Below are 57,671 nucleotides of genomic sequence, written 5' to 3'. Positions count from 1 at the left end.
ATAACAGTCAGTGTGCTTCTGCTCGGGATCGTGACATTGCTATTCTTCATCCTGCGCCAGCTGAAAATGCACCACCCTATGCTCGAATTCAGGGTATTCAAATTACGCACCTTTACGATTACTACGATTATAGCGATGATCGTATTCATGGGATTGATTGGTGCAGAAACCCTGATTCCGCTCTATATGCAGAATATGCGTGATTTCACTGCGTTTGAATCAGGGTTGGTACTACTTCCCGGTGCAGTGATTTCAGGATTGATGTCACCGATTACCGGCCGTATTTTTGATAAGATAGGGGCTCGTTTCCTTGCGATTACCGGATTGATTCTCATTACAGGGGCGTCACTTGCACTTTCATTTTTAGATACGACGACAACGCTGACTTTCTTAACCGTAATGTATGCTATTAGAATGTTCGGCCTTTCTATGGTCATGATGCCGGTTACTACAGCGGGTCTGAATGAATTACCGCAAAAGCTGATCCCTCACGGAGCGGCTATGAGCAATACGATGAGACAAATTGCAGCATCCATTGGAACAGCGATTTTAGTGACTGTTATGACGACAACCGCTCAAACAACTGCCCAGCAACAAAGCGTCTCAAACCCAGATATTCACGGAGTCAACGTCGCTTTTCTAGTCGTTACAGCCCTCTCATTCATCGGTATTATTCTATCTATCTTCATTAAAAGAACATCACCTCCTACTGATGAAGAATGGGATAACCGTGAGAAGAAATAATGTTAAAAAGGACTTGAGCTATTTAAAGCTCAAGTCCTTTTTATCACTCTCATTAATCGTCTTCTTCATCATCTTCTTCATCTTCGTCGGATTCACTATCTTCCATGTCTTCCTGTTCCATATCTTCTTCCATGTTGTCTTCCGTATCATTATCCTCTTGATCTTCGCCACCACAAGCAGTAAGCAGACTCATAGCAAACAGTATTGTACCTAGTTTCAGCAGCCAATTTTTCATATAAATATGCACCTCCAGTTAATAACTTACATAAATAGCCTAACAATACATTATTAACCACTTTCCTGTTTTATGTAAATATTCACATAAAACAGGAAGGTGTTAAGTTTTAGTCCGTTCTCATTTACATCATTCATTCACTCCATTCAATCTCCCAATTTTCTGGATAAAGAGGCATACGCTCCGAGCGATACACCTGTCGGCTTTCACCTTCTTTGAAACCAGTCACCTTCAATTCATAAACAACTTCCGCTTCTTGATCATCTGTCGTTTCTAAGATACGGCTGTGCAGCTCGTCTCCATCTTCAAATGCATGACCGGAAGTAATTAAACGGTTCCCTGTTTCTTGCAGATAATCAGCATCACCGACGATATTTGAGAAAAAGTCTTTGCCGCGTTCTTCTCCATAAGACCAAACTTCCTCCACCGTCATTTCCTCTGTATTGATCCGGTATTGCACGGCACGGCTGTACTCCTCGCTCGTCTCTTCATCTCCTCTTATAACAGCAATATTATTATCAAATAGCAAGACATCCATTGTATTTTCCTGTTCATCCTGATCTGGAAGCGTCATGATCGCATGAGGTCCTCCAGGAAATTTGAAATCTTCTCCTTGAGGCTCTAGTAATTTATCTTCAAGTTCTTCGGGCCATCCTTCATGTGCAGCTAATATCCAGTCAATTTCCCCTTCAGGATAACTCATATCAATAATCGCATCCTGGTGGCGGCTCGAAACAAGTATATCGTCTCCGGTGTCGTCATACCACACGGCATTTTGATGGAACCAATCTCCCTCTTCAGCTGATGCGCCATCATAATCTTCATAAACTTGTTCGGGAAAAATGTCTCTCATATTCAGCTCATCGACCATTTCCCCTGATTGCCTGTCAATTTCGACCATATCATCTTCTATATAACCGGAACCATCATGATCAGTGGCCAGAAAGTTATCATTAGGTAATTCTATGACATCATGATGAACCACTCCCCAACTATCAAAATTCGTCACATCAATATAAGAACCAAACGATACTTGACCAAGCATATCCATTTCTAAAATCAAATTGTACTGATTGGACTGCTCCACTTTTTGTGTCAAAAATACGAGTTTATCATTTTCCAACCTTTGAAATACGTGGCTGTTCGGCAAGGAAGAATACCAGCGTACGTCTCCCATCGAATCAATACCATATGCATATCCACCACTTGGGATAATAAAGGTTAAACCTTTTTCCATCTTTTCCTGCTGAGCTTCAATAACTTCGTTTTCTAAAAAGTCGTCAGGCAGAGGGTCTGTATTAATGGAAATATTACTTTCAATTATTTCTCCATCTTCTGTCTCCCCTTCTAAAACCACTGTGTTTTCCTGATCAGGATACAACCCTAAAATTGGGATTTTATGTTCATTATTGAATCCTTCAATTTTCTTGGAGATATTCTGTTCTTCACTTTCACCTTCTACAGTAACAGTGATCTCCTGAGATTCATCCGTATCAAAAATGGCCAAAGCAGTCAGGGGAGCTACACCATAGGGGTCGTCAACTACTAAAGGTTCCTCTAAGTCATATTCACCTTCACTATAAGTAGTTTGAATAAGACTTTCCGCATGGTTCTGCTCTTCCATAAGTTCATTATCTCCTTCAACCGTTCGTTCTCCATCACCTGCTCCTCCACTTGCTTGTTCAGCGGTCTGCTGTTCACTTAAATTAAGTATTAATATGATTCCGCCTGTAATAAGCGCTCCTATTAATACTCCTATAATGATCTTTTTCAACACATCACCCCTTTTTTAAAAGTCACCTAGTCAAAAATATAACGTTTATGTAATGCAGCAAATAATATGGAAAGAATGTACTGGTTTTCTAGTGGGATTGAACTAGATACTTTACTAAACCCTAAATATTGATCATTCAAACTAAAATACCAAAGAAAAACAAATACAACTTGCGTATTTGTTTTTCTTTGGTATTTTGTTGATTTACTTTTTGACCAAATCATATAATCTTGGCACTTGTTCCTCTATGACTTTTGCATCCGTCCTCCACTCAAAAATAGGACCAACCCCTCCATATTCGAAAGAGGCGGCCCATGGCTCCGCCCATAACCCTTGTTTAATGTTTTTCATAGTCCACTGAGCCAACTTCCAGTCCTCCTCTGTCATCGGCATACTATCTCTATATTTTCCTTCCTTTTTTTGAATTCCTGTAATATGTAATTCTTTCAGTCGATCCATAGGAAAACGGCTAAGATAGTCATACACATCTTCCCCTGAGAAATGGCAGGTCATTTGCGCGTGGGCGATATCCAGAAGCAGGCCGCATTTTGTTTCATAAACGATGTCAGAAATAAGCTCTGGAGTGACGATGGCAAGTAGCATGTCACTATTTAAATCGTGATACACCACATTTTCAAGGATAATTCGTTCTGCACCAAAACGATCTACCGCCAGCCCTATATCTTTTGTCACTAGGTTCATTATCTTTTTGATATCCTCCTTATTTAAACTGCCGCTGCTGATGGATGGGAAATCTTTTGAATGAGCGACCAAGTGTAAATTGATATATGGAGTATTTGTTTGTGCAGCTAATTGTTCTACTTTATTCCAATCCGATGACCCTAACTTATCTTCCCCTGCATTCAAGTCAAAATGCACATAAGCAGGCCTGCTTTTTTCTGCAGTTTGAATAAGCTGGTCATCAAAGTCAGGGCATTTGAAGAGATCAAAATCAATTAAGGATTTTTCAGCTAATTGCTGGGCTTCTGGTGAATAGTTGACGGCAAACCTCATAGAAACACCCTCCATTTAAATGAAATCTAAGAATAATTTCCTTCGTTGTTCTGTTCCTTTTTCTGAATCGATTTTCTAATAATGTCTTTTAGGGCCGACAGCATAACCAAAATAGACGAAATTATAATTAATAGATTATCCTGGTTGATGGCAGCAATGAAAACTCCTGTGCCTGCCAAGAATAAGAGTGAATGAAATATGATAGATTTGTTGAACAAATTACTCTCTCCTAATAAGAAATCAAGCATTACGGTATTGAGCATGTACAATCTCATTTTTATATTTCTCAAAGTCGGGTAAGTCAGCTTTACGGGCTATTTCCAGTTCCTTGTCCTGATCATAGTCGACCCTGATGAATTGAATGGCAGGATGGCCATAGGAAGCATCTATAATGGCGTAGGAAGCTGAAGTTAAATCCAATGAATTTCCTACACTGCCAGGATTACACAAAATGCCGCGACTATAGGTGCGCAAAAATGTCGTATGAATGTCTCCATAGAACACAATATCAGGTGACTTCGTCTTTCCCGTCTGCTCACTATTTTCAAATAATGAGAGCTGTTTCTCCACAGGGTGAAAAGGGAGGATCCTTTCAAACTCACTTCGTGGCGAAGCATGAAACAGTCGTATCAAACAGTCATTTAGTTCTATATCGATATGGAACGGAAGAGAAGCCAGGTATTCATAATCCTCCTTAGTCAGTCGATCCTGAAACCATTGTATAAAATCATTTTCAGCGGGTGATTGTATAAAGACGTCCCAATTTCCCCGAACGACATGATCGCAATTGTCTTTTACGGATTGAATACATTCAGAACCTTGAGGTCCCTTTCCTATCAAGTCTCCCAAACAGAAAATCCGCTGTATTCCTCTTTTCCGAATATCTTTCAGAACTTCGTCTAATGCCGTTTTGTTTCCATGAATATCAGATATTACTGCAATTTTTGTCACGCGTACTCCACCTTGTTTTACATTTATATTCTATTAACTTACCTTCTTCCCTATTACTACCATTCTTTATAAATGATGTATTTTCCTTCTATTTCAAATAATAAGGCTCTGATAATTTACCGTTGTTAATATTCACATAAGCTCCCTTTAGTGGAATACTGAGTTTCGGACTGTTTCCGCCACAATAATAGCGCTTGAAGGTCTGGGAAATCACTCGCTTTCCATGGGCGTACGGTGAGCTTCCTCAGGCTAAAGCCCTCCGGGATCTCACCCTGTACTGTTCTCCCATAGGAGTCTCGCAATTTCCCGGACCTTCTTACTTTAGTGTGAATAAAGGAAACACGAAGAACAAAGTGAGTCGATGTTGACACATCTTACAGAAGTGAAGAAAGTTTCAGTAGCCGCTAAGCGCTGGAGCTGGATAGCCCCCCATGGGATATGACCCGATTCACACTCTATGTAATGGGAAGAGAGTGCTTAGTGAGCTTCCATGGAAAGCGAGCCATTCCCGTCCCTAACCTCTCAACAGATATCTCGAATTCAAGTCTCCAACTATCCTGCCATATTGTTAAATAACTTTTTTAGGAAAATCAACAATCACAACTAATAGAGCAAATATAAAAAAAGCAAGGGGACCTGAGAAGTCCGCCTTGCTGTCTATTCTAAATCAGTTGTTTTTCCACCAGTTTTAAAATTGCATGACCTTCAGGCAGCTCAGAAATTTTTTTCAATGTATCAATCGCACCGATTTCCTGAATCGATTGCTGAATTTCACGGGATTCTTCATCATTTGGATTATTAAACTGCAGGGCTGCTGCTATTACTTCTGCTAAGTAAGTCGGTTCCTCACCGATCCACTCAGCGTATTCCACTGCAGGTCGTATTAATCGATCTTTCGGGCCAAGTTTCCGCTTCGGCCCTCTGCCTACTCGCGTCACTTCATCCGAAATGCTAGGGTTCATGAAGCGGTCAATGATTTTATTGGTGTAGCTTTGGTGATCTTCCGGATTGAAGTCGTACTTTTTCATTAGTACCGCCCCCGTTTCCGCAAGGGTCCCCCGCACTTTCTCCAGAACAGTCTCATCTTCCATCGCACCCTTGATCGTAGAGTGGCCGTATTGACGCCCTAAATAAGCAGCAGCAGCGTGCCCCGTATTGACGGTGAACAATTTCCTTTCAATAAAAGGAGTAAGGTCCTCTACGTAAGTAATACCTTCAACTTCGGGCTTGTCCCCTTTAATGCCCGGCGTTTCAACCACCCATTCATAAAAAGGTTCCACTTCTACTGTCAAAGGATCTTCGTGGTTTTGATCAGGGACGATACGATCCACTGCGGCATCTGGGAATCCGACTGAGCGATCGAAATCACTCTTCTTCTCGATAGATAAGTTTTTGTAGACATGATCTCTTAGGACCGAACTGCCTCCGATCATATTTTCACAGGCAATAACGTTAATCAGACCTTTTTCTGAGTCGATACGCTTCTCCAGTCCTTTAGCAATCAACGGCGCAACCATAGGGAGGATATGTGGTCCTACGGCGGTAGTAACCAGATCAGCGTTTTCAATGGACTGTATGATTTCACCTTCCTGTTGTTTACTGTTCAAACCCGAAACATTCTCTACTTTTAAGGTTTTATTGCCGCCAGCTAAAATAACACGATAAGACTTTTCTTGATTCAATGCGTCTATCAAATTGTCATTTACATCTACAAAAATAGTTTCATAGCCTGATTGATCTAACAAGGCACCGATGAACCCCCTGCCTATATTACCTCCACCAAAATGAACAGCAAGCATATCAGCTCACCTCACTAAAGATCGCTAGAACTTCTTCCTTTGTTTTAGCTGCAAGAATTTTATCGATGTTTTCTTCTTCAGAACATACAATCGCAATTTGAGATAACACCTCTAAGTGCTCATCCCCTTTTCCAGCTATTCCAATCAATAGTTTGACGGTATTCCCTTCACCGAACTCTACACCTTTAGGAACCGTAACGATAGAAATACCTGTTTCCTTTACAGATTTTTTTGCATCTTCCGTCCCGTGAGGAATCGCTACACTATTTCCCATGAAGGTAGAAGTAAGCTCTTCCCGCTTCAACATCGACTCAATATAATCAGGAGTCACGTATCCCTGATCTTTTAAAATAGCTCCTGTGTAACGGATCGCCTCTTCCTGGCTGCTAAGATTCACATTTAATTCAATGTTTTTCGTCGTCAAAATATTTGTAGTCATACTAATCATTCTCCTTTTTTAAGATAATTCTTTTCTGAAAAATTGATGCAGCTGGTTAGATAAATAATGCATAATTCCTGATTCATCCTTTGATTCTAGTATCTGAATTCCTTTAGGATCTTCTACAATCAAAGAGCTTAGAAAACTCAGCACCTCTAGAGCTTCTTTATGAACTTCAAGAGGAGCTAACATAATCAGGAAGGTCGAAACCTCAACTTCATTACCATCCATCCCTTTCACATAAATAGGATGAGCCAGAGTGTAGACTGTAAATAGAGGCTGGGTCACTTCTTCGGCTCGCGTATGGTAAAGTGCAAGCTTTGTGCCGGGAATCCCGAGTCCTCCTGACTTTTCTCTTTCCAATAACAACTGGATAATCAACTCAGCATTTTTGATCCTGCCCTGTTCTTTCAAAAGATTGGTTGCTATAGTTAAAATTTCCTCTGTCGTTGTTTCCGAAACCTTATAAACAGATAAAGAATCAAGCAGTTGATGAACAGCTGTTGCATAGCGTTGAATAGACTGAACGGAAGTCTGGATCGTCTTCATCGTTTCATCCTCCAGGAGAGGTTTTTGAACGGGTTTGACCATCTTTGTTCGATTGGTCACTCTAATTCTCCTGATAGAATGCTCCACCTTATGGATATCAGAAGATGGCAGCATTGGACTGACAAGCACGTAATCCTCGAAGTCGATTAACCCTACAGTTGAAATTATAAGGTCAAAAACCGACGTATCGATCTTCTTTAAGTCGAACAGCGATTCGTGCTCCACTTCTTCAATCTCCTTGAACTGCTTACTAAGCTTAGCCGCTAATATTTTTGCCGTGCCAATCCCGCTTGAACAAACGACGAGAACTCTCAAGCCTTGATCTTCTTCGTTGTTCAATAGAGCCGATGCAAAGTGCATCACAAGGAAAGCCGTTTCTTCTTTAGGGAAGTTAAAATCGGGAAAAACGTATTCAACAGCTTCTTCTATCACTTTGAAAAGCTCTCCGTAATCCTGCTCTATTTGTTCTGTCAGAGGATTTTGTATATCCATCCGCTGTTGGATGCGATATACACTCGGCTTCAAGTGGACTACTAAATCATTCAAAAGATGATGGGAGGCATGCAGGTTGGTGCCCAATTCTTTTGAAACAAATTCAATCAGCTGCTTAGCTTTAAAAGCTACACTCAAGCTGGTCGCTTCCAGAAATGAATCTTGATTATACCGGACTTTTGCTCCCATCAAATGCATTGTGATGTAACCCGTTTCCGCTTGAGGTATATCTAGATCAAATGTTTTTTCCAACCTGCCGATTAATTCACTCGCTAATTCAAATTCTTTTGATTGCCTCAACTCGTCTAAATACTCTTCAGCCATTTCAATCATTTCACCTTGCTGAATACGTTCGATAGCGAGTGCCAGATGAATGACTAATCCTAAATAAGCGCTGTCAGCCAAGTCATAAGTTAAAGAGGATCGGATCGAATCTACATTTCGTTCTATTATAGTCAGTTTTTCTTTGTCTACGAGACCTAACAATTGATTGGATACTGAATCAACAGCAGATAACGATGAATTCCCTATACTTTCTCTTAGAATGTTCAATAAATCCAACTCATCCATATGACGCATAATCAAGAAGCCGATAGCTTCCCTGATTTTAGCCTCTTCCCCCTGAATTTCCACGCCATATCCCCGTTTCCGAATGAGAACGAGGTGAAAACCGAATAACTCCTCTTCGATTTTATCAAGGTCATTACTTACGGTAGCAACTGTTACGGCTAATTCGTTAGCTAAAGAAACAAGCTTTATAGGCTCTCTTGCTTCTAGAAGGCGCGAAAGAATTATGACATGGCGCTCTTCAGGGGTGTAATCTACCGTTTTTTGCTGGTTCAATTCCAACCTCATCGATTTACGAAGTGCAAAATCACCATGAACAACGAGTCCACTTCCCGCTTTTTTATCAAGCTTTAATCCATAATCTTCAAGAGCCTCTTCCACACCTTTCAAATCCCTATGAATGGTCCTTGAACTCACATCAAGGTCGTCCGCAATAAATTTAACAGTCACTTCGTTTCTGGAATTCAGTAAGAGTTCAAGAATTTTCCGTTCTCTACCCGTAAGATACATCCAGTTTTCACCTCCTCTCGTCGATGCCACTATTTAAATGCGGCAGAAATTTCTCTTTTATCATAATCCTGCTCATCCCTTGTCTACAACATAAAGTAAACTCAATCTCATCATTTTTATTGTTGACATAATTTAATAAACTTATTGAAAGAAAGAGCCTGAAACGGTTTCAGGCTCTTATTGTTTATTCGTCGGACTTCAACTCTTCTACAAGTTCATCGTATTTAGGACTGTTCAAGAAATTCTCTACAGAAATATGATAGGCGTGTGGAACTTTTTGAATTGCACGTTCTGTTAAGTCTTTATGGGTAATAACTACATCTACGTCTGAAGGCAAGTCATTGATCGCCATGTTGGTCACGTTAATATCAATGGAAGCCTTTTTAAATTTATTTTTTAATAAGGACGAGCCCATTGCACTTGAACCCATTCCTGCATCACAGGCAAAAATAATTTTCTCAACGTTTTCTCGATTCAAGGATGGTACTTCATCAGTAGCACGTTGCTCGTTACCTTCTTCGTTGTTGTCAGAAGTGGAATCTTTTGCAGCTAAGTTTCCGGATACACTGCTCTTTTTACCCTTCATTCCTTCCATCTTAGCTGTAGCTTCTGTTAAGTCACCTTCATCTTCTTGATTACTTGTTTTCAAAATCAATGCGGCAACAACAAAGGATACGACAGTAGCAATTATTACCCCTAAGAATACTCCTACATAGTCTCCTCTAGGTGTCATTAACCAGTAAGCAATAATACTGCCCGGTGACGGAGTTGCACTTAATCCTACACTGAACGCAGCAAAAGTAGCTGTACCACTGACACCACCGGCGATTGCTGCTAAAAGAAGAGCTGGTTTGGATAAGATGTACGGAAAGTAAATTTCGTGAATGCCGCCAAAGAAATGAATAATTGCGGCTCCAGGTGCTGTTTGTTTAGAAACTCCTTTTCCAAAGATCGTGAAAGCTAGAAGAATTCCAAGACCAGGTCCCGGGTTCGTTTCCAGTAAGAATAAGATCGACTTGCCTAGTTCCGATTGTTGACTGGCCCCGATAGGATTTAATATCCCATGGTTGATCGCATTGTTTAAGAACAGGACTTTTGCCGGTTCAATAAAGATGTTAACTAATGGAAGAAGATCGGCATCGATTAAGAATTGAACCCCTACTTCAAGCGCTTTCGTAATCCCTGTAATGATCGGTCCCATCACATAATAAGAAAGGATAGTCAATATCGTACCAAGGATTCCAGCGGAAAAGTTATTGACTAACATTTCAAAACCTTGCCGGACACGATTTTCAAGCAGTCGATCTATTTGCTTGATAGCGTAACCACCGATAGGTCCCATTATCATAGCCCCTAAGAACATCGGGGCATCTGCTGAGAATACGATAATCCCCATAGTTGAGATGGCCCCGACGACCCCTCCACGTAAACCATGAATTAAACGTCCACCGGTAAAAGCTATAAGAATAGGAAGTAAGTAGAATAAAATCGGATCAACCATTTGAGCTAAATCGGCATTCGGCAGCCAACCTGTTTCTATAAATAATGCTGTAATAATCCCCCATGCTATGAAAGCCGCGATGTTCGGCATAATCATTCCACTAAGGAAACTACCGAACTTTTGTACTTTGGCTCTCACACCTGACTTTTGACTTTGTTCAGCCATTTTAACACTCCTCATCTCGTTTTTTTCTTTGTGTAACTCTATGATAAAGCGGTTACAGAGACGTTATCAATACAATCTAAATGCATGTTTGACACAGAGAATGTTGCCAAAATTAAATTCACGCTGGAATGTGCCCAAAAACCGCTTCCAATGTGCTCATTCTGCGCTTTGTCGCTCAACCTCCCAAACCCGTTGATACACATAGGTTTGTAGAACAATTCAAAAAAATTAAAATTGCCATTTTTTTTAAAATCTTATGGATACTTAACAATGCTTAAGTAAACTAGAAGGAACACCTGCAGAGTGTGTGCTAAGTCCATTTATCGGGTTTAAAGCTGTTTTTTAGACATTAAGCTGGTTTGATAATATTCGCAGACCACACTATTATATAAATATTGACAACTACCAGATTTAGCTAAAAATAAGTCTGGCATATATGTCATGTGATTGGAAAATCAAAAGGAGGCCATTGTCATCAAAACTTTCAATTTAAAACAGGTGATCTTCTATGAATCGTAATACAGCTACAATCACAAGAATTGATGAAACGTTAACCTTCCAAAAACCTACAGTTGAAGACGGCTCTGCAATGTGGGAGCTCGTGGACAACTCATCCCTCGATCAAAATTCACCCTATAAATATATAATGATGTGTGAATTCTTTGCGGAGACATGTATTGTCGCCAAAGAGGACGAGAAAGTCGTCGGGTTTGTAACAGCATTTATTCCACCCGAGAAGAGCGATGTATTATTCATCTGGCAAATCGGCACTGACGAATCACAGCGTGGAAAAGGCATTGCCTCTCGCTTATTGAATGAACTGTTGAAGCGAGAGAGTTGTAATGATGTCCAATATGTTGAAGCAACCGTAACACCGACTAATAAAGCTTCTCAAAAACTATTCAAACGACTAGCCAGGGACCATGATACAGAATGTAACGTATCTGAATGTTTCTCAGAAGAACTCTTCCCTGGTGATGAACATGAAGAAGAATTGACGTATAGAATCGGACCACTTTCCAAATAGAACTTCGGAAAAATTCAATTAATGAATCAAGGAGGCTTTTTTGAAATGAAAAACGATCTAACCGTATTTGAACAGCTTGAATCAGAGGTGCGTTCTTATTGCCGCAGCTTTCCGACCATCTTTAATAAAGCTCAAGGTCACAAGATGTGGGACGTAGACGGCAAAGAATATTTAGACTTTTTCAGTGGGGCTGGCGCGTTGAACTATGGCCATAATGACCCGAACATGAAGAAGAAACTTATTGAGTATATTACGGATGATGGCATTACCCATAGTCTTGATATGGCTTCTACTGCCAAGAAAGACTTCCTGAATAAACTAAATGAAGTCATTCTAAAACCACGCAATTTGGATTATAAAGTGATGTTCCCTGGACCGACGGGTACAAATACGGTGGAATCAGCTCTTAAATTAGCCCGTAAAGTGACTGGGCGTACCGAGGTGATTAGCTTTACGAACGGATTTCACGGTATGACGATCGGTGCACTCTCTGTTACAGGAAACTCATTCAAGCGTAAAGGCGCGGGGATTCCTCTGCACAATACGGTAACTATGCCTTATGACCAATATATGGATGAAACTTCCGATTCTCTTGATTATTTGGAGCGTTACCTTGAAGACGGCGGCAGCGGAGTGGAAATTCCAGCAGCTGTTATCTTAGAAACGGTCCAAGGAGAAGGCGGCCTGAATACAGCAAGTAATGAATGGCTGAAGAAGCTTGATTCTATCTGTAAACGCTGGGGCATCTTCCTCATTATTGATGATGTTCAAGCCGGTGTCGGCCGTACAGGTACATTCTTCAGCTTCGAACCTGCCGGTATAACTCCGGATGTAGTATGTCTATCCAAATCAATCGGAGGTTACGGACTGCCATTTGCGATTACACTGATCAAGCCAGAGCATGATATTTGGGCTCCAGGTGAGCATAACGGAACATTCCGCGGAAACAATATGGCGTTCGTTACAGCAACTGAAGCTCTGAACTACTGGGATGACCCAAGTTTCGAGAAAAGCATTAAGGATAAAGCAGAGAAAATCACTGAATTTCTAGAAGGTTTAGTGAAAAAATATCCTGAAATGGAAGGGTACCGTAAAGGACGCGGGATCATGCAAGGAATTTCTTCTCCTATAGAAGGGTTCTCAGAAAAGGTAGCCGCGCTGGCCTTTGAAAAAGGTTTGATTATGGAAACAGCTGGAGCAGATGATGAAGTGTTCAAGCTTTTCCCACCGATCAATATTGATGAAGAAGCATTAGAACAAGGGTTCACCATTATTGAAGAAGCAGTAAAATCTATCGCAAAAGAAAAAGATTTAGTATCATCCTAATTTAAATCACAATAAACCATACAACAGGAATTGGAGGCTATATTCATGAAAGTCGTAAAACTAGAAGATGTACTAGGTACCGAGAACGAAGTTAAAGGTGATAACTGGACGTCCCGCCGCTTATTGCTTAAAAAAGACGGTATGGGATATTCCGTCCATGACACAACAATCAAAGCAGGAACTGAAACCCACATCTGGTATCAAAACCACTTAGAAGCTGTGTACTGCATCGAAGGTGACGGCGAAGTAGAAACAGTAAAAGACGGAAAGGTGTGGCCGATCAAAGCTAATGAAATTTATGCGTTGGATGAAAACGATGAGCACCTTCTCCGTGCGAATACGGACATGCGCATGGTTTGCGTATTCAACCCGCCCATCACTGGAACAGAAACTCATGATGAAAATGGAGTTTACCCGGTTGTAGATGATGAATAAATAATGTAAGAGACCTCCTTGAAAACTTTCAGGGAGGTCTTTTTTATCGTTGATGGTCACTTTCAAAAAGAAAGATCAAGCTTTTATCATAAATGTAGCGTAGCATCTGACATTCGAAATCGGTGTTTCCATACCATCTAATTATGGCAATGAGCTCCGGGAAATCGCGAGACTCCTGTGGGAAAAGAGTGCTTGGTGAGACCCCGGAGAGCGTTAGCCTCGAGGAGGCTCACCGCGCTCCCACGGAAAGCGAGTGATTTCCCGGAGCTCTAAACGCTGTCAATCATAAAGGAAACAGTTCGAATATCTCGAAACTGAGTCTTCTGCTATAGGTAGCTTATATGAATATCAACACGGAACTTTAACAATGCCAAATAAAAAAGCTGAAACGTTTAATCCAGGTCATTTGTAGGGAATTTTAAGAAATAAGGTTAGGGGTGTTATTTATTTTATTTGTCGTCGGAATGCTCTTAGCGATCTTCGGGTTTATTAATTTAGCTTTTATACCCGTGCAATACATTTACTTGAAAAATCTATCAGAGGATATAGGTGATAAGAGTCAGCAGAAATATTATGATGATCAACCCTTAGGAACACAATTGACTCATTTTCAATTACAAGGAAACTTTATCATCTTACCTGCTAATATGATCGCTACCTTCATTTACCGTCAAAGAAGAAAAAAAATTAAAAAACAAAAAAGTGGTGGGACGAAGTAAAAATTAGTGTAATAATCGAAGAAATTGTTTCCCAAATTACCCCTGATCATGGTCGTGGAACTTCAATATGGCAATCACTAATATGCTGAAATTAATCATTAACGTTAATACATCTGAGATATCCATCATGAGAAATCCCTCCTTACACATTAGCATCTCCCGCCCCAAGTTTGTCCTATACAAAACAATTGAAAAGAGCGACCTCTAGTGATGTAGAGGCCGCTCTTTTCAATTATCTTTCTTTTCTCTCTTCATCAGAACTCTCCATCTTTGTGGCTCCTGGATACGCTATATTTTGGTCGCGATCCGATTCCACTTTTCTGGATTTCTTCAGCTTTTTCTCTTGTCGGTCTTTTCCCATAACTACTCCTCCCTTCCCTCTTATTATGAAGAAAAGCTTATTGGTTCATGCTTTTTATTCAATTCAAAAATTTCGATTTCTAAGATTCCTATTCTGGCTTGTTGAACCTTTCACTCTCACTCAAAAGGAAAATGGTTCAGTTCTCTCTGCCCCACTCTCCATATCCTTTATACTAATTTGCTTTTTAAGTACTTCATCGTCCCCAACGATTACTACTTTACGCACCTTAAGTTCATTCGCTCTTTTCATGGCTTTGATCAATTTTTTCCCTGATAGATCGACTTCCACATTTTCACCTTTTTCTCTTAAATTCCTTCCGACTAACAAAGCTTCTTTCTCCCGGCTCAAAGGGATAACATAACTATCAATGACTGCTACATTCGTCATACCCGAAGAAGCTCCTTCTTTCATTGCGGCACAAACAGCATCTAACCCGAACGAAATTCCTACTGTAGAAAAAGTCTCTTCTGTACCGATTAATCCACCTATGGCATTATCATATCTGCCGCCTCCGCCTATACTCGAGGTGAATCCTGAACCTTGTATGAAGATTTCGTACACGGTGCCTGAATAAATTTCTAATCCTCTAGCTAAAAAAGGATTGAATATGCATTCCCCTTGTAAGCCCGCATATTCGATAAAGCCTGTTAATTCCTTCAATTCTTTGATACCTTGGTCAAGTTCTTCATTTAAACCAGTGTAAGACTCAAAGTAGCCAACCTCTAGATTATCTTCTGTATTCAAGAAGTTTTCAATTTTAGAAATGGCTTGTAGTGAAACCTGCTTTTCCTTTAACTCAGTTATTACTCCTTTCACTTCTATTTTGTTCAATTTATCAAGCGTGAGAATAACGGATTCTCGATCGTCTGCCTGGATTCCAAAAGAACTCAGCAGTCCATTGAGCAGCTTGCGGTTGTTATATTCAATCGTTACGTTCATTTCCAATTTTTCAAATGAATCTGCAGCCATCATCATTAACTCTGCTTCGCCCATTTGTGTTTCTACTCCTACTATATCTACGTCACATTGAGTGAATTCACGAAGTCTTCCCGTTTTGATAGGGCCATCCCTGAAAACTTTACCGATCTCATACCTCTTAAACGGCAGCTTCAAGGAGGGATTCATGGCTACTGCTTTTGCGAAAGGAACGGTCAAATCGTATCGCAGTCCCAATTCCCGCCCTCCTCGATCTGACAATTGATACATTTCTTCTAAAATCTCTGCTCCTCCAGCATATTTAGAAGCCAAGAGGTCTGTATAGTTTAATATCGGTGTTTCAAGCGGCTGACAGCCATATTGTATGAACACATCTTCCAGTGTTCTTCTTACTTTTCTTCTTACGATTTCTTCTCCCGGCAAAAAATCCTTAGTCCCTTTTACATTTTGATAGTTCATCTTCTTCATTTCCATTCCTCCTCTTAAAATAGCTTTCCTTAAACAGAGCTCTGCAAATAAAAAATGAACCGCACGAATTAAGAGTTAAAACTCTAATCATGCGGTTCATTATAAATAGCCTTCCTATAAACGATTCAGTTTCAATCGGATAGCAAGGCTAATGGATATGATGATGTGATTGTAGGGATGAATTTCTCAGTTTGTTCATAATGTACACACCTCTATTGGAAGAATATTACCATACTTCATGTATGAAGACAAGATATAGTCAGCTCAACTCCTGTATCTTAATTCTATGTGAGCAAAACGTCCGTTCATTGTTTCAAACACGCTTTCTGCCATAACTTTTATTTGCTCATTGAATAGTGGACCATCATAAACGAACGTGTGAAATTCCCCATTCTCTCCGCACGGATCGATATCATCAGGAAGCTCTTTAAGAAAACCGGCGCTGTAAGACCTGCCCAACATTTGCGGTGAAAGCTTTTCTGTGTCCACGGTAGTTATTACTGTTTTAATTCCTAATTCGATAATGTCGGCCGCTGCGTCGCTGGTATCCATCCCCCATAAAGGAAAGACCCCCTTCATGCCGCAACGCTCCAGAAGATTTTCTCTGTACTCTCTAATTTCTTGCAAAAATAAATCGGCAAAAGCGATCATTTCTATGTCTTGCTTCTTAAACTCAGCGAACTGTTGAGAAAGAGTATGTTCGTATGTTTCATTATCAGCGTTTGCTGGTAATTGGACCTCAAAAAGCGGCAAATTCAAGGATTCTGCTTGCTTTTTGATCAATTCTCTTCTTACTTCGTGAACAGGTAACCGCTCACTTTCTGAAGAAGTAGTGGATAGTAAACCTTCCACTCGATAACCTTCGGAATTCAATAACTTGTAAAGAGCTAATGCACTGTCTTTTCCGCCGCTCCATGAAACTATGACCCCTTGCATAAAAGTCTCCTTTCTTCGAGATGTTATGTACATTAGGTATTTTTCTTATTTTCTTTCATATCTTATTACCATAGACAAAGTCTCTGAATCGATCATAACTTCAAACTTCAATAATAGTCAGAATAGATCAATGTATTTCAATTATGAACTTTGAGCTACTTGATATCATGTAGAATTAAAGATATAATTGTTATGAAAAATAAAAACCAAGGTGCCCTCACACCTTGGGATGATTCAGAATGAGTTGAAATTTTCTATTGCTTGTGGTGAATTAAAACCGCTATCAGCATTCCAAAGCTTAACATTACGCTTATTGCTTCAAACGGACTCACAGGCGATCACCTCCTTTTAAGAGGTTTAACTCATTCTGATACAGGACCTGCGATTTGAGTATAGCACAAGTTCATTATAGTATGTGTAATTAGTATTGGTATTTACTTACTAATTTAAGTGAATTCAAGACGGTGCCGCCGTCTTTTTTTGTGGAATTTTTCTCTCATTCCTTACATTCCCCCAAATTTCCCCAGTGAGTGTATAAACTTGGCTTTTATTTTAAATCCCTGTCACTTTGCTGTACTTTTAATACAGCCGCACCTCCTCAGACCCGAAGAGATGCGGCTTATAATTTACTTACTTCCAGTGTTTCTGGCGTTGGGTACAATCGGATTTACCGGGATGTCCTCCTCTTTTTCAACGGGTTTCTTTGACCATACCGTCGCTAAAATCGGTCCTGAAATGTTATGCCAGACAGCCGCTATTACACTTGGCAGCGCTGCTAATGGACCAAAATGAGCCGTTGCCAAAGCTACCCCAAGTCCGGAATTCTGCATACCAACCTCAATTGATATGGCCCGGCGTTTACTCTCATCCAGTCTCATCAGCATTGCCGTTATATAACCAAGAAGCAGACCTAAAAGATTATGAAGCATTACCGCTGTGAATATAAGTAACCCGGATGTTGCGATGCTTTCAACATTTGCTGAAACTACAGCTGAAACGATGACAATGATCGCCACCACAGAAATAAGGGGAATGGCCGTAGTACTCTTATCAACAGCTGCAGGAAATAACCTTCTAATAATAATCCCCAGCGTGATAGGTATGATAATCACATTGACAATTGAGAGGAACATAGCTAAAGGGTCAACAGGCAGCCACTGATCCGCAAGAGCCAGTAGAATAAAAGGCGTTGCTATAGGTGCGAGCAAAGTAGAAAGTGAGGTCATCGCTACAGAGAGTGCCAGATTTCCTCTCGCCAAATATACGATGACGTTTGACGCGGTCCCTCCCGGCACTGAACCCAGTAATACCAATCCAGCAGCTAGTTCGCCAGGGAGTCTTAATACATAAGCAATACCAAGGGCGATTAATGGCATAATCAAATATTGGGCCAGTACACCGATAATGACTGGAAGTGGTTTACTAATAACCAACTTGAAGTCTACCGGCTTTAACGTCAGCCCCATTCCGAACATGACAACCCCTAATAAAATGGTGATGTAACCATTCAAAAACAGGAATGGATCAGGAATGAGATAAGCAACAACCGCAACTCCAATAACCCAGAAAGCAAAGTACTTGCCTGCTGCATTACTGACCGCCTCTAGTATTTTCATGATTTTTCTCTCCTCTGATGGACGAGTTTGTGAGGATTAAGCATTTGGGCGGGATCAAGCGCCAGTTTAATTTTTTCCATGATTTGTAGAGCATGGCCATGTTCTCTCTGCTGATATTTCATCTTGCCTACCCCTACACCGTGCTCTCCAGTACATGTGCCTCCTCGCCCTAATGCATATTCTACAATTTGCTCATTTAAATGCTCAGCATTCTTTACTTCTTGTGAGTCACTTAAGTCCATCATAAGTAGAATGTGGTAATTCCCATCCCCTACATGGCCAAGAATTCCGCCGTTCAGCTGAAGCTTGTCTACTTGTTCCCTTGCGTGTTTAATAGCTCCAGCCAGCTCGGAAATCGGGACACAAACATCGGTCACCATCAGCTTTTTGCCAGGGTTGCCATGTACATAAGCATAAGCGAGATTATGTCTCGCCTCCCACAGCTTATTTCTCGCTGCGTTATCTTCTTCAAAATGAATATCATCACAACGGTGATCCGCAACGATTTCTTTCGTAAATTCAACATCATGCTTTAGACCGGGCTCGTTGCCATGAAACTCTAGAAACAACGTAGGCTTCACTTTGTAATTGGTAGCGCTGAACGTGTTCGCCTGCTTCATCGAAGGCTCGTCCACAAGTTCAACCCGGGCCACCGGAACTCCAGCCTGCAGTATGGAAACCACTGCTTCTACAGCATCATCTACGGTCGGGAAGGAGGCCCTAGCCGCTACTGTATGCTCAGGAATGCCATACACCTTCAAAGTTAATTCAGTGATGCAGCCGAGAGTGCCCTCAGAACCAACAAACAAACTATTCAGGTTATAGCCGGAGGAAGATTTCTGAGCTAAACTTCCTGTATGTATGACCTCACCATCAGCAAGAACTACCTCTAAATCTCGCACCTGGTCGCGCATGACCCCATACTTGACTGAAGTCGTACCACTTGCATTTGTAGCTGCCATCCCTCCGAGCGTCGCGTCTGCTCCAGGGTCGACAGAAAAAAACAAGCCGTACTTTTTTAATTCTTTATTGAGCTGTGACCTTGTCACCCCCGGCTGTACTTTAACGAGAAAATCACTCTCACGAACCTCAAGCACAGAATTCATTTCAGAAAAGTCGATGGTAATCCCGCGGTCATATGGAATCGTGTGACCTTCCAAGCTTGTACCTAGTCCGTAGGGCACAACAGGAACTCCGTAAACGCTTGCAATTTTGACAACCAATTGGACATCTTCTACACTTTCAGGATAAATCACAAAATCCGGTGCACTTGGTTTATGGTAAGACTCATCATGACTATGTTGTTCAATCAAAGTTTCATTTTTAGAAACTTGATGATCCTTCAATGCATTTCGTAATTCTTCATATAAGTTTTCAGTTGTGTTCATAAGTCTATCTCCTTCAAGTTGCATTTTACTAGAATTATACGTATTTATCAGAAAATTACAACATCATTGGTTATGATGTCTCCTGACTATTCCTCAGAAAGCTTAGATAATTCCAGCTGGAGAAAACAAAACATAAAGGAGAACCATGGCAACTAATGCCGCGAAACCTACTGGGTAGACTAACTTCCATGGTGTCATATCCACTTTTGCCTTCTCTTCAAGAACAAAGTCTGTATCTCGCGGTGCCAGTTTACCAATGACCAACATCAGTGTTGTACAAACTACAAATAGAATGCCAAGTATATGAAGAAAATGAACACCAGTATCCCATAGGAATTGAGTGGTTCCGTATGCAGTAATGAATAAAACAAGTGACACTTTAGCAGCAATGGCTGGTACTCTTTTTGTCAAATAGCCTACAATTAGAACCGTTAATATAGGTACGTTATAGAACCCGTTAATGATCTGTAAATATTGAAAGAACCCCTGTGGTACCTTATCAATTAAAGGAGCGATACACATGGCGAACACCGCTAAAACCACACCTATCAATTTCCCTTTTTTCACAATTACTCTGTCTGGAGCATCTGGCTTGAAATACGGTTTGTAAATATTCAGTGTTAATAGTGTAACCGTCGAATTCAGGGCAGAGTTAAAAGAAGAAAGTATTGCTCCGAACAGCACGGCTGCAAAAAAACCTAAAAGCGGTTTCGGCAGTACTTCGCTCACTAGCATGGAGTAAGCATCTGCGGATTCGATATCTGGCCCGAACATGTTATAGGCAATAATTCCTGGAAGAATCAAAAAGACTGGACCGAGTAACTTCAGGAACGCCGCAATTAACACACCTTTTTGACCTTCTTTCAAATTTTTAGCCGCAATTGCTCTTTGCATGATGTGCTGCGCCATCCCCCAATAAAATAAATTCACTAGAAGCATTCCCGTGAACATTGTACTAAAAGGCACCGGACTATCAGCATCTCCTACGGAATTCAATTTCTCGGGTGAGTCTTCCATAATAGTTTGAACACCGTTTCCAAAAGAACCATCACCAAGGGCGAACAACCCAATGATCGGTATCAAAAGTCCCCCTATTAACAAGCCTATTCCATTGATTGAATCGGAGATAGCTACTGCCTTCAACCCTCCAAAGATTGCATAAATCGATCCTATGATACCAACGGTGAATACGGTCACCCACAATCCGGCAGTACGACTTATACCTAGTAAACCTGGAACATCAAAAATACCATTCAGTGCTACTGAGCCGGAATACAAAATAGGAGGCAGCAGGTTAAATACGTAGCCGAATAAGAAGAGAATCGTAACGAATTGTTTCGTGCCAAAGTCATATCGGTCTTCCAAAAAGTCAGGAATCGTTGTAATTCCTCCTTTTAAATAACGAGGAAGTAAAAAGAATGCCACGATGACTAATGCAATTGCAGAACCAACTTCCCAGCCCATCACAGCCAATGTATCCGTATAGCCTTGTTCATTTAAACCTACCAGTTGTTCTGTAGATAAATTTGTTAACATCAAAGAGCCTGCGATTACCCACGCCCCAAGGTTCCTTCCCCCGAGAAAATATCCATCATGGGAATCCAGATCCTCTTTACGAGTAAGCAGATAAGAAATCAGGGCAACCATACCTGTAAAAAACAAAAACGACAAAATGGTAAATATACTCAACTTAACCTCTCCTTCGACTAGCTTTGACATATTCAGTCTTTTTTCGTGTCCCACATTTTACCTTTAATAATGTAAACGTTTCAATAGGTCAAGAGACCCGTATGAAAGTCTAATTCCACTAGAAGGATTTAATCTACTTCTATCTGTTTACAAAACTAGTTAATTACACTATGATAAGATGAAACACGAACTGCATAACGTTACGTCAAGCACTAGGGGAGCTGCATCATGCGGCTGAGAGGAGAATTCTCCGACCCTTACTACCCGAACTAGATAATACTAGCGTGGGGAAGTGCAGTCGACTCTCAATGAATTAAGAAGGTCTATACCTTTTTCGATTGGAGACTGCATTCCCATGGGGTGCAGTTTTTTTGTGTTTTAAAATCGAAGGAGGGTTCAGTATGAATGAACAATGTGGAAATTTAAGGACCGCCGGATGCTCGTTTTCGGTTCATCCGATGTCCGATCAATTTATCGAACATATTTTGGAAAGTCTAAAACACGTGGATACTTCGAAAGTATGGATGGAAACCGACGATGTCACCACAACCGTAAGAGGAAGAATAGAGCATGTTTTTGATGTTACTAAAGCTATCCTGCTTACGATTGCGGACCGTGGTGTACATGTTGCTTTTCAAGGGACGTATTCCATAGGGTGTCCTGGAGATTCTTCGGGTGATGCGTTCATGACGGAGTCGAGAGAACGGATGAATGAACTCAATTCTATTTCAATTGACCAAAAGATTGCAGCCAAGTTCTCCCTCTACCCAATGGGCGGCGGAGATTATATGGACACCATTTACAGTCAAATAGAGAGAATGGAAGCTAACGGTGTGGACGTTTCAAGAGCACACTATTCAACTCGTCTCGATGGCGATACGCATAGTATTTTCGCAGGTCTTGAAGATGTCTTTAGAGAAACGGAAAAAAGCGGTTCGTCCCACACGGTCATGACCGTCACGGTTTCTGCGAATAGCCCATCGAATAAAGAGGATGCATCATGAAGCAATGGAGGTTGAAAGAAATTGTTGTCATGTCAGTGCTGTCGGTCGTTTTTGCTGTCGTCTACCTAGCCTTTTTACCTGTAGGGAAAATTCTTGCCGGCTTGTTTGGTCCTATCGGATACGATTTGATTTTTGGGATTTGGTTTATCGTCTCGATCATCGCTGCTTATATCATACGCAAACCTGGTGCAGCTTTTTTATCAGAAACGATTGCTGCCACTGTGGAAGTACTCCTCGGGAATGCTATAGGACCTATGTTGATCATAAGCGGTATTATTCAGGGGTTAGGAGCTGAGTCGGCATTCGCACTGACCCGTTACAAATATTACAACCTACAAGTGCTCATGCTTGCGGGAATGATGGCTGCACTTTTCAGCTTTGTTTGGGGATATTTCACTTCAGGGTTCGCTGCACTAAGCTCATCTTACGTATTTGCCATGCTTCTCACACGTATGACTAGTGGTGCTTTGATAGCTGGTCTTTTAGGGAAATGGCTGAGTGATGCACTAGCGAAAACGGGTGTACTTGCGAGCTTTGCTCTTGGTAAAGAACAACGAAGGAAGCATGCAGCATGAGTAAGGAAATTATTCGAGCTGAGAACCTTTCCCTTTATTATGAGGAAATGGAACGACCGGTTTTCAGAAATCTTTCTTTTCAAATTCATGCTTGCGAGAATGTATTGATTCTCGGCCCCAGTGGTTCGGGAAAAAGCTCATTGATCCAATGTCTCAATGGCCTATACCCTAGAGAACTGGACGGGACGATGAAAGGCAGTGTAACCGTTAACGGAAAAAGCACACGAGAATTCCAACCAGGCGCAGCAAGTAAGCATGTAGGTGTGGTCTTCCAGGACCCCGAGACCCAGTTTTGTATGCTGACCGTTGAAGACGAAATTGCTTTTGGACTAGAGAATCTGAGGACCCCTGTCCAAGAGATGGAAGCTATAATCAATGACGTTTTACACTCAGTAGGGTTATACGAATTCAAGTCGGCACAGATTTCTAAACTTTCTGGTGGGCAAAAACAAAAACTCGCATTAGCATGTATTTTAGCAATGGAGCCAGAAGTAATTGTACTAGATGAACCAACAGCTAACCTGGACCCAGTTGCCTCAAAAGACTTCGTCGCCACTTTATCTGCCTTGAAACACAAAAGGGACTTCGCTCTCATTGTCATCGAGCATCAGCTGGATGATTGGGTTACTTTATTAGAACGTGCGTTTATTTTACAAAATAATGGAGTCTGCCTCTATGACGGACCATTTCGCAAGGGTATGGAACTTCATGCTGCATCGCTGCAAAAGCAGGGAATATGGATGCCCTTCGCTGCCCAGACCGCCATTAAGAAAAAGATCGCTTTCCTCAGACTTCCGTTACTTATAGAAGAGCTTGTTAACGTAAACAACCCTGAGTTATTAAATGTAAGTCATCCAGCTTCTAAGCATAAACGAGGAGACGTTCTATTAGAAGCTTACAATGTTTCATGGAAAAAAGTAGTCCGATCGACCGCACTCCAAATACACCAACATGAGTTTATCGCTATTGTTGGTGCCAATGGTAGTGGCAAAACCTCGCTTTCCCGTTTACTTGCAGGTATCTCTAAGCCGTCCAAAGGAAAAATTTCCTTTCAAGGAAAACTTCTTTCACAGTGGAAAGAACGTCATTTATACGAGAAGCTTGGATACGTTTTCCAAAATCCTGAGCATCAGTTCATCACTGATTCAGTTTATGAAGAAATAGCTTTTGGACTTCGCATTATGTACCCGGATAGCCAGGAGGCAGAACGAAAAACGGATAAGATTCTTGCACAATTTCATTTAGAACAATGGAAGCATCATCATCCTTTCGCTTTAAGTCAAGGCCAAAAAAGACGGCTGAGTGTAGCTGCTATGCTTGCAAATGATCAGTCCCTTCTCTTCCTGGACGAGCCTACGTTCGGCCAGGATGCCGCTTCTACAGACAAACTTATGGAACTATTAATGGATAAATTCAACAAAGGGACTTCGATTGTCATGATCACTCATGATATGAATCTCGTCGATCAGTATGCTACAAGAGTTCTTGTTGTTGACGAGGGACGCATTGCAGCCGATGTAAGTCCAGCTAAGCTATGGGTACGCGGTGACCTTGATGATTTTCAATTAACCTATCCTAATCGTATTGAACTTGAACGGATGCTGAAGAAAAGGAAGGATTCCTATGTACCTTCATAATGTAAATCCTAGTGTAAAGGCTTTAACGATCGTAGGTCTCGTATTTGTTCTCGCTTTTCTTTTTGACCCGATTACACCACTAATCTATATTTTTTGGACGCTGCTCATTACATTTTCATTCGGTTCTTTCCGAAAAAAATATTACATCATCTATTTTCTTTCTTTTCTCTTATTCGCTTTTGGAATGCTTTGGAGTTCAATTATTTTTGCAGATGTTCCCAACGATCCAGCAGAACAAGTCACCATTCTGGGCTGGGAGGTTCCTAAAGAAGACCTGCTCGTCGCCATATCGCTATCACTGAGAATACTAGCATTTGCGACATTATCACTGCTTTTCGTTTTTACAACGAATATGGTTCAATTTATCCTCAGTTTAATTCAGCAGTTAAAGCTTCCACCAAAATTAGCTTATGGAATACTAGCAGGATATCGTTTTTTACCTATGATGAAAGATGAGTTCCAGCACATTCGGTCAGCGCATCGTTTACGAGGATTGAACGAGGCTGCATCATTCCCAGCCAAACTCCAGCAATTTCAAAGATTTGCTATTCCACTGCTGGCTGGTGCCATACGTAAAGCTGAAAGAACAGCCGTTGCTATGGAGTCCAAGGGTTTTACCGGTGACCGGAATAGAACTTACTACCGGCCAATCACGATATCAAAAAAAGATTGGATTTTTCCTATCATCATGTTTTCTATGCTAGGTCTGCTCATAGCAGTATCAGTGAAATTCGGCTACTTTTCCTGGTATAGCGGACAGTTTTAATGAAGCTACAGACCGGCGAAACTCAATTCTTCAGCAAAAGCTCCATGTAGTGGAAGACTCAGGTTCGAGCCATCATGAGAATTTAGGGGCTCCGGGAAACGGATCGCTTTCCGGGGGGCGGGCGCTGAGCCTCCTCAAGCTTCACTCTCCGGGGTCTCACCTGTCCCGCTCCTCCCCCAGGAGTCTCTCCGTTTCCCTCCGCCCCTCTGCCATATAAGTTTCTCGAAACCGCTTCAACCAAAGCAAAAAAATTAGGGGTGAGCGGACCAACCCTCCTGTATACAAACTCCCATTTAATTGTTTCTTTTATTTTTCCAACACTTTAGGTGTTATATACGATAATGACACAAAACGAAAAACCTCATTACTCCATGCAATGAGGTTTTTCGTTTTGTTATTAATCAACTTCAAACAGAAACTTTTAAAAAGTTACCGCCAGTAACTTATTCCAAAGTTTCTGTGACATTCCAAATTTTGTCTGATCCATTATACGAATTTAAAGCGATATCAAGATCATGGAACATCCGATGAAGATCTCTTACATCATCAAGATCTTCTCCATCCATGACGTTATTAGCAAGCCCCTTGATTTTACTTAAATCATTTTGCAGCGGGTCAAACTCTACGTCTGGGGAAAGGTTTTCGATTTCAGATAAAACCTCTTCAGCTTTTGACCGCTGCTCGTCCCAATCTATGCTTGCCGTTCTCCCGTAGCCGGTCGTTTCGTTATAAAAATCATGGGTATCACTGACAAAATCACCAACTTCTACATGATCCTTTCCAACGGTCTTTTGAGTTTCTTCTATTTGATCTGTGGAAGTTTCTTCTTCGTTTGTTTCAGCCGTGGCCGTTTCATCGTCGGATTGTTGTGCAGTGATGTCAGTGACAACAAAATAAATTAATAAACCGACACCTATTAATGCGACGAGAAAAAGTCCCGCCATAATTTTTTTGAAAGATGAATTTAACATTTCATGCTCCTTTTCAATTACATTTGCTAACATTTTATAGAGACTAAATAAGTATATTAATCTCCTTTATAAGGATAAACTCTTATAAAGATCGGCTATAATAGTGATACAAACGTAACACCTAATGTATTTTTTGTAAAATATACCTATTATTGTAGTTCATATACTCTAAAAAAACCACCACATCACGATTCCTTTATTGAGAACATTTTTTTGTATTACAGTGGAAAGAAACCGACCTTGATGGTAATATATGTATTATACATAAAGATTAGGGGACATGTTCTCTGTGGAACATGTGGGATAATACAGCTTTAAAACACCGTTTAACTATTCAAAACTACGTTATCGGTTTAGAATAACCTTTGTAGATTATTGTCTTAGTTTTGTTCGTTATGTAGAATTAAAATGTTGTATTTTGATGATTTTCGTCTAAGTAGTTTTTCTTGCGTAATTAAAACAGGAGGTAGAAAATTCTATGATAAGTGTTATGGTAGTTGATGATCATACTGTTTTAAGAGATGGAATTTCCCACGTAATCAACTTGGAAAAAAACATGGAAGTCATAGCAGAAGCGAGTCGTCCTATCGAAGTGAAAGAAAAGCTGACGGAAATTCAACCGGATATTATCATATTGGATATCCATCTACACGGAGAAAGCGGAATTGAATTAACATCATATATTACACAGTACCACTCCACAAGTAAAGTACTCATTCTCACTGTAGCTGATGACGAACAATATTTACAAAATGCTCTTGATGCCGGTGCCTCAGGCTACTTATTAAAAGAAACAACGAGTGAAGAATTGATTTATGGAATTATGAACGTGTATAAAGGGGATTGTGTGCTCCCCCCCTCTATGACTAAGGATTTGTTAATACATTATCGCAGCCGAAAACATTCACTATCACCTGAAACAACTCTTACTCAACGAGAACAAGAAGTGTTAAGAGAATTATCTAAAGGTTTAACTAATAAAGAGATTGCCCGCATCCTTTTCATCAGTGACAAAACAGTAAAAATACACATAAGCAATATTTACAAGAAGCTAAAAGTCAAAAGCCGATCTCAGGCAATTATTTATGCCGTGCAGAAAAATTTGTTCCCTTCTGTAGAATTGGTTCATAGCACGCAAACTTAAACCCTCAACTGAGGGTTTTTTTTATGCTCCCAGTTATAACAATGTACTAGTTTCATAGTACAGATGCAGTAGTCCACCCTCTTACTTTTGCCCGAGTAAAATATGCCGCATGGCTAATATAAAGAAAATCCACACTCCTCCATAATAGATATAGAGAGATTATTCTTTTGATAAACCGACAAACGTCTCAAGGGGGGAATGGAATGGATAGTCGAAAAAGAAAGCCATTCAAACAATTAATCATGAGAATGACCTTTCTCTCTTTATTTGTGGGGTTGTCTTCTCAATTAGTTTCAGAAACGGAGGCGGCCTTCCTTTCTAACGAAAAAGAAACGATGTCTATAACTACAGCAGACATATTTCCACAAGCAGCAGAAGAAACAGTGAAAGAGCTTGAACAAAATTACGATGAAGCCTATGAAATCTATAAAGACTCATTAGACAAACCAATAAACTACAATACTCTTGATGAAATCGCCGAATCGAAACAATCCCTCACATCTAATCTTGAGCAATTAATTAGGCTTATGACAGAATTCAATAGTTTATATGAAGAAATCATTACTACGTTCAAAAATGAAGAGAATGTAAAGGTGTCTCTTAGGAAAGCAAACGAAATCTATGATAAATCTACTGAAATAGAGCTATCGAAGATCGAAAAAAGAATAAATCAACTGATGGATAAGGAAGAGGATCTAAAGGAGCAAGAAAAGCAAGAACTCAAAGAACAAAAAGAACAGGAAATCGAAGAACAAGAAATGCAAGAACTCGAAGAACAAAAAGAACAGGAAACTGAAGAACAAGAAAAGCAAGAACTTGAAGAACAAAAAGAACAGGAAATCGAAGAACAAGAAATGCAAGAACTCGAAGAACAAAAAGAACAGGAAATCGAAGAACAAGAAATGCAAGATGATAAAGAAAACAAGAAACAAAATGAACAAATGAAAGATGAGGTACCAGATGGAAAAGATCCAAAGAAAGAGTCATCTGCAGAAGAAACCTCTACTGATAATAAAGAAAAATCTGAAGGTGACGATTCAACTGAGGAAAAGGATGATACTGCAGATAAGGATGAAATGTCCAGCGAAACGAAATAAATCAGGGAGGTAAGTAGAATGAAAAAGCTTTTAAAAATTCTCTCAACGTTATTTACAGGCTTTTGTGTCGTGATCATCGTTTGTCTGGCCGTTTTAGTCATTTCAGTGAAAGCAAGCGGCGGTGAACCTACCATTTTTGGCTATCAATTCAAAACAGTGCTGTCAGGTTCGATGGAACCGACTTTTGACACCGGCTCCATTATTGCTATCGAGCTTACAGATGAAGGTGAAAGTTTTAATAAAAACGATATCGTCACATTTGTGGATAAGGATGAGAATCTAGTTACTCACCGTGTAACCGATATTCAGCAAACAAAAGCAGAGACACTTTATACAACAAAAGGTGACAACAACGAGGGTGCAGATATAGAACCTGTTCTTTCAACTAATATAGTAGGGAAATACGCGGGTTATACTATTCCCTACGCAGGATTCCTGTTGAATTATGCTAATTCTAAATTAGGCTCCGCTTTACTCTTATTCATTCCAGGGCTGCTTTTATTCTCTTCGTCTATTTTGACGCTAAGACGCACGCTTCTGGGTTTCAAAAAAGAGCACGAAGCTTCAACCGCAAGATCATAATGGTTTCACTTCTTATGCATCCGTATAAGAATTCACAATATTTAAGGAGGAGTTAAGATGGGGTTTTTCAAGAAGGTTAGTGCAGGTATGTTAACCGCTTCGTTAGGTTTATCACTTATGGGAGGAGGTACATACGCTTATTTCAGTGATTCAGAAACAACGAACAATACGTTCGGGATGGGGACGCTGGATGTGTCTGTAGACCCACAAGTCATCGTCGATATTAAGGATTTGAAGCCAGGCGATACGGTATTGCGTGAATTTGCTTTAGCAAACGAGGGAACGCTGGACATTAAATCTATAAGTCTATTGACAGATTATAATGTCATAGACAGCAAAGGAGATAACGGAAGCGAGGATTTAGGGGACCACATCCGTGTGAATTTCCTTTGGAACTGGGATAAGGAAAGTGAGCCGGTCTTTGAAACTACTTTAAGTGAACTACAATCTCTGGATCCAGATGTCGTCGCTAAGGATATCTTCGATCCACTCTGGGAGCAGCGCGGGGGATTAGACGTTGGTAGTCAAGATACACTTTGGGTTGAATTTGAATTTGTGGATAATGATGAAGACCAGAATGTTTTCCAGGGTGATGATTTGAACCTTGAATGGGAATTCAATGCAAAACAAACGGAAGGCGAAGATTACGAATAAGAAGAAATAAAACTAAACCAATTTGAGGAGGAAGATTGATTTGAAAAAGAAAATATTTTCATCGTCTCTAGCCTTAACCATCGCCTTAGGCGGCCTTACATTCGGAGCCACCCCTGTCCTCGCAGATACGAGTGAAATGAAAATGAATGAAAAGTACGGGACACCTTCTTACATTATCGAGGATTGGAAGATGCCTAACCTCATGCTTTCAAAAAGCAGCTTATCTGAAGAAGATGTCGCTTTCGCATATTTAGAACATCAGAAGGAAAAATTCAAATTGAAGGGCAATATGAAGAAAGACTTTAAAGTGATTGAAACGCAAGAAGATAAGCAGAACGGAACTTACCACGTGCGCTTAATAGAGGAGCAGGATGGCGTACCGATCTACGGATCTCATCAAACGGTCGCTTTAAATGATAAGCAGGAAGTAAAAGCATTCTTCGGAGAAGTCATACCTGAGAAAGAAAAGAAACAGGTAGATACCACTCCTTCACTGCAATCTGATAAAGCTGTAGATATAGCTGTATCATCGATTGAAGAGGAAATTGGCAAGGTAGAAGATTTTGATGCGGCCCCTTCCAGCGAGCTTTTCATTTATGAAATGGATGGAGAATTTCACCTGACGTATCTCGTCAAAGCTTCTACATCAAAACCAGCTCCGGGGTATTGGCATTATTTTATCGATGCTAAAACGGGAGATATCGTCGACAACTACAATGCGATAGACCACGTCACAGCTTTCGGAGAGGGAGTCTTAGGAGATCGGACCAAATTCCAGGCTACCTCTGCAGACGGAGGATATTATTTGTTCGATGAAACTAGAGGAGATGGAATACACACGTTTGACGCTCTTGAAATGGATCCAAACCTATTCAACCGGTTCTCCCAGTTGATCGGCTATCACGGGGATGAAGTGACCAGCGGACATAAATTCTTCTCGGATTCAGCGGCTGTAGATGCTCACGCCCACGCCGGCGAGGTGTATGATTATTTCAAGGAAACCTTCAACCGTGATTCTTTTGATGATAATGGAGCACGCATGATTTCATCTGTTCATGTCGGTGAGAATTGGAATAACGCCGCATGGAATGGTGTGCAAATGATGTATGGAGATGGGGATGGCGAAAATTTCGTGCCTTTATCAGGGGCAGTTGATGTCATTGGCCATGAAATGACACATGCCGTTACTGACCGGTCAGCAGATCTTGTCTATCAAGATGAACCTGGTGCTTTAAATGAGTCATTCTCAGATATACTTGGGGCGATGGTAGACAGAGACGATTGGCTGATGGGTGAAGATATTTACACGCCCGGTATCGAAGGAGACGCTCTTCGTTCATTAAAAGACCCGTCTTCTATTCCTAATCCTCTTGAGGAAGGAAAAGGATACCCTGACCATTATAGTGAGTTGTATACAGGTGACTTGGATAACGGCGGTGTACACGTAAACTCAAGTATTAACAATAAAGCGGCCTACCTTCTATCTGAAGGTGGTACACACTATGATGTGACCGTTGAAGGTGTCGGAAGAAAAGCTACCGAACAAATCTACTACCGTGCGCTTACCAAATATCTGACGGCTACCTCTGACTTCAGCATGATGAGGCAGGCTGCGGTTCAATCAGCCATAGACCTGTACGGAATTGATTCGCAGGAAGTGTTTTCCGTACACCAGGCTTATGATGCCATTGGTGTAGAGTAAGATTCCCAAATAGACAGGCTGCTTTCGTATGAATCAGCCTGTCTATTTATTGGTTAACCATTAAACGATCTACAAACTCATAAAATGGATCGATCTTTGTAAGATGCTGGTTACAAGCCATACTGTCCTGGCAGATATAATTTCCTCTCTTTACAGTATGCTGATCGGATTCTTTAATAGTTGTTGTGAACATCCCTACCCGTTCATACTGATTGCAAATCGAACAAATTCCGTTTTGGCTGGATTTTGTAAATGACCCAGCCATTCCTTGAAGACCTTCTTTCCCTTGAAAGACAATATATTTTCGATGCGCCCCATGATCGTCCCACCCTAAATAGGATAACTCTCTACGATCGACATCAAGCAATAAAGGAAATTTCATCTTTTTAACGTTTGGGAATAATTTTTTTAATGTATTTTCTTTTATTTCCGGAAAAGGAAGTACATAATGCTTAAGTCGTGAAAGTACGAGCACAGCATCGGCCTGGTCTTCTATTTTTGTCACTTGTCTTACCATGTCTTCTTGTTCCCCTGAAAGCTCTTGAAACGATTGAAGCACCTTTTCTTCAGATAGAGACTTTAACGCTTGGAGCACCGAACTATCTTTGACGGTGGAGTGACCATTGATCAGTTGGTGTGTCTGGCTTTTTATTAGATTGAACTGGTCATTGCGAATAAATGATTCCAAACTTACCCCTCCCTCTTTATTTGTTGAATTCGATCAGGTTGCCATCGGGATCGCTTATGAAAACCTGGTGCCACTCTGTTTTATTATCAGGTTTATCGACGAATTCTACGTTATGCTTCTTCAAGTTATCAATAACTGCTTCTATATCCTCCGCCCTTGCAGCAAAATGACCATCACGGCTATCAATTTCTGTAGTACCTCTTAGTGTGTTTCCACCTTCATGTACAATCAAATGAATTTGGGTGGAACCTACTTGATACCATGCGCCGGGAAATCCGAAATCTGGTCGTTCCTCACTTTCTTGAAACCCTAAGACTTCTCCGTAAAAATTTTTTGCTCTGTCTATATCGCTGACTAATAACGAAACATGATGAATCCCTTCATACATAAGCCTGTCCCCTTCCATCTAATCAAAAATTTATTACCTCTATTATCGTTGTTGCTTACGTGTTCATCAAGCTATGTGCCTTTTATATTGTTGAAAGAAAAATTCAGTTCCATAAAATAGAAATACCTGATCAGCCAGGCTCATTCACTAGGCAATCAGGCATCAATTCAATCATTGCGGGTACTTTTCTCTCAAAAAACACATCGACCTTTTGATCAGTTTTTTTAGCACTTTAATATCAATATCATCCAATTTATTAAGATACACACACGCTTTCCCAGTTGTATGCTTCCCAAAACTGCTCAACAGCTCGTCTCTTTTGTTATCTCCTGTGGCAAAATAGAGGCTGATCTTAGATTTTCTCGGTGAAAAACCTGTGAGGGGTGCATCGCCCTCATGACCTGAGTCGTAAATATAATGGTAAGAACCGAAACCAATGATGGTTGGTCCCCACATCTTAGCCTGGTACCCTGTTACTTCAGTGAAAATATCTAATAAAGCATAAGCATCTTCTCGTTTTCTCGGATTTTCAACGCTTTCAATGAACTCTAAGACATTACGATCGTTTTCTTTCGTTTTCAATTCATACACGCTGCCACCTCTTCTCAGAAAATTTAATACTTATCATTAAGTACTTCAATTATTATCTTGTAAAACCTGCATTACTTTTCTATAAGATCTATAGCTGTCTTATATTATGAAGAGAATGATTCACTTGAGATACGATAGATTCAATCAATTCTTCTGCAGATATATCCCGACTGAGCCTGGGACTCTGTCCCGACCATAAAGACATGTACTCACTTCTATTCTGTTTAGCCGCTTCACTTCTAATCACCTTCGTTAAAGAATTTTGAATAGGATAAGAAGGAAGTTGATTTTCGTATTTTCTCATTTTTCTTATGAATTGATTGTTTATCCCTCTAGCAGGCTTACCACTGAATGACGAGGTCATTACAGTCTCAGCTTCATTCGTTTGCAGAATAGCGTCTTTATGCTGTTTCTTTGCCCCACTTTCTTTTGTAGTGACAAAAGCCGTGCCCATTTGCACACCTTGAGCACCTAACGACAAAGAAGCTAGAACACCCCTGCCATCCATAATCCCTCCTGCGGCTATCACAGGAATTGTTACATGATCGACAATTTGCGGAACTAGTGACATAGTTCCAATCATCGCTTTATCAAATTCATTTACAAAGGTTCCTCTATGGCCGCCCGCTTCGCTTCCTTGAGCCACCACAATATCAACACCTTGATCTTCATTAATACAAGCCTCTTCTACCGTTGTCGCCGTCCCGATCACTAGCGTGTTATTTTTTTTCAATTCATGAATGAGTTCTTTTGAAGGTACTCCAAATGTGAAACTGCACACTTTTATGTCATGCTGCAAGACTAGTTCCACCTGTTTTTCAAAATTTTCTTTTGTAGGTAGTTTTACTTCTGTAGGCTCTACATCAAGTTCTTCATGGAATGGTTTTAATATTGTATTGGCCTTCTCTACCTCTTCTGCCATGATGGCTGGAATTTCAGGAATAAATAAATTCACACCGAAAGACTGATCCGTTCGATCTTTTACTTGAATTACAGCCTCTTCCAAAACTTCAGGTGTCATATATCCTGCACCAATCATTCCTAGTGCTCCACTATTTGATACGGTTGCGGCTAATTCTGGAGTGGTGACACCCCCGGCCATACCGGCTTGAATAATCGGGTAGCGGGTCTCCATTAATTGAGAAGCTTTGTTAATATTCCACAATACGATCTCCCCCTAAAGGATTAATAACTTTTGATTCTACTTTCTTAACTTATAAATTTTATATTGATAACCAAAATAAGGTAATCCAGTAAATACTAGGACGATGAGAGTCAGGCAAGCTAACCCTAAGCTTATAGTTCCAACAACGTCAGATACCCAGCTTAAATTACTGAGAGAGTCAAGGATGAATAATATTGCCATGAATATGAGGGTTGGAAAGGCAATATCAGCCATTTTGCGCTTTTCTTTCTCATATTTATCAACGATGCTTGCTTTATCAGTGTATATAGGCGTCGTGTTCTTCGGCGCACTGAAAATGTGTATGTAATTTCCTGTTGAACAAACATGCTTCCATCCAGCAGCTTCAAAATAAGCGAAGTAATCTTCATCTGGATCGCTTTCATAAGCTACCGAATAATCAACTGATTCACTTGGCCCTTTTCTAAGTTTGAAACCAAGAAAAGCGAACTTTTCTAAGATCCACCCTTTACTTGCATATTTACTTAATCTTTCCATATCCTTTTCTTCATCGAATGCCAAACCCCCGCTGCCTATATACTTAGTCTTTCTCATGAGCCCATCTCCTTTAATTGAAGTAAAATCTCTTCCCCATGTCTTACCATTTCTCTTTTTCTTTCTATTTCGCTTTCAAGCATTTTCCTGCCTTTTTCAGTAATGACATAGGTTTTTTTCTTTTTTTCTCCTTCTCCATAAAGCTTGATTAAACTTGCAGCGGATAACTTTTTAATCGTCGTATACATGGAAGCAGGTCCGATTTGAATTCGTTTATCAGTCATTTGCTCGACTGTATTCATGATGAGGTATCCATGTTTGGGTTCAACTAACGACAATAAAATATAGTAGGAAGTATCGGTCAACTCCCCATTTTCTAAAGCATCATTTCTTGGCATGTTTTCACCTCTTTATATCATTAAATGATATATCATTAGATGGATTATATCGTTTAATGATATATAAGTCAATCGAGTATATTACTTTAACCTAGCTCTCATTCATTTACAGAAGAAAGCATTGATTACCAATCTTCTATAAGAAAATTGCTAAGCCCTAGAAACGTATGGAAAGAGAAAGAACTATAGTGTTAAGACTTTTTAAATTCAATTCTTTGAATATTTTAATTTTTAGCGCTTTTTCTAAATGTATTTAATTTTCAGCATGATCCGATATAATGTTACACGGGTCAAAGGTCTAAAGGTCATTTTCACGGATGAATTATCAGAAAATTTTTTCATTATATCTTTATAGTGTTATTTGAAAGGAGCACGACTAGTATGGATAAAAAACGCAGAGGGTTGTTTCAGCGTTTTCTCGATGGGGTTGAAACTTTAGGGAATAAGCTCCCTCACCCTGTTACATTGTTTGCCATTTTGGCGCTTGCTGTCATCGCCCTCTCAGCCATCATTTCTGCAACGGGTGTAAGCGTAGAACACCCTGGTGAAGAAGGAGAAATGGTTGAAGTCACTAACTTGTTAAATGCTGAAGGCATTCAGTATATTTTTGAAAGCATGGTCGACAACTTCATAGGATTCGCTCCACTCGGTGTGGTATTGGCTACTATGCTGGGTATCGGGCTTGCCGAGAGAACAGGACTGATCAGCGCCTGCTTAAGAGGATTTGTTCTCTCCGTACCTAAGCAATTGGTTACACTTGGATTAGTGTTTGCCGGTATTATGTCCAGCGTGGCTTCTGATGCTGGTTACGTAGTTCTTCCTCCACTTGGCGCCGTGATTTTCGCCGCTCTTGGAAGGCATCCGCTGGCTGGGTTAGCCGCTGCGTTCGCCGGGGTTTCAGCCGGGTTCAGTGCGAACCTTTTCCTATCAGCCACCGACCCGATGCTTGGAGAACTGACGATCGACGCAGCTTCTGTCATTGACCCTCAATATGCAGAAGGCATGAATATTGCAATGAACTACTATTTCATTTTTGCATCTGTATTCTTACTTACTTTTGTGGGAGCATGGGTCACTGAAAAAATCGTAGAACCGCGTTTAGGGAAATACACAGGAGATTACACAGAAGACCTTAAAGGATTGGATTCACTAGAGAAAAAAGGGTTGAAGGCTGCAGGGATTGCTTTACTGATCGGCTTAATTGCCACTGCACTATTGATCGTTCCCTCTAATGGAATTATGCGAGGAGAAGATGGTTCGGTTGTCCAATCTCCGTTCATGAGTTCTTTAGTACCTATTATTGCTTTGTTATTCTTCATTCCTGGCCTTGTTTACGGAAAAGTGACGAAGGTCATTCGCAACGATAAGGATGTGGCAGATCAGTTGTCCGATACGATGGCATCCATGGGCATGTTTATTGTATTAGCTTTCACTGCTGGTCAATTCGTTGCTTATTTTACAGAATCGAACATGGGACTTGTGCTCGGAGTGTTTGGCGCACAATTTCTTGAGTCAATTAATCTTTCCGGTATTCCTTTGATTATCATGTTTATTTTGGTAGCCGGTTTCATAAATCTTTTCATCGGAAGTGCATCTGCTAAATGGGCGATGATGGCCCCTGTTTTCGTACCGATCATGATGCAGCTCGGATATTCACCTGAGTTGACGCAAATGGCGTATCGGATTGCCGATTCAGCTACCAATATTATTACACCTTTGATGACCTATTTTGCAATTATTATTGCATTTGCACAGAAGTATGATAAGAAAATGGGAATCGGGACGTTGATTTCCGTCATGTTCCCTTATTCCATTATTTTCTTAGTGACATGGACCTTATTCTTGATCGTATGGATGTCAATTGGTTATCTTCCTTTTGATATACCTAACGACCTGGGACCTGGATCGCCTATCAGATATTAAGAAGTAAAACCAGCTATCCATTTAAGGGTAGCTGGTTTTTTAATCTGGGACAATTTGCTTTACTTAGTCCGTTTGTATTACTTCGTCGGCATATTAGCATCATGCTGCTTTTTGTCACCTTTTTCTCTCTTTAAAGCATTCAAATCTTCTTTACTTTTGTTTTTAGCTTTTTTGCCCATTCTTTCTTCACCTCTTTTGTTATGAATTGTCTTGCTATATATAGCTTGTCTATTTTCTAAAATGATATGTTAAACGCTAAAGTTGATTTTATAAAAGAGGCATTCAATGATACTGCAGTATTAGGGAAGTCGTTTTCGAGATATTAGTTAGAGTTAGCGGCTCCGGGAAACGGTTCGCTTTCCGTGGGCGTGCGCTGAGCCTCCTCAGGCTTCGCCTTCCGAAATCTCATCTAACCCGCATATCCCGCAGGAGTCTAACCGTTTCCCTACGCCCATTTTTTTATAAACTGTCTCGAAATTGAATATATTCTGCAGCTTACATCACTTCTGTACGATAAGTCTCACCGAATCACGTTCGTTCTTCAGTTTCTTCTTTATCTCCTAAAGTCCATAAGCCGATGAACGAAGTACTTCCGCTTTCAAATATGTCGTCTCACCATTTCACCTATTTATTGAATTATAGAAATTAAACATAATCAATCCTTTTCATGAAGGGGGAAAGCGCTCAAAACTTGAGACATAACAACATTAAGTCCTATACGAATTAAACTATGGTTTCGTTCCTCAAACGATAGTAATAGGGTCTTGGAGCGAGCTATTTCCAAGAGACCATTTTTCAAATCAATAATATGAAACCGAACTTTCTTTTTAATAAGCTTATCTAAAGAATTTATAGGTTCACACAAAAAACAAACAGAAGTTAAAAGATTCTGTTTGTTTAATGAATTTAGCACGCTTCCTCTTCAAATTATTCGGTTAGTTCATACTCCCCTATGATTTCCACTGCTTTTTCAGTAACGGACGTATCAATCGATTCATCGAAATCGAATTCACCGCGGGTTGCTCCATTCTTTTTATACATATCATACTGCTTTTTAATATCATCAATAAACATTCTTCCATTTGGATCCAGCCCCGTGATTGAAACCTTTTCCCATATAGCAGGATCCTTTAATGCTGTGTGTTTTGTCATAATATCAATGATCTCATCTTTTCCTTTACCGTTGAGGAACGCTTCATTATAATCACGTACCCCTTTTAAATAAGCAGCCATAAAACGCAAGGACACATCCTGGTCTTTTTCAATGAACTGCGGAGACCCGAGAACCATGGCGATTTGCGCATTCGGAGCGAAATCCGTAGCGTCCCCTAACCTGGCGTGAATTCCTTGCTCGATTCCTTGAGTAATCAAAGGTTCAATTTGCAGAGCCGCATCAATGGATCCATTCCCCATAGAAGCAAGCATATTGCCAAAGTCAGACATGAGGACGAACTCCACATCATCTTCGGTCAGTCCTGCATGCTTGAGCATTTCTTGAAAGATATAATCATCTACTGCGTTTCTAGAGGATACGGCGACACGTTTTCCTTTTAAATCCTCATAGTCCTTGATTTCATCTTTCAAATCTTCCCTCACGACAAAAGAGAAATAAGAGCTTCCTTCTATATAATGTCCTTTATCCGCGATGATTTTCACATCAATCCCCTGAGCGATGGCATTAAAAAAGGATGAGGTCGAAACACCACCCGCGATATCTACCTCTCCTGCAGCTAATGCGGGAAGCATATCATCACTGTTCGCGAATTGGACGAATTCTACATCAATATTATATTCATCAAAATACCCTTTTTCTTCAGCGATATAAAATCCTGCTCCAGAGGCTGCTCCATCTTCCGCAATATATACTGACGTGTTCTCCTCAAGAGGTGTTAAATCACTATCGGATGTTTTTTCAATTGCTTTCTCTGTTTCTTCATCTTCTCCAAACGAACACCCACTAACCAAAAAGCATACAAAAAATAAAGGGACGAGGAACAAAAACTTGAACTTTTTCATTGCTATCACCTTTCTTACCTTCTACTCTCTCGAATTTTGCACTTCATCATGGAGGTGGTTCCATATGTCACTGAAGTGATGAGCCATCTTTGGATCTGCTCTTACTTGCTCCATGTTTCTAGGCCTGGGCAGATCAATCACTTTTTCGTCGATGATTCTTCCAGGCTGTGAGCTCATCAATAGGATCCGATCACTAAGGAGCAAGGCTTCATCAATACTGTGCGTAATAAAAAGAACGGTTTTTTTCGTTTCTGACCAAATATTTAAAAGCTCTTCTTGAAGGATGAATTTGTTCTGCTCATCTAATGCAGCGAAGGGTTCATCCATCAATAAAATTTCCGGATCGTTGGCGAATGCACGGGCAATGCTCACCCGCTGTTTCATACCTCCAGACAGATCTTTAGGATAAATTTTGGCGAACTTATCCAAGCCGACTTTATTGAGATAATAAGAGGTACGCTCCTTAATGATATTTTTAGGAAGGTGTCTCATCTTCAGTCCAAAAGCGACATTCTCTTCAACGGTCAGCCAGGGGATTACGCCCTTTTCCTGAAATACCATGGATTGTAATGGACGATCCTCTTTCTCGCGGGCAATGGTGAAATCTCCAGTACTAGGCGTCTCTAAATCTGCTAGAATGCGGAGAAGTGTTGTTTTCCCACATCCGCTCGGACCGATGAAACACACGAACTCTCCATCCTGCACATCGATGGATACATTTTGCAGAGCGGTCATACTGCTTCCCTTTTTATAAAAGACCTTGGTTAAATCACGGATCGAAATCTTTGCTGCCACCTCATCACCTCCATGGCAATAGCTTATTCTGGAATCCCCTTAGAATAAGTGAGAATAAATATCCAAAGAATGATATAAGCACGAGACCCACGTACATCTCCTGTAGTAAAAATGCTTTATACGATGTCCATATTAAGTAACCTATTCCTGAATTCGCGCCCATCATCTCTGCAGCTACTATCGTTAAAAGGGCAATCGCCTGCCCCATTTGAATACCTTCTAACATAACGGGGAGCGAGCCGGGCAAAGCAATTTTAAAGAAAAAATTCTTTGAATCTGCTCCATAGTTTTTAGCCACATCCAGATAAATACGATCTATGTTAACAACTCCAGCCACGGTATTGATGATGACAGGAAAAAAAACACTTCCCGCAATCGTGACAACCTTTGAAACTTCTCCTACTCCAAAGATGATGATGATGATAGGAAGAAGTGCAAGAGTTGGAATTGGCATGAGCGCCATGATAAGCGGAGATAAGAAATGACGTATAGGTGAATACAGGCCCATAATTAACCCCAAAATAATGGCAGGAATGACGCCTAATAGAAATCCTGCGAAAATCCTGTATAAAGATATGCCGATATGGCTGAATAATTCACCGCTTGTGCCCATCATAATAAAGGTTCCAACTATTTTCGTCGGTGGCGGAAAGAACCTCGCATCGATTAAGCCAGTTCTTGATAATAACTCCCAAAGTAACAAGATGAAAATAGGCGAAGATATGGTGAGGATTTGTTTGAACCTGTTCCTAATCTGCCTCTTTCTCCATTCTTCTTGTTCAACCGCAATGGGATCATGTATTTGAGCAATATGTTTCTCCCTCATTCTTCACCACCTCTTTAACAAAATCATATGTGCCCCTGCCTAGAAGTGTGATAGATGATTACAGTGAGAGAGAAGAAGAATGCTTCCAATGAAGTTAAAAGCACAAAAAAAGCAGCCCCTTATGGAACTGCTCAACCCTTTAACTATGAATTTTTTCTAAATTCACTTCATTCATTCTATTCTCCAATTCATCCTTGAACTCCCTTTTCACAGCCTTCACATGCTTTTTCTTCGCATCTATCTTATCTGCATGATTGTCGATTTCATCCAGCCAGTCTTTTAAGTCATTAATATCGCCAAACTGATCCTGAATATCTTCATAGTGGTCCGCTTTAGCCTTATAATTCTCCCTATACATTTGATTAAGATACCGATAAATATAACGAAGGTACTTTGAACTAATTCTTACTGCATGTAAAGAGTCCAGGCTTTTATTAGATGCAGCCCCTTTTTCTTTGAATACTTCAGAGAATAGTTCTGCCTTTTGATCGAATGATTTCTCATAATATTCTAATCGTTCCTCTACTTTCAACGGCAGTACATAAGCAGGCAGCTCTTCCTCGATAAATTTGTTCCATTGGTCTGAAAATTTATTATTAACAAGCTTAGGAAGTTTTCGATCCAGTTTATCCCGATATTTTTCTCTTTTATTTTCAACACGTTGATGAATTTGAGCGAATACCTCTGCTTTTTTTTCATCATCACTCTCTTCTGCATGCTTTTTAAATGCCTCAATCAAGACGTCCCGCTCTCTAATTTCGCCCAATTGGCTATGGGCTTCTGTCAATGTATCTAGAATTTTATGCTTGGACGATACATTTAAGAATTTCAGCAAAGCCTCTATGCGGCGGCCCACTACTCTTGCTTGGTGGACATCCTCTGGATCTTTGAAGTCCAATAAACGCTCCGTATAACTTACATAATCATCTTTAAGTGAATTCAGCTGCGAAGCCCACCTTTGAACAAAACCTTGATTTGCTTCACTCAAACAATCTTCACAGAGGTAATTAGTTTTAACTTTGATAAGCGATTCATCTTTACCGCATATTTCGCATACTTCGAATTTTCCATTTAAAACAACTTCATTATTTGATACGTTGATTTCAATCTTTTTCCCTACATCCCAGCCGAGTTCCTGTCTCAATTCAATAGGGACAACAAGCCGCCCGTAGCGGTCCAGTATCTTAGGGTCTTCAGAAGAATTCTCTTTAAGTACCCTTAGGCCTTGGCCACTTTTTAGCGGCTTCATGCTTAGATGCTGATCCTTTAATGAAAGTTCATCTCGAATTTCTTTTGGGATCACTAAACGCCCCATTTTATCCAACTGCCTCATATAAGTTGTAGTCATAAAAGTAACCATCCACCTTTTGGAAATTCTGTTATCTATACTATTCCCTTATAATGATGAAGTTTAACTAGACTTCCAAAACTTTTTTCCTTACTATCCTAATTCATTACTTTTAAAATATTGTTCGTCTTATAATCAATAACAGGAGCTTTCATTAACTGCCCCCCCTTTCCTTTCCAAAACCATATGAGAATTAAAGTTTTTCGAGTTTGGCAACCATGATAAAATAATATTATCTATGTAATAAAGGAGCACTTGCATGAGTCATTCACAATTCCAAGCAGACCTTATAGATGAAAAGTTCGATTCTCCGGAAGGATTGGCAGACCGAATAGCTCATATTATTGGTTTTCCCATAACCATCGAGGATGCCAATCATCGTATCGTTTCCTATAGTAAACATGAGGAAAATGTAGATGAAGCTAGAAGTGCTACCATTATGAGGCGCAAAGTTCCCGAGAAAGTCATCAACAGTTTATGGAAACACGGAGTAATGTCGAAGCTGTTCAAAAGCGGTGAGCCAATCATTGTCGCTTCGATCAAGGAGATCGGTCTTGGCAACCGTATCGCTGTTTCCGTTCGTAAAAATAGAACGCTTTTAGGCTTCATCTGGGCGCAAGCCGATGAAGTCGAAGTAACCAGCCATCATTTACAGCAAATTAAAGATGCTGCTAAGCTCGTGAGTCATCAGCTGCTCCATCATCAAGCAAAGAAAAATAAATCTGATGAAGATAAAAAAGAATTTTTCTGGCAGCTGCTTACGGGCACTCTTCGTGACCATTCAGAAATCATGCGGCACGCAAAACGCTTTGGTGTAAAAATGTCAGGCCAATTATGTGTTGCAGTATTTGAATTCGATGAGTACATGAACCCGACGATAGAACGCCATGCCTATTACTTAACAGAAACCCTGCAGCAAACGAGAGTCGTCAGTCGTCTATTCGATGAGAACCGGCTGATATTACTTATCCGTGCCGATGCTTATGAAGATGCCACTCACCTGTGTAATACGTTCATTCATGACTTCATGACAAAAATGAGAGAAAGGCTTCAAGTAAAAGCGGTCAAAGGATCATTCGGCATTGTATATCAATCCCCCGAAAATATTACGGACAGCTATAAGCAAGCGTTAAAAGTACTGGAATTAAAGGAACAATTTTCAACAGAATTACAAAACACCTCTAATTATCAAGAACTCGGAGTCTTTCAATTTATCAACGAGTTAGCTTCTCTTCGCAGTCGAGAGCAATACCATAACATCTATCTTGAAAGATTATATGATTACGATCGAACCAATAAAAGCGAGTTAGTTTACACGCTGAAAGCTTTTCTGATCCATAACAGTAATGTCCATTCAGCCGCAAAACACATGCACATTCATACAAATACGATGAATTATCGCTTAAAACGAATAAAAGAAATAAGTCAAATCGACCTGAAGGATAATAATCTAAAGACTACATTGTATTTGGATTTACTTATTCACGACATGGAACGAGATGATTTGTGATTTTACACAAATCATCTCGTTCCTTTTTTATATTCTCCCTAAACAAAATTGTAATAGAACAGGATATACTTTCATTAACTTGATTGAATGAAAGGTGGAAAACAACATGATCATTGGTGTTCCAAAGGAAATCAAAAATAATGAAAACCGGGTTGCTATCACGCCTTCTGGTGTAGTGAATTTAGTGAAAGCGGGCCACACTGTGCTTGTAGAAACTGAAGCTGGTCTTGGCAGCAACTTTACGGATGAAGAATATTTGAATTCAGGAGCCACTATAATTGAAAGCGCTTCAAAATTATGGGGCAGTGCTGAAATGGTCATGAAAGTTAAAGAGCCTCTTCCAGCAGAATATGGATATTTCCGAAAAGGATTGATCTTGTTTACATACTTGCATCTGGCTGCAGAACCCGAACTGGCCAAAGCTTTAGTTGAGAAGCAAGTAACAGCCATCGCTTACGAGACCGTCAGCGTAAACAACGCCCTTCCTTTACTAACTCCTATGAGCGAAGTTGCTGGACGAATGGCTTCACAAATTGGTGCTCAATATTTAGAAAAGTCATTTGGCGGTAAAGGAATCCTCTTAAGTGGAGTACCTGGAGTGACACGTGGAAAAGTAACGATTATCGGCGGAGGCATTGTGGGAACAAACGCAGCAAAAATTGCTGTCGGTCTAGGTGCACAAGTGACCATCATCGATTTGAATCCTTCTCGCTTGCGCGAATTGGATGATTTGTTCGGAGCAGACGTCCAGACTCTCATGTCTAACCCTTACAACATTTCAGAAGCAGTTAAGCATTCCGACCTCGTCGTAGGTGCAGTGCTGATCCCAGGAGCTAAAGCACCCAAACTTGTCACGGAAGATATGGTAAAATCTATGAATCCCGGGTCCGTGATTGTAGACGTTGCCATCGACCAAGGAGGTAACTTTGAAACCGTAGACCATATTACTACGCATGATCAGCCTATTTATGAAAAACACGGTGTCCTTCATTATGCTGTCGCTAATATCCCGGGGGCCGTACCTCGCACAGCGACTATTGCCTTAACTAACGTGACGATTCCTTACGCATTGCAAATTGCAAACAAAGGCGTCTATAACGCTGTGGAAGATAATGAAGCCATTGAAAAAGGTGTAAATGTCATGAATGGAAAACTTACGTATAAAGCTGTAGCTCATGACCTGGACTATGAATATGTCCCTGTTACTGAAGCGATGAAACAACTTTCCCACTCCTAAAAAGAAAGCAGTACCTGAGTTTACAGGTACTGCTTTCTTCATTTCATAATCGTTGATCCTTGCAGCAGTTCTGGTTTAGTACCGAGAATTAAGAGAAACAACTTGGAATCTCCTACTTTACGATGTCTTTTCATTAAATTTTTTACCTGCTGGATTTCTTTATGGTCTTTTAAGTTTTGTACTTCCTGTTGATAAAGACTTAGAATCGAATCCCTCACAAACTTAGGTTCATACGCTGGGAGATCTTCGTCTCTTAACAACGCTCCCATATACCCATACTTGATTTGAAGCTGTCTCGTCAGACTGACTACATGGTGGAGTTGTTCATAGAGGCCTTCATGCTCCCCTTTCAATTGTGCTAAATCTTCTTGAGCTGTATAAATATCATTTAATCCCGCTAACATAGTCGTCATAGATTAGGTCTCCTTTTTCCCAAGGTTTCTCCAGTTGGATCATTTTCGTCAATTCCTTACTATGCTTTCTTCGAATTCTACGAGTTTCTGCGCGCTCTTTACCAGACTTATAAAGAAATTGCTCTTCTTCCGTTTCTGGTGAAATTTCAGGAACCTTTGTCGGTTTTTTATCTTCATCAAGGGCAACAAATGTCAAGAACGCTGTCGCAGCCATTCGACGTTCTCCAGAAATCATATCTTCAGCGATCACCTTGCAGAATATCTCCATAGACTTGCTGCCGGTATAAGAAACAAACGATTCCACACAGACGGAATCTGATTGAGTGATTGGATATAAAAAATCAATCGAATCAGTAGAAGCCGTTACACATTCTTTTACTCTGGAATGCCGTCGCGCTGAGAGCGTCGCATTATTATCAAGCTTTTTCATTAACACTCCACCGAACAGCGTGTTGTAATTATTTAGATCATTGATCATCACTTGATCTGTATTCACGATTAAACTTTCTTTTGGTCTTTTAATTTCTGACATCATGCATAGTTCCTTTCTTTCACTGGAATACGTGCTATACAACAAGTGTATAAGCCGCTCTTGTGAAAGTGAAATAGCTATATATCATAGCCAGTATAGATAAAATCTATGAAACTGCTTACAACCATGCTTTACTGGCATGTTATTGTAATAATCCCCATAAAAAAAAGCACCTCTATGGGGTGCTTCCAATGGTCAGCCGTTCCTGAGTGAATGTCAGCCACTCTTTGGCAGCGTAAGATAAATAATGATTTTTTCTCCAAATAATCGCCAAATCCCATTCAATCTTTGGTTTTATAATTTTTATTGTTCTTACGTCTTCTTTGAGCAGTTCAGAGACACTGTAAGGTAAAATCGACAATCCTAGCTTTGCTGCGATCATTTTTCCTATGAAATCCCATTGAGAACTTTCCGACACGACTTTCGGCAAAAAACCCGCCTCCTTACACGCAGCTGTTATCCGGTCGTTTAATGCAAAATCTTTATTAAATAGAATCATTTGTTCATCCTTCAATTCTTCAAGCCTTATCTGTTTCCGGTCTGCTAGTTTATGAGTAGGCGGAACGACAACTCTTAACTCCTCCCTCATAAAAGAAAAGTAATGAAAATCCTCTTCTTCTGTCGGAAGCACCGTAATACCTGCGTCCAGATTCTCCTCACGTATACCCTCTTCAATTTTCTTCGCCCCGTTTTCTACCAGCTGGAAGGTGATATTTGGATAGAGTTGATGAAACTCGCCTAGTATATTAATAAAGTGGTCAGCATCCATAATTGGCGGTAGACCGATGCGGATATGTCCTTTTTGTAACCCTAGTAAATCATCCAGCTCAGTCTGAAGGTTATTGAATGCTTTATCAATCGTTTGAGCTTGATCTAATATAACCCGCCCGGCGTCTGTAAGAGTGAGCTGCTTCCTCGAACGTTCAAAAAGGTCGACCCCGAGCTCTTCTTCTAAATTCTTTATCATTTTACTTATTGTAGGCTGGGAAATGAACAAATGATCGGCAGCCCTCGTAAAACTGTTGAACTTTGAAACTTCTATAAAATACTTCAAATGTCTAATATCCATAGTTGTCTCCTATTCCATCTTTGTTATCATCTACTTTATCATTTCATTGTGTCCGATTGGAAAGTATTTCTTTAAAATTTGAGAGTTTTTACCTTTTTCTATATACTTTAATCAGATTGACCAGCCAGTCAAAATGAGTACAGGGGGACATTTACATTGGAAACTACCGAAACAGTCTACCATTCCAATTTCAAAGTCGGTGCTTATCCTTTTTATAAACAATTACGAAGTCTTGAGCCAATTTTTCCTATGTCACAAACCGGTGAACAGACATCCTGGATCGTTACAAAGTATGACCATGTCAAAGAATTGCTGAAATCGAAGAGTTTTATTAAGGATCAAAGTAAATTTATGGAGCATTCCTCATCCGAAGAGCCCGATCTCATTACTTCGGTCTTTCAAAATATGATGCTTGACGTAGATCCGCCGGACCACACTAGACTTCGCAAGTTGGTGCAGCCTTATTTTAACCCAAAGAAAATAAAAGAGTTGGAACCTAGAATCAGCGAGATAGCGGATCAACTTCTAGCAGATATGAGTAGAAAAGAAGGAGCTATCGATCTAATCGAGGATTTTGCGTTTCCACTGCCGATCATTGTGATCAGCGAATTGCTTGGTGTTCCAGCTGAAGATCGGAACAAATTCAGAAAGTGGTCCCATACTATTCTTTCTGCCGCTGATAATTTAGAGGCTGACTTCATCCAGGATACAGAAGATTTCCTTAATTACTTGAAACAGCTGTTTGACGAGCGTAAATTGAATCCGCAAGATGATTTAATCTCAAGTTTGCTGCAGGCAGAAGAGGAAGGTGATCAACTAAATCGTGAAGAGTTATATTCGATGATTGTGCTCCTTATCATTGCGGGCCATGAAACAACTGTAAACCTTATTGGCAATACGATGCTGGCTCTGTTCGAAAACCCTGAACAACTTGAGAAATTACAAGCCGATTTGACTTTTACAGATGCCGCCATTGAAGAAGGCCTTCGCTATTATAGTCCAGTCGACTTTTCGACCGCCCGATGGGCAGAAGCTGACGTTGACTTCCACGGGAGAACGATTCGGAGGGGAGATCTCGTTCTCGCTTCTTTAAGTTCTGCTAACCGTGACGAAGATAAATTCGAAAATGCGGAGACATTTGATATTACACGAAGCCAGAATCCACATATCGCTTTCGGCTACGGTATCCATTTTTGTCTGGGAGCTCCACTCGCTCGTTTAGAAGGAAACGTTGCGATAAAAAAACTATTAACCACTTTCCCTGACATACGTTTGTACGATTCCCATCCACGCTGGCAACACGTCTTTTTACTGAGAGGTTTAAGTGAGTTAAAAGTTGCAGTCGGTTAAGAAACGAAGGTCCTCCCAGTAAATTTCTTTCCAATCGACCGGACGAGAAGAAGACGCGATATAGATTTATCGCGTCTTCTTCTCTCGGTCTAATCCTATGAGACTGTATATACTTCGTGAGTAGGCAGTTCTAAGAGGGTGAGTTTACCTCCATAAACGGCACCCGTATCAATATCGACTTGATCTTCATAGTAGGAAATTTCTCTGACTGGAGTATGACCGTGGACCACGGTTTTTCCTAGTCCGACTTTCGCGGTGTTTCGTGTCCATAGCATAATTTCTTCCTCTTGCTGCTCTACTGGAATGCCAGGTTCTAAGCCTGCATGTACGAAGATGTACTCTTCTGTTTCATAATAAAGCGATAGGTTGTCTTTTAACCATTCTTGATGTTCTTTCACTTCTTCGATATTACTGCCATACGATTTGATAGTACTGGACGCTCCATTTATTTTCCAAAGCTCCATGGCTACTTCTTCGTACTTGGCCCTGATGAAAAGGTCATCATGGTTTCCCTTTAAGGCTATAGCTCCATCTTCCTCCACGAGCTGTTTAACCTTTTTCACAACTGCTCTTGAATTAGGACCTCTATCAACATAATCACCAAGCAGTATCAATTGATCTTTCTCAGGGTCATACGAAGCTTTGGCGAGTAAACTTTCGAATTTATCAATTTCTCCATGTATATCTGAAACGACAAGGTAACGCACGGATACATCCTCCTTCTAGACTTGCTGCCTGCACGTAGCACAGCATAAAGCCTTTAGGAACTATATATCTTTTTTTGGAGGTATTGAAACCTTCTTTTACAAAAATATGTTAAAAATTGGTGTTTATTGAGCGAATGTTATCTATTCTTAATATACTGCTCGCCTATCCGCGCGAAACGGCTTTCTTAGCAGAAACAGCAGCAAAGGTTATCGTAATCGAGCAGGCAATTAGAATCGCGAAAACACCCTGCATCAAATCCCAAAAGTGCCATCCATCAATTAAGACTGTTCTCATACTTTCGAAAATATAAGTGGTAGGGTTGATCGTCGCTGCGACTTTCAGCCATTGAGCTTCGATTAACTCATAAGGTACAAACGTGGTGCTAAGAAAAATAAGCGGAAAAAAGATGAATGTACCCGCCTGGGCCGCCTGGGCATTCTTTGTTCGGAGCGCTACACCAGCTGAATAACCGGCAAAAGCCAATCCCCATCCTATTGCAATAAGAATGACAAACAAAATCCCTCCAAAACCGGTTGCTGACTCGAGCCCCAATAAAAAAGCGATTCCCAGAATCAACAATGTCTGGACGAATAATTGAAGCATTCCCGCAATGATCGGGCCGAGGACAATAGCTAATCGTGAGGCCGGGGTTAATAAAAGCCTGGAGAAGAACCCATTTTCGATGTCTTTGACAATACCCTGCCCAGCTCCCCCTGCACCGCCTATTGCAGCGGAAACGATAGAAACGGGAAGAATGAAGGCCAGATAATTGGCGCCTTCAAATGTCGGAAGCTCTGAAATCCCGCTCAATCCTCCTTCGTAAACAAGCAAGAAGAATGCAGAGATCACAAGGTTCGGGATGAAAGAAAAAGGATTTCGAAGGGTAGTCGTAATGTTACGCTTCGTAATCAGCCAAGTATCCTTGAATACGCTATTCCCCATCGTTTCCATTCCCTTCTGTTTCTGGCTCGTTGGTTATTTTAAGGAATATATCATCTAGTGTAGGAGACGATAAGTTAGTCGTTTCGATCTCAAGTCCATACTGATCTACCACACGAACCACCTGCAGCAACTGTTTATTCCCTTCGTTCACATAAAGATTCAATCGATCATTTTGAATAATGATATCTGCCATTTCAAGTTCAGCTTCCAAGGCGCTTTTTGCTTTCATTAAGTCTTCTTGCTTGGCAAACGTCAGAGTAATCAAATCATTACCGATTTGAGCTTTTAATTCTTGTGGTGTACCTGATGCTACAATCAGTCCATTATTGATAATACTGATGCGATCAGCTAGAGAGTCAGCTTCTTCTAAGTACTGAGTCGTTAAAAATATCGTCGTCCCGTTTTCTTTATTCAACCTCTGTAATTCCTTCCAAATAGCAATACGGTTAGAAGGATCCAGCCCAGTAGTAGGCTCATCTAAAAATAAAATTTTGGGTTCATGAACGAGGGTCAATGCCAAGTCAAGTCTTCTTCTCATCCCCCCGGAATAATTACCGATCCGTCTTGAGGACGATTCTTGAAGCTGAACAATATCTAACAATTCGTCAGCTCTTTGTTTAGCCTCCTCCTTCTGATAACCGAAAATGAGTGCCTGCAGTTCTATCATTTCCCGCCCTGTAAGATCGGGGTCGACTCCAGTCTCTTGTAAAGCGACACCGATGTGACGCCTGACCTCCCCAGGGTTCTTGCTTACATCGTAACCAGCTACAAAAGCTTCGCCGCCTGTAGGGTTAATTAATGTTGTAAGCATCTGGACGACCGTCGATTTCCCTGCACCGTTCGGACCAAGGAAAGCAAAGAATTCGCCCTCATTCACTTCAAAGCTTACATCCTTTACAGCTTTCACATCCCCTTTTTTAAAGGTTTTAGCTAAGTGTTTCACTTTAATTGTCCCATTCATATGACGATGTCCCCTTCCTTTTCGGCACAAGTGTCGAAAATCATTCTATCTTCAGAATACACGAATATGCGCTAGATAGCATCCTGTAATCGGCTGCTATCTAGCGCTATACTTAAAAGTATTAATGATGGACATAAATAAAAAAACTAAAAGCTCAACTAGGAACTCGAACGCTATACTTCTTATTTTTTCAAACCTGACCCACATAATGACATAACAATTACATCATCCACAGTTGTTATACTATCTCGGTATTTGTTAAAAGCGGCGTAAGTAGCTGCTGTTGTCGGCTCAACGAAGAAGCCTCTTTGAGCCAGTTCCTTTTGCGCAGCATCGATGCATTCTTCCGGTGCCGTAACGATAGTTCCTCCTGTGCTTTTCACAGCAGCTAACACTTGATTTCCACGCGCAGGATCGGCAATTGCAATTCCTTCCGCCTGAGTTCCTTTATTTTTTACTGCTGACACATTGAGGTTATTTCGAATGCCTTTAGCAATAGGGGCGCATCCTTCTGCTTGGACCCCTATAATTTTAGGGATTTTATCAGTTGCTTCAGCTTCCTTCAGGTTTTTAAAACCAATAAATGCGCCTAAAAGAAGGGTACCGTTTCCTACGGGAAGTACTACAGTATCGGGCAGCTGAAATCCGAGCTGTTCCCATATTTCAAAAGCGAACGTTTTTGTTCCTTCATAAAAGAAGGGGTTGTAGACGTGACTAGCATAAAATTTGTGCTCTGCTTCTACCGCCTTCATGGCTGCCAACGCTGTATCTTCTCGTGACCCGGAAATCTTATGGATTTGTGCCCCATGAGCTTCTATCTGTCCAAGTTTCTTTTGAGAAGTTGAATCGGGTACGTAAATGTGGCAGTTCATATTAGCACGAGCACAATAAGCCGCTATTGAAGTTCCTGCATTCCCGCTGCTGTCAGCGATAACGGAGGTGACTCCCAGCTCCAAAGCTTTTGCGATTAACACTGCAGCCCCTCTATCTTTAAAGGAACCTGTCGGCATAAGGTAATCCATTTTCATGAGAAAGTTAGGCTCTGTCGAATTAAAAGAAACAAGCGGCGTCATCCCTTCTCCTAACGTCAAGGAAGAGAAATGTTTATTATTGCTAAAAGGCAGGGCTTCTTTATACCTCCAAAGTGAGGCTGAACGAGTTTTGATTTTCTCGAGTGGAAAGCTCGTTTTATAAGGCTTTACATTAAACAAACCTGATTTCGGTCTCCATTGATGTTTGGAGGGTGTATATTCATTAAGGCTTTCGTCTATAAAAAGATAGTTCACTCTTATCGACTCCTCTTCCACAAATATAAATCTCAACTATTCCCTAATGTAGCACCGATCAACAATCTGCTTCTGTGCTTTACACATTTGAGCCAATTCTTCAAGGACATCATGAAAACTAAGCAGTTCATAGATTAAAATAGTTTGTGGGGGAAGATGCTGCCTGTAACGATGATCTTGCTCTACATGTTCTTCTTTCCATTGCCAAAATAATCGGTCCAGCCGTTTTACTTTGTTGAAGTGTTCTTCGTTCATGTAGTGAAGAGGATCCTTTAAGATGTCTACATAAGAAAAAGTGACTTCTTTAATAAGCTGACTCTCCCGTTGTTCGAATTCCGAAACCTTGGCCTGAACATATTGGAGATTACCTAAATGATAAACAATTTGCTGTAAAGCACCGAGTTTCCTTTGGGCGAATTGGAAAGATAGCATTTCTTCTTTCGTATGCCTATGATACTTCCATTCATCTCTCTGATATTGAGAGAGTTGATATGTTTTTTCCAAGTGACCTGTCAGCTGCCGATAGGATCGTCCAATCTTCCTCGACTTTTCATTCGGCGCACCTCCATCCTCCCTAATAATGCGCTCAAGCAATTGTGCCGCATGTTGATATAAGTCATTGATACTTTGGAATATCCGGGGAGAGTAATTGGGTGGTAACAAGAAATAGTTGACTACTGTAGAGACGACAATTCCAATTGATGTGGTGCCGAGCCTACTCAAAAATGATAAGACATATTGATCTTGAAAATCAGGAATCATGGCAGTAGCTGTAATTGTCGCCACAAGTATACCATCATCCAATTTTAATTTATGGCAGATCGCAATGGTGAGCATAGCGGCTAATGCAAAGGTGACAGCACTTTTACCAAATACCGCATAGCAAGTCGTGGCAAGAAGCGCACCAATTGCGGAAGCTGGAAACCTCACAGCTGCTTTCTTTATAGAGTCTGCAGCTGTATGTTCAATGGTTACAATAGCTGTTATCACTGCAAATACTACTGGTAAATTAAAAAAACCGCATATAAGTGCAGTCAAAAAGACAGAAACTCCAGTTTTGAGAGTTCGTCCTCCAAATAGTTTAGAACTCTTTAATAGATCGCGTAATTTTGACACCTTAATCACTTCCAAAATAGCTGTTTTCTTGTCTATTGAATCTACATGAACTGAAAATATGATTATTACTTAAAATTGTATCATAACTATGGACTGTAAATTATCTAGATCACCATTTATCGAGAAGGGTTATTCAACTAAATGACAGGATAGCGGAAGAATTGGTTTCGAGACATTTGGTTAGTGGATCAGGGGGGCGGGGAATGTGCTTCTCGAAATCGCTGAAAAAAGAACCTTCTTAGTAATAGTGAGAGTATTATACTCCAGTGGTATGTCTATAGCATTTTAGTTATAAAAACTACCCGTTAAGGTAGTTCAAAACATTTTTACATACCACAGTCTCGCTAGTTATCACTCAAAAGCAGTTATTTTTTAAGTGAACGACTGCATTAGATGTTTCCGTTACCCTCACAAAAGCAAGGAGGTCCGGGAAATTGCGAGACTCCTATGGGATGACAGTACTAGGTGAGATCCCGGAGGGCGTTAGCCCGAGGAAGCTCACTGTACGCCCATGGAAAGCGAGTGATTTCCCGGACCTTCAACCACTATTATTAGTCACGGAAACCGTCCAAACATCTCGAAACTGAGTCTTCAACATAAGGGAGCTTAAGTTTTAGATATAAAAAAATGCAGAGGAACTTATATGGTTCCCCTGCATCATAAATTATTCATCACTTAATAATTTGGACTTTCCTAATCATTCGGCCTTCGAGGGCCAACACTTTAAATTTCATGTTCAACCTCTCAATTACTTCTCCTTTTTCAGGGAAATCATTGCATTCTTTTAACAAATACCCAGCAAGTACATCTTCTTCTTCTGGGATTTCACTATCAAACAGAGAATTTAAACGACGCAATGTGATTTTACCATCACAAATAATTTCATTTTCTGTATGCTTCTCAATCAACGTATCGCTCTCTGAATCCATTTCATCTTCAATTTCGAGACCAATCATAGATTCAATGACATCTTCATGTGATAAGATTCCTTCTGTACCACCATACTCATCCAAAACAACAGCCATATGTTTTTTTTCCAATGTCATTTTACGGAACACCCAATCGATAGAGTGAAATTCGTAGACAATTAATGGATCGGTGTCACAGAATTCTTCGAAGGGTTTATTTGGTTCGGTCGACCAGGAAAGTAAATATTTGGAATGGAATACTGCGACTATGTCATCAATATCTTCGTTATAAATAGGATACCGTGTGAATGGATGTTGAATCACGATGTCCCTGACTTCCTCAAAAGTAGAACCGATGTGGAGAGCTACGACATCAACTCTGGGAGTTTTCAATACATCTTTCACATTTAAATTGTAAAAGTCCAGCACACCTTTAATTCTATACGATTCTGCTTCATTAAACATTCCCTCTGAGTCCGCAATATCCACCATTGTACGAAGCTCTTCTTTAGATATAGACACACTCTGGCTTTCACCTTTAGAAAGAAATTTCGTAATTCTACCAGTCAGCCAATTAAGCAGGATAGTTATCGGTTTAAAAACAATAACAAAAAACCTGATTATAGGGTAGACCATCATCGCTATTCTGTCTGGAAAGGCAGCAGCCACTGATTTAGGGATAACTTCAGAGAAGATAATGATGATGACTGTCAAAATGGCAGAAGCAAGACCTACGCTAAATCCATACTGTATCGCCAAGGTGGTAACCAAGGTTGGAAGCAGAATATTCGCTATGTTATTCCCGATAAGTATAGTCGTGATGAATTCTCCTGGCTTTGATACTAAGTCCAGGAGTTTTTTTGCCTTTTTATCGTTGTTATTTGCTTTTGACTGCAGCCTCATTTTGTTAGTAGCTGTTAATGCAGTTTCACTCCCGGAAAAGAAAAATGAAACAAATAGTAAAAAAATGATCGCAATGATCACAAGCGATTTCCTCCTTCAATATTCAAACCCAATTTCGCGTATGTATACACTATAAGTGATTTATAATAAACAAAAAAGGAAAAAGATTAATCATTGATAAATTATTCAACAAATAACACATCCTTGTGAACAGAACGTGTTATTTGAATGAAAAACTCACTTAATGGGGATCCAAATTTCCGAGTAATAATCTGATTGATATGCATCGCCCTCTGGATATACTTCCATGGAAGGGGACGACGCATTCTCATAACTACTCGATGGAAACCATTCACCATAAATCTTCTTCCAAACTAACGGCATAGCATCAGGCATGGCACCATGAACCTCAAATATCGCCCACGTTGAAGCTGGGATAGTTAACGTTTTTAATTCACCTTCAGATTCACCCTTATGAGCTGCAGCAATCCAATAGTCCATATTTTTCGCTTCTTTTCCTCTTTCAGTGACGATTACACCAAGCAGACCTTTAACTGGTCCATTGTTCAAATCGAAAAGTTTGTCGCTTGTACCATCAGTATTTACTTTCCGCCACATCTTCGGTATTCCTTCAAGATTCTCTTCATTCATCATCGAAAAACTTTCTTTAACCCCAGTCACTTGAAACTCTTCTTTATCCACGATTTGGTATTGCATAGGTTCAGCCCCTTTCAGATTGATCTGGATAACCAGACGATTATAAGATTTCAGCTTCCCATCATATGTTCGTGCTTCCTTCGGAGAAATTCCGTGTTGTCTTCGGAAAGCTTTGGAGAAAGCCTCAGGAGTTTCATAACCATATTTAAACGCAATATCGATAACTTTGGTGTTGTTCTTTGATAAATCGTGGGCGGCAAGAGTCAATCGCCTCCTTCTTAAATATTCACCGACGGATATGTCTGTCAGCAAAGCAAAAGCGCGCTGAAAGTGGTACAGTGAAATATTTGCTTGCTTCGCAATGTCGGCCATTGAGATATTTTCCGTTAAATGTTCTTCCATATAATCAATCGCTTTTTGTAAAGATTCCACCCACGTCATGTTGCTCACTCCCTTACCTTGATAGTAGCAGGTAACCTGATTATCTTCTGGTCAATTTGTGCTTAGATGAGACAGGTATTATATCTTTCTCACTTCTTTACACTTAGATCCTGTTAAATTTCTTTGGTTGACACTCTTATGAAAAATTGTTAACTACGTTTAACATAGTTTTCATTAAAGGTCTTCATTTTTTACAGGAGTGGTAGAAGCGTAAATCAATGTATCTCTGAGCTCACTTCCATCTACAGATACATCGTCATTTCTTAAGGTTCCTTCCAGCTTAAACCCTAGTCTTTCCGGAATCGCTAAACTTCTTATATTTTTAGCGTCACACCTGACTTCTACGCGCTTTGCGTTCAGTTTATTAAAAGCAAAATTTGCAAGCCCCTCCACCACTTCAGTAGTATAACCATTTCCACAAAAGCGAGTATCTGTCCAATACCCAATTTCGAATTTGGGTACATCCCAGTCCATGCGATGCAATCCTGTAGAACAAACCAACTCACCCGTCTCTTTTAAAAAGGCAAGCATCCTTAAATCATCACGCTGTAAAAATCGAATATGAGCTTCTCTTATATTTATTTCTGTTTCTTCTTCGGTTTGCTCCTTTTGGGCAAAGGGCATCCAGGGTACAAGTTCTTTCATAGAGGCACACATTGCCTGGTAAACTGCTTTTCCATCGCCTGGTCGAGGAATTCTAATAAATAATCGTTCTGTTTCAAACTCTTCGGGCACGTTAATAAGTATCGGGTTCATATGTAAGAAGCTCCTTATCTTTTGATTTGCTAAGATTCTAATTTTCTCTCTTGCTCGAATAAGTCTATACTTTACGTTCTTTACATCATAATTCTATAATTTTGCAGAAGTTCCTTCTATAGATATGAGTGCTAGTATAAAAACCTCATAAAAACTATAAAGATATTGTTAAAAACAGCTTCATTCACACTAAAACAAAATATGTTTAACACCATAAATAACAATATAAGCAGCAACCGTTCCACTAAAGCTCCCTTTAGTGGAAGGCTCAGGTTCGAGATATTCAGGAAGTTTCCGTTACTAAGAATAGAGCTTGAAGGTCCGGGAAATAACTCGCTTTCCATGGGCGTACGGTGAGCTTCCTCGGGCTGACGCCCTCCGGGATCTCACCATGTACTGTTCTCCCATAGGAGTCTCGCAATTTCCCGGACCTTCTTGCTTTTGTGAGGATAACGGAA

57 protein-coding genes and 1 riboswitch (1 of these 58 running past the window's edge) are annotated in these 57,671 nt (G+C 40.4%); of the genes, 18 read left to right on the top strand and 39 right to left on the bottom strand.

The genetic code is table 11. The annotated features are described in order from the left end of the window. Nucleotides 1–744 carry the 3' portion of an MDR family MFS transporter gene (locus tag LF817_RS12035; protein WP_253936071.1) on the top strand. 675 nt of this gene lie to the left of the window's left edge, so only the last 744 of its 1,419 coding nucleotides appear in the window; its start codon lies beyond the left edge, outside the window; it ends in the stop codon at nucleotides 742–744. Between the two features lie 52 nt (nucleotides 745–796). Here LF817_RS12035 and LF817_RS12030 read toward each other — a convergent pair whose 3' ends face one another. The 9 genes from LF817_RS12030 to LF817_RS11990 all read right to left on the bottom strand — a co-directional run bounded on the left by LF817_RS12030 (nucleotide 797) and on the right by LF817_RS11990 (nucleotide 10,740). Next, nucleotides 797–979: a hypothetical protein gene (locus LF817_RS12030; RefSeq protein ID WP_253936070.1), complete on the bottom strand. Its 183-nt coding sequence runs from the start codon at nucleotides 977–979 to the stop codon at nucleotides 797–799. 133 nt (nucleotides 980–1,112) lie between these two features. Further along, complete coding sequence (locus LF817_RS12025; RefSeq protein ID WP_253936069.1) at nucleotides 1,113–2,753, bottom strand: aryl-sulfate sulfotransferase; 1,641 nt, start codon at nucleotides 2,751–2,753, stop codon at nucleotides 1,113–1,115. Nucleotides 2,754–2,957: 204 nt separating this feature from the next. Further along, a complete protein-coding gene (locus tag LF817_RS12020; protein WP_253936068.1) occupies nucleotides 2,958–3,767 on the bottom strand; it encodes a multinuclear nonheme iron-dependent oxidase in 810 nt (269 codons plus the stop codon). 26 nt (nucleotides 3,768–3,793) lie between these two features. Beyond that, nucleotides 3,794–3,985, bottom strand: a complete 192-nt coding sequence (locus tag LF817_RS12015) for a hypothetical protein (RefSeq protein ID WP_253936067.1) — start codon at nucleotides 3,983–3,985, stop codon at nucleotides 3,794–3,796. Nucleotides 3,986–4,007: 22 nt separating this feature from the next. Then, nucleotides 4,008–4,718 (bottom strand): metallophosphoesterase family protein, encoded by a 711-nt coding sequence (locus LF817_RS12010; RefSeq protein ID WP_253936066.1) that lies wholly within the window; start codon nucleotides 4,716–4,718, stop codon nucleotides 4,008–4,010. A 662-nt stretch (nucleotides 4,719–5,380) separates the two neighbouring features. Further along, entirely contained in the window at nucleotides 5,381–6,517 is a 1,137-nt protein-coding gene (locus LF817_RS12005) for a mannitol-1-phosphate 5-dehydrogenase (RefSeq protein WP_253936065.1), read from the bottom strand. A gap of 1 nt (nucleotide 6,518) precedes the next feature. Beyond that, a complete protein-coding gene (locus LF817_RS12000) occupies nucleotides 6,519–6,956 on the bottom strand; it encodes a PTS mannitol transporter subunit IIA (protein WP_253936064.1) in 438 nt (145 codons plus the stop codon). 18 nt (nucleotides 6,957–6,974) lie between these two features. Further along, nucleotides 6,975–9,074, bottom strand: a complete 2,100-nt coding sequence (locus LF817_RS11995; RefSeq protein ID WP_253936063.1) for a BglG family transcription antiterminator — start codon at nucleotides 9,072–9,074, stop codon at nucleotides 6,975–6,977. Nucleotides 9,075–9,258: 184 nt separating this feature from the next. Further along, entirely contained in the window at nucleotides 9,259–10,740 is a 1,482-nt protein-coding gene (locus tag LF817_RS11990) for a PTS mannitol transporter subunit IIBC (RefSeq protein WP_253936062.1), read from the bottom strand. Nucleotides 10,741–11,248: 508 nt separating this feature from the next. On the opposite strand from LF817_RS11990, the gene ectA reads away from it, so the two are divergent. From ectA to LF817_RS11970, 4 genes are all read left to right on the top strand, one after another. Continuing rightward, a complete protein-coding gene (ectA, locus tag LF817_RS11985) occupies nucleotides 11,249–11,767 on the top strand; it encodes a diaminobutyrate acetyltransferase (RefSeq protein WP_253936061.1) in 519 nt (172 codons plus the stop codon). A 45-nt stretch (nucleotides 11,768–11,812) separates the two neighbouring features. Further along, nucleotides 11,813–13,093 (top strand): diaminobutyrate--2-oxoglutarate transaminase, encoded by a 1,281-nt coding sequence (gene ectB, locus LF817_RS11980; protein WP_253936060.1) that lies wholly within the window; start codon nucleotides 11,813–11,815, stop codon nucleotides 13,091–13,093. A 45-nt stretch (nucleotides 13,094–13,138) separates the two neighbouring features. Continuing rightward, the gene (locus LF817_RS11975) at nucleotides 13,139–13,528 is read left to right on the top strand and encodes an ectoine synthase (RefSeq protein WP_253936059.1); all 390 of its coding nucleotides are present in this window, start codon (nucleotides 13,139–13,141) and stop codon (nucleotides 13,526–13,528) included. A gap of 437 nt (nucleotides 13,529–13,965) precedes the next feature. Beyond that, a complete protein-coding gene (locus LF817_RS11970; protein WP_253936058.1) occupies nucleotides 13,966–14,247 on the top strand; it encodes a DUF3949 domain-containing protein in 282 nt (93 codons plus the stop codon). A 36-nt stretch (nucleotides 14,248–14,283) separates the two neighbouring features. Here LF817_RS11970 and LF817_RS11965 read toward each other — a convergent pair whose 3' ends face one another. From LF817_RS11965 to LF817_RS11935, 8 genes are all read right to left on the bottom strand, one after another. Continuing rightward, nucleotides 14,284–14,376, bottom strand: coding sequence for a putative holin-like toxin (locus LF817_RS11965; protein ID WP_253936057.1), 93 nt, complete (start codon nucleotides 14,374–14,376; stop codon nucleotides 14,284–14,286). 103 nt (nucleotides 14,377–14,479) lie between these two features. Further along, complete coding sequence (locus LF817_RS11960; protein WP_253936056.1) at nucleotides 14,480–14,608, bottom strand: YpzI family protein; 129 nt, start codon at nucleotides 14,606–14,608, stop codon at nucleotides 14,480–14,482. Nucleotides 14,609–14,728: 120 nt separating this feature from the next. Beyond that, on the bottom strand, nucleotides 14,729–16,012 hold the full coding sequence (locus tag LF817_RS11955) for a histidine--tRNA ligase (protein ID WP_253936055.1): 1,284 nt from the start codon (nucleotides 16,010–16,012) through the stop codon (nucleotides 14,729–14,731). Nucleotides 16,013–16,276: 264 nt separating this feature from the next. Continuing rightward, nucleotides 16,277–16,948 (bottom strand): Dph6-related ATP pyrophosphatase, encoded by a 672-nt coding sequence (locus LF817_RS11950; RefSeq protein WP_253936054.1) that lies wholly within the window; start codon nucleotides 16,946–16,948, stop codon nucleotides 16,277–16,279. A 254-nt stretch (nucleotides 16,949–17,202) separates the two neighbouring features. Next, the gene (locus LF817_RS20415) at nucleotides 17,203–17,280 is read right to left on the bottom strand and encodes a putative holin-like toxin (protein WP_352232265.1); all 78 of its coding nucleotides are present in this window, start codon (nucleotides 17,278–17,280) and stop codon (nucleotides 17,203–17,205) included. 294 nt (nucleotides 17,281–17,574) lie between these two features. Further along, nucleotides 17,575–18,564, bottom strand: a complete 990-nt coding sequence (locus tag LF817_RS11945; RefSeq protein WP_253936053.1) for a bile acid:sodium symporter family protein — start codon at nucleotides 18,562–18,564, stop codon at nucleotides 17,575–17,577. Further along, nucleotides 18,561–19,952: an FAD-binding oxidoreductase gene (locus LF817_RS11940; RefSeq protein ID WP_253936052.1), complete on the bottom strand. Its 1,392-nt coding sequence runs from the start codon at nucleotides 19,950–19,952 to the stop codon at nucleotides 18,561–18,563. The genes LF817_RS11945 and LF817_RS11940 overlap by 4 nt, the downstream gene beginning before the upstream one ends. A 102-nt stretch (nucleotides 19,953–20,054) precedes the next feature. Continuing rightward, nucleotides 20,055–21,641, bottom strand: a complete 1,587-nt coding sequence (locus LF817_RS11935; RefSeq protein ID WP_253936051.1) for a solute:sodium symporter family transporter — start codon at nucleotides 21,639–21,641, stop codon at nucleotides 20,055–20,057. 204 nt (nucleotides 21,642–21,845) lie between these two features. Beyond that, a riboswitch (TPP riboswitch) is annotated at nucleotides 21,846–21,949 on the top strand. A 93-nt stretch (nucleotides 21,950–22,042) separates the two neighbouring features. On the opposite strand from LF817_RS11935, the gene LF817_RS11930 reads away from it, so the two are divergent. From LF817_RS11930 to LF817_RS11915, 4 genes are read left to right on the top strand one after another with little or no spacing between them, the layout of a single operon-like run. Beyond that, a complete protein-coding gene (locus tag LF817_RS11930; RefSeq protein WP_253936050.1) occupies nucleotides 22,043–22,645 on the top strand; it encodes a YkoF family thiamine/hydroxymethylpyrimidine-binding protein in 603 nt (200 codons plus the stop codon). Next, on the top strand, nucleotides 22,642–23,220 hold the full coding sequence (locus LF817_RS11925; RefSeq protein ID WP_253936049.1) for an ECF transporter S component: 579 nt from the start codon (nucleotides 22,642–22,644) through the stop codon (nucleotides 23,218–23,220). The genes LF817_RS11930 and LF817_RS11925 overlap by 4 nt, the downstream gene beginning before the upstream one ends. Further along, a complete protein-coding gene (locus LF817_RS11920) occupies nucleotides 23,217–24,857 on the top strand; it encodes an ABC transporter ATP-binding protein (RefSeq protein ID WP_253936048.1) in 1,641 nt (546 codons plus the stop codon). The genes LF817_RS11925 and LF817_RS11920 overlap by 4 nt, the downstream gene beginning before the upstream one ends. Then, nucleotides 24,844–25,623 carry an energy-coupling factor transporter transmembrane component T family protein gene (locus tag LF817_RS11915; RefSeq protein ID WP_253936047.1) on the top strand — a complete coding sequence of 260 codons (780 nt, stop codon included), beginning with the start codon at nucleotides 24,844–24,846 and terminating at the stop codon, nucleotides 25,621–25,623. The genes LF817_RS11920 and LF817_RS11915 overlap by 14 nt, the downstream gene beginning before the upstream one ends. Before the next feature lie 443 nt (nucleotides 25,624–26,066). Here the strand turns inward: LF817_RS11915 and LF817_RS11910 are convergent, their stop codons facing one another. Continuing rightward, a complete protein-coding gene (locus LF817_RS11910; RefSeq protein ID WP_253936046.1) occupies nucleotides 26,067–26,594 on the bottom strand; it encodes a hypothetical protein in 528 nt (175 codons plus the stop codon). Between the two features lie 478 nt (nucleotides 26,595–27,072). On the opposite strand from LF817_RS11910, the gene LF817_RS11905 reads away from it, so the two are divergent. The 5 genes from LF817_RS11905 to LF817_RS11885 all read left to right on the top strand — a co-directional run bounded on the left by LF817_RS11905 (nucleotide 27,073) and on the right by LF817_RS11885 (nucleotide 31,773). Continuing rightward, entirely contained in the window at nucleotides 27,073–27,738 is a 666-nt protein-coding gene (locus LF817_RS11905; protein WP_253936045.1) for a LuxR C-terminal-related transcriptional regulator, read from the top strand. A 203-nt stretch (nucleotides 27,739–27,941) separates the two neighbouring features. Continuing rightward, nucleotides 27,942–28,835: a DUF4047 domain-containing protein gene (locus LF817_RS11900; protein ID WP_253936044.1), complete on the top strand. Its 894-nt coding sequence runs from the start codon at nucleotides 27,942–27,944 to the stop codon at nucleotides 28,833–28,835. 18 nt (nucleotides 28,836–28,853) lie between these two features. Next, nucleotides 28,854–29,417 carry a signal peptidase I SipW gene (gene sipW, locus LF817_RS11895; RefSeq protein WP_253936043.1) on the top strand — a complete coding sequence of 188 codons (564 nt, stop codon included), beginning with the start codon at nucleotides 28,854–28,856 and terminating at the stop codon, nucleotides 29,415–29,417. Nucleotides 29,418–29,474: 57 nt separating this feature from the next. After that, on the top strand, nucleotides 29,475–30,071 hold the full coding sequence (locus LF817_RS11890; RefSeq protein WP_253936042.1) for a CalY family protein: 597 nt from the start codon (nucleotides 29,475–29,477) through the stop codon (nucleotides 30,069–30,071). A gap of 40 nt (nucleotides 30,072–30,111) precedes the next feature. After that, nucleotides 30,112–31,773, top strand: a complete 1,662-nt coding sequence (locus LF817_RS11885; protein ID WP_253936041.1) for a M4 family metallopeptidase — start codon at nucleotides 30,112–30,114, stop codon at nucleotides 31,771–31,773. Nucleotides 31,774–31,819: 46 nt separating this feature from the next. Here LF817_RS11885 and LF817_RS11880 read toward each other — a convergent pair whose 3' ends face one another. The 6 genes from LF817_RS11880 to LF817_RS11855 all read right to left on the bottom strand — a co-directional run bounded on the left by LF817_RS11880 (nucleotide 31,820) and on the right by LF817_RS11855 (nucleotide 35,516). Next, on the bottom strand, nucleotides 31,820–32,461 hold the full coding sequence (locus LF817_RS11880; protein ID WP_253936040.1) for a FusB/FusC family EF-G-binding protein: 642 nt from the start codon (nucleotides 32,459–32,461) through the stop codon (nucleotides 31,820–31,822). Between the two features lie 16 nt (nucleotides 32,462–32,477). Further along, nucleotides 32,478–32,849 carry a VOC family protein gene (locus LF817_RS11875; RefSeq protein WP_253936039.1) on the bottom strand — a complete coding sequence of 124 codons (372 nt, stop codon included), beginning with the start codon at nucleotides 32,847–32,849 and terminating at the stop codon, nucleotides 32,478–32,480. A 171-nt stretch (nucleotides 32,850–33,020) separates the two neighbouring features. Then, complete coding sequence (locus tag LF817_RS11870; RefSeq protein ID WP_253936038.1) at nucleotides 33,021–33,440, bottom strand: DUF1801 domain-containing protein; 420 nt, start codon at nucleotides 33,438–33,440, stop codon at nucleotides 33,021–33,023. Nucleotides 33,441–33,528: 88 nt separating this feature from the next. Then, on the bottom strand, nucleotides 33,529–34,605 hold the full coding sequence (locus LF817_RS11865) for an NAD(P)H-dependent flavin oxidoreductase (protein ID WP_253936037.1): 1,077 nt from the start codon (nucleotides 34,603–34,605) through the stop codon (nucleotides 33,529–33,531). 36 nt (nucleotides 34,606–34,641) lie between these two features. Continuing rightward, the gene (locus tag LF817_RS11860; protein WP_253936036.1) at nucleotides 34,642–35,178 is read right to left on the bottom strand and encodes a DUF2812 domain-containing protein; all 537 of its coding nucleotides are present in this window, start codon (nucleotides 35,176–35,178) and stop codon (nucleotides 34,642–34,644) included. Beyond that, nucleotides 35,175–35,516 carry a PadR family transcriptional regulator gene (locus LF817_RS11855; RefSeq protein ID WP_253936035.1) on the bottom strand — a complete coding sequence of 114 codons (342 nt, stop codon included), beginning with the start codon at nucleotides 35,514–35,516 and terminating at the stop codon, nucleotides 35,175–35,177. The genes LF817_RS11860 and LF817_RS11855 overlap by 4 nt, the downstream gene beginning before the upstream one ends. Before the next feature lie 381 nt (nucleotides 35,517–35,897). On the opposite strand from LF817_RS11855, the gene LF817_RS11850 reads away from it, so the two are divergent. Then, complete coding sequence (locus tag LF817_RS11850) at nucleotides 35,898–37,439, top strand: AbgT family transporter (protein ID WP_253936034.1); 1,542 nt, start codon at nucleotides 35,898–35,900, stop codon at nucleotides 37,437–37,439. Nucleotides 37,440–38,366: 927 nt separating this feature from the next. On the opposite strand, the gene LF817_RS11845 is transcribed toward LF817_RS11850, so the two are convergent. The 4 genes from LF817_RS11845 to LF817_RS11830 form a co-directional block, all read right to left on the bottom strand. Next, complete coding sequence (locus LF817_RS11845) at nucleotides 38,367–39,455, bottom strand: ABC transporter substrate-binding protein (protein WP_253936033.1); 1,089 nt, start codon at nucleotides 39,453–39,455, stop codon at nucleotides 38,367–38,369. A 21-nt stretch (nucleotides 39,456–39,476) separates the two neighbouring features. Next, nucleotides 39,477–40,190, bottom strand: a complete 714-nt coding sequence (locus LF817_RS11840) for an ABC transporter ATP-binding protein (protein WP_253936134.1) — start codon at nucleotides 40,188–40,190, stop codon at nucleotides 39,477–39,479. Between the two features lie 64 nt (nucleotides 40,191–40,254). Continuing rightward, on the bottom strand, nucleotides 40,255–41,076 hold the full coding sequence (locus LF817_RS11835; protein ID WP_253936032.1) for an ABC transporter permease: 822 nt from the start codon (nucleotides 41,074–41,076) through the stop codon (nucleotides 40,255–40,257). A 139-nt stretch (nucleotides 41,077–41,215) separates the two neighbouring features. Next, nucleotides 41,216–42,424 (bottom strand): CHAD domain-containing protein, encoded by a 1,209-nt coding sequence (locus tag LF817_RS11830; RefSeq protein WP_253936031.1) that lies wholly within the window; start codon nucleotides 42,422–42,424, stop codon nucleotides 41,216–41,218. Between the two features lie 259 nt (nucleotides 42,425–42,683). Here LF817_RS11830 and LF817_RS11825 point away from each other — a divergent pair, with 259 nt between their 5' ends. Both LF817_RS11825 and ald read left to right on the top strand, forming a co-directional pair. Further along, complete coding sequence (locus LF817_RS11825) at nucleotides 42,684–43,934, top strand: PucR family transcriptional regulator (protein WP_253936030.1); 1,251 nt, start codon at nucleotides 42,684–42,686, stop codon at nucleotides 43,932–43,934. A gap of 106 nt (nucleotides 43,935–44,040) precedes the next feature. Next, complete coding sequence (gene ald / locus LF817_RS11820; protein ID WP_253936029.1) at nucleotides 44,041–45,171, top strand: alanine dehydrogenase; 1,131 nt, start codon at nucleotides 44,041–44,043, stop codon at nucleotides 45,169–45,171. A 38-nt stretch (nucleotides 45,172–45,209) separates the two neighbouring features. Here ald and LF817_RS11815 read toward each other — a convergent pair whose 3' ends face one another. From LF817_RS11815 to cidR, 3 genes are all read right to left on the bottom strand, one after another. Then, complete coding sequence (locus LF817_RS11815) at nucleotides 45,210–45,584, bottom strand: hypothetical protein (RefSeq protein WP_253936028.1); 375 nt, start codon at nucleotides 45,582–45,584, stop codon at nucleotides 45,210–45,212. Then, nucleotides 45,556–46,116 carry an acyl-CoA thioesterase gene (locus LF817_RS11810; RefSeq protein ID WP_253936027.1) on the bottom strand — a complete coding sequence of 187 codons (561 nt, stop codon included), beginning with the start codon at nucleotides 46,114–46,116 and terminating at the stop codon, nucleotides 45,556–45,558. Before LF817_RS11810 ends, LF817_RS11815 begins: the two co-directional genes overlap by 29 nt. Nucleotides 46,117–46,291: 175 nt before the next feature. Beyond that, the gene (cidR, locus tag LF817_RS11805) at nucleotides 46,292–47,185 is read right to left on the bottom strand and encodes a cidABC operon transcriptional activator CidR (protein WP_253936026.1); all 894 of its coding nucleotides are present in this window, start codon (nucleotides 47,183–47,185) and stop codon (nucleotides 46,292–46,294) included. A 156-nt stretch (nucleotides 47,186–47,341) separates the two neighbouring features. Here cidR and LF817_RS11800 point away from each other — a divergent pair, with 156 nt between their 5' ends. After that, the gene (locus LF817_RS11800) at nucleotides 47,342–48,535 is read left to right on the top strand and encodes a cytochrome P450 family protein (RefSeq protein WP_253936025.1); all 1,194 of its coding nucleotides are present in this window, start codon (nucleotides 47,342–47,344) and stop codon (nucleotides 48,533–48,535) included. 95 nt (nucleotides 48,536–48,630) lie between these two features. Here the strand turns inward: LF817_RS11800 and LF817_RS11795 are convergent, their stop codons facing one another. The 8 genes from LF817_RS11795 to LF817_RS11760 form a co-directional block, all read right to left on the bottom strand. Next, entirely contained in the window at nucleotides 48,631–49,242 is a 612-nt protein-coding gene (locus tag LF817_RS11795; RefSeq protein ID WP_253936024.1) for a metallophosphoesterase family protein, read from the bottom strand. 163 nt (nucleotides 49,243–49,405) lie between these two features. Beyond that, a complete protein-coding gene (locus LF817_RS11790; protein WP_253936023.1) occupies nucleotides 49,406–50,185 on the bottom strand; it encodes an ABC transporter permease in 780 nt (259 codons plus the stop codon). Then, entirely contained in the window at nucleotides 50,175–51,146 is a 972-nt protein-coding gene (locus tag LF817_RS11785) for an ATP-binding cassette domain-containing protein (protein WP_253936022.1), read from the bottom strand. The genes LF817_RS11790 and LF817_RS11785 overlap by 11 nt, the downstream gene beginning before the upstream one ends. A 182-nt stretch (nucleotides 51,147–51,328) precedes the next feature. Next, entirely contained in the window at nucleotides 51,329–52,432 is a 1,104-nt protein-coding gene (thrC, locus tag LF817_RS11780; protein ID WP_253936021.1) for a threonine synthase, read from the bottom strand. 36 nt (nucleotides 52,433–52,468) lie between these two features. Next, nucleotides 52,469–53,548 (bottom strand): FUSC family protein, encoded by a 1,080-nt coding sequence (locus tag LF817_RS11775; protein ID WP_253936020.1) that lies wholly within the window; start codon nucleotides 53,546–53,548, stop codon nucleotides 52,469–52,471. A 671-nt stretch (nucleotides 53,549–54,219) separates the two neighbouring features. Continuing rightward, nucleotides 54,220–55,440: a hemolysin family protein gene (locus LF817_RS11770; RefSeq protein WP_253936019.1), complete on the bottom strand. Its 1,221-nt coding sequence runs from the start codon at nucleotides 55,438–55,440 to the stop codon at nucleotides 54,220–54,222. A gap of 156 nt (nucleotides 55,441–55,596) precedes the next feature. Continuing rightward, nucleotides 55,597–56,457: an AraC family transcriptional regulator gene (locus LF817_RS11765; protein WP_253936018.1), complete on the bottom strand. Its 861-nt coding sequence runs from the start codon at nucleotides 56,455–56,457 to the stop codon at nucleotides 55,597–55,599. Between the two features lie 174 nt (nucleotides 56,458–56,631). After that, nucleotides 56,632–57,213, bottom strand: coding sequence for a GNAT family N-acetyltransferase (locus LF817_RS11760; RefSeq protein ID WP_253936017.1), 582 nt, complete (start codon nucleotides 57,211–57,213; stop codon nucleotides 56,632–56,634). Nucleotides 57,214–57,671 lie beyond the last annotated feature (458 nt).

Origin of the sequence: Halobacillus sp. A1 (assembly GCF_024189295.1) — a bacterium.
Taxonomy (GTDB): domain Bacteria; phylum Bacillota; class Bacilli; order Bacillales; family Halobacillaceae; genus Halobacillus_A.
This window is presented reverse-complemented; position numbering and strand designations above follow the sequence as displayed.

Bases quoted from the DNA above. Each gene is read 5' to 3' on its own strand.
- LF817_RS11995 (WP_253936063.1), bottom strand. From the start codon at position 9,074: ATGTATCTTACGGGTAGAGAACGGAAAATTCTTGAACTCTTACTGAAT.
- LF817_RS12000 (WP_253936064.1), bottom strand. From the start codon at position 6,956: ATGACTACAAATATTTTGACGACGAAAAACATTGAATTAAATGTGAAT.
- LF817_RS11920 (WP_253936048.1), top strand. From the start codon at position 23,217: ATGAGTAAGGAAATTATTCGAGCTGAGAACCTTTCCCTTTATTATGAG.
- LF817_RS11840 (WP_253936134.1), bottom strand. From the start codon at position 40,190: ATGACCGCTCTGCAAAATGTATCCATCGATGTGCAGGATGGAGAGTTC.
- LF817_RS11955 (WP_253936055.1), bottom strand. From the start codon at position 16,012: ATGAAGAAGATGAACTATCAAAATGTAAAAGGGACTAAGGATTTTTTG.
- LF817_RS11965 (WP_253936057.1), bottom strand. From the start codon at position 14,376: ATGATGGATATCTCAGATGTATTAACGTTAATGATTAATTTCAGCATA.
- LF817_RS11830 (WP_253936031.1), bottom strand. From the start codon at position 42,424: ATGACTACAACTTATATGAGGCAGTTGGATAAAATGGGGCGTTTAGTG.
- LF817_RS11960 (WP_253936056.1), bottom strand. From the start codon at position 14,608: ATGGGAAAAGACCGACAAGAGAAAAAGCTGAAGAAATCCAGAAAAGTG.
- LF817_RS11760 (WP_253936017.1), bottom strand. From the start codon at position 57,213: ATGAACCCGATACTTATTAACGTGCCCGAAGAGTTTGAAACAGAACGA.
- ectB (WP_253936060.1), top strand. From the start codon at position 11,813: ATGAAAAACGATCTAACCGTATTTGAACAGCTTGAATCAGAGGTGCGT.
- LF817_RS11875 (WP_253936039.1), bottom strand. From the start codon at position 32,849: ATGTATGAAGGGATTCATCATGTTTCGTTATTAGTCAGCGATATAGAC.
- LF817_RS11990 (WP_253936062.1), bottom strand. From the start codon at position 10,740: ATGGCTGAACAAAGTCAAAAGTCAGGTGTGAGAGCCAAAGTACAAAAG.
- LF817_RS11855 (WP_253936035.1), bottom strand. From the start codon at position 35,516: ATGCCAAGAAATGATGCTTTAGAAAATGGGGAGTTGACCGATACTTCC.
- LF817_RS11860 (WP_253936036.1), bottom strand. From the start codon at position 35,178: ATGAGAAAGACTAAGTATATAGGCAGCGGGGGTTTGGCATTCGATGAA.
- LF817_RS11845 (WP_253936033.1), bottom strand. From the start codon at position 39,455: ATGAAAAAGTTCAAGTTTTTGTTCCTCGTCCCTTTATTTTTTGTATGC.
- LF817_RS11850 (WP_253936034.1), top strand. From the start codon at position 35,898: ATGGATAAAAAACGCAGAGGGTTGTTTCAGCGTTTTCTCGATGGGGTT.
- LF817_RS11890 (WP_253936042.1), top strand. From the start codon at position 29,475: ATGGGGTTTTTCAAGAAGGTTAGTGCAGGTATGTTAACCGCTTCGTTA.
- ectA (WP_253936061.1), top strand. From the start codon at position 11,249: ATGAATCGTAATACAGCTACAATCACAAGAATTGATGAAACGTTAACC.
- LF817_RS11945 (WP_253936053.1), bottom strand. From the start codon at position 18,564: ATGAAAATACTAGAGGCGGTCAGTAATGCAGCAGGCAAGTACTTTGCT.
- LF817_RS11905 (WP_253936045.1), top strand. From the start codon at position 27,073: ATGATAAGTGTTATGGTAGTTGATGATCATACTGTTTTAAGAGATGGA.
- LF817_RS12020 (WP_253936068.1), bottom strand. From the start codon at position 3,767: ATGAGGTTTGCCGTCAACTATTCACCAGAAGCCCAGCAATTAGCTGAA.
- LF817_RS11950 (WP_253936054.1), bottom strand. From the start codon at position 16,948: ATGCAAGGGGTCATAGTTTCATGGAGCGGCGGAAAAGACAGTGCATTA.
- LF817_RS11975 (WP_253936059.1), top strand. From the start codon at position 13,139: ATGAAAGTCGTAAAACTAGAAGATGTACTAGGTACCGAGAACGAAGTT.
- LF817_RS11930 (WP_253936050.1), top strand. From the start codon at position 22,043: ATGAATGAACAATGTGGAAATTTAAGGACCGCCGGATGCTCGTTTTCG.
- LF817_RS11835 (WP_253936032.1), bottom strand. From the start codon at position 41,076: ATGAGGGAGAAACATATTGCTCAAATACATGATCCCATTGCGGTTGAA.
- cidR (WP_253936026.1), bottom strand. From the start codon at position 47,185: ATGGATATTAGACATTTGAAGTATTTTATAGAAGTTTCAAAGTTCAAC.
- LF817_RS11910 (WP_253936046.1), bottom strand. From the start codon at position 26,594: ATGTTAAATTCATCTTTCAAAAAAATTATGGCGGGACTTTTTCTCGTC.
- ald (WP_253936029.1), top strand. From the start codon at position 44,041: ATGATCATTGGTGTTCCAAAGGAAATCAAAAATAATGAAAACCGGGTT.
- LF817_RS11900 (WP_253936044.1), top strand. From the start codon at position 27,942: ATGGATAGTCGAAAAAGAAAGCCATTCAAACAATTAATCATGAGAATG.
- LF817_RS11815 (WP_253936028.1), bottom strand. From the start codon at position 45,584: ATGACGACTATGTTAGCGGGATTAAATGATATTTATACAGCTCAAGAA.
- LF817_RS11785 (WP_253936022.1), bottom strand. From the start codon at position 51,146: ATGAATGGGACAATTAAAGTGAAACACTTAGCTAAAACCTTTAAAAAA.
- LF817_RS12005 (WP_253936065.1), bottom strand. From the start codon at position 6,517: ATGCTTGCTGTTCATTTTGGTGGAGGTAATATAGGCAGGGGGTTCATC.
- LF817_RS11790 (WP_253936023.1), bottom strand. From the start codon at position 50,185: ATGGGGAATAGCGTATTCAAGGATACTTGGCTGATTACGAAGCGTAAC.
- LF817_RS11825 (WP_253936030.1), top strand. From the start codon at position 42,684: ATGAGTCATTCACAATTCCAAGCAGACCTTATAGATGAAAAGTTCGAT.
- sipW (WP_253936043.1), top strand. From the start codon at position 28,854: ATGAAAAAGCTTTTAAAAATTCTCTCAACGTTATTTACAGGCTTTTGT.
- LF817_RS11765 (WP_253936018.1), bottom strand. From the start codon at position 56,457: ATGACGTGGGTGGAATCTTTACAAAAAGCGATTGATTATATGGAAGAA.
- LF817_RS11925 (WP_253936049.1), top strand. From the start codon at position 22,642: ATGAAGCAATGGAGGTTGAAAGAAATTGTTGTCATGTCAGTGCTGTCG.
- LF817_RS11940 (WP_253936052.1), bottom strand. From the start codon at position 19,952: ATGAACACAACTGAAAACTTATATGAAGAATTACGAAATGCATTGAAG.
- LF817_RS12030 (WP_253936070.1), bottom strand. From the start codon at position 979: ATGAAAAATTGGCTGCTGAAACTAGGTACAATACTGTTTGCTATGAGT.
- LF817_RS11915 (WP_253936047.1), top strand. From the start codon at position 24,844: ATGTACCTTCATAATGTAAATCCTAGTGTAAAGGCTTTAACGATCGTA.
- LF817_RS11810 (WP_253936027.1), bottom strand. From the start codon at position 46,116: ATGTCAGAAATTAAAAGACCAAAAGAAAGTTTAATCGTGAATACAGAT.